Raw genomic sequence first — 56,469 nt, forward strand, 5'->3', positions numbered from 1 at the left:
GTTGATCGGCGTGCCCTCGAACTGCATCTGAAGCGTGTCGAACTCGGCCACCTGCGTCACGAGGTGAAGCAGGTAATCCGGGTCGTTCAGCGCCCAGAGCGCGATGGCCCGGGCGGACTGGCAGGTCGGATTGGCGCCCTGCCCGACGCCCAGCGGCTGCCCGAGCACCTGAAGCACACCGGCCAGCAATTGCGTCTCGGGCGAGACGGCAGGTCCGAACCCGAGCGCGAGACGGTCCCGCGCCGCGCCGCGCAGGCGGAGCGACAGTTGCCGTTCCAGCGCCGGAACCATCGGCGCGTGATGCAGGGTGCCGCGTTCAAGCAGCATGGCGAGGCCGTAGGCGGCCTGCGGCGTGGCCGGCGTCACGGCGCTGCGCACCAGCTTCTCGATCACGCCGCGGTAGTGCCGCCAGCAGTCAAGGCCGGTGGACCCGAGGCCAAGCGCCTCCGGGATCAGGGGCCGCTGATCGAAGTCCAGCGCCCATGTCAGGAAAGCGGCGTGGTAGTCGGAGACCAGCCCCGTGTCGTGCATCGCGCGGGCAAACCCCATGGCCTCACGCGAGAGACCGGCGTCGTCGGCGACCGATATGCGGTCGAGGTAGACGGCAAGGCCCGGATCGTCGCGCGACGCCGTCGTCGGGCCGAAAAGGGCACTGACCAGACGCTCCGCGCCGAGGCGGGTGCTGCCGGGTTCGGTGCCGTTCTCGTTCAGGGCGACAGCGATCTGGGCGATCATGTCCTTGACCACACCCACCTGCACCGAGCGCTGCTCCAGCAGGCGCCAGATCTCGGACACGAGCACGCTGAGAACGTCGTTCAGACCGATATGGTCCGCTATGTGCCGCAGCACCCGGCATTTCACCTCGTGCCGCGCACCGAGCCCCCGGGCAGCTTCGTCCGGCACCCCGAACAGGTCCTTCAGGTTCAGCGCAAGCACCTGTGTCAGGAAGTGCCGAGCGCCGTCCTGATGCAGGTTGCCATGCCGGGCCTCGCCCTTCGCCACGGCCAGGAACCGCGACAGGCTGGCCGCCTCCAGCGCCTGGAACGCGGGGTCTTCGGACACCAGCGTCCCGCCGACAAGTTGCGGCAGGAGCGCCTCGGGCCGGTCCCAGTCGGAACCGACGAACAGCCCAGCTGCGTCCATGCGTGCCGCCCGTTCGCGCACCACTCCCAGCCCGCCGGGCTGGGAGATGATGCGGCCAAGAACGTCGAGCACGGGGCGCTGGTAGCGGGCCTTGGCAAAGGGCCGGGCCCGCTCCAGCCGTTCAATCGCAAGATCGAGCGTACCGGACAAGCGCGCCAGCGCGGCGCTGTCGTCCCCGGTCTGCCCGTCCGCGGAGGACGCGTTTCTGAGGTTCATCAAACGTAATAATCCAGCTCTTCCTGCTTCTTCAGAAGGTCTCGCAACTCGTGCGGGTTGTCACCGAAGAAATAGGCCAGCCCCCAGTGCGTGCCGAACGCGGACCGTTTGGCCACCTTCTGCTCGCGCGGATCGGCCAGTTCGTGAAATTCGAAATACGGGTGGTTCGCCGTATCTTCGGGGATCTCCAGCCGGCTGACGACCCGGCGGCGCGGATAGACACCGAAACACCCGGCGTGGCCCTTGGCATCGACGATCTCCTTCGGAAAGAAGGCGTCGAGCTCCTCCTGCGTGGTCTTCGGGTCGAAGGCCAGCACGAGGCCCTGATAGCCGTTGAAGCCATAGGCGCGCTCGATCAGCTCCAGCGCGTTGAAGCCCGGCGGGCGATACGCGACCTCACCAAAGTACAGCTTGTTGTCGCTGGTCAGGAAGTATTCCGGGTGGATGAAGCCGAAATCGATGTCGAAGACCTCGATCAGCTTCTCGATCTCTTCGGTGATCCGCTCGCGGTGCGCCTCAAGCTCGGGCGTGGCGGGCACGAAGACCGAATAGCCCAGCGTGACGTATTCCGAGATGTTCAGGAATTCGATCTTGCCGTTCTTGATCCAGGCCTCGACCGCGAATTCCCAACCGTCGAGATGGCTTTCCAGCAGCGCCGGAAATTCCTCGTCGGGGATGTTGTCCACGTCCTCGGGGGTGCGGATCACCCGGTGCCCGGCGGTGCCTGACTTGTCGAAAGCCTTGAAGTGGATCGGATCGTTCGGATCGCCGTCCAGCTTCAGCAGCGTCTGGTTGACCCGCTTGAGGAACCGGATCACGTCACCGCGGTCGTGCGCCTCTTCGAAGACGCCCACCCGGATGCCGCCCAGCTGCGCGCGGCGCTTCATCAGCGACTTGTCGCGGAACAGCATGGCCTGCCCCAGAAGGCGCGGGTTCTTCATCAGCACCGCATTGATCGCACCGGCCCATTCCACCGTCTCCTCGAAGATCGGGATGGCCACGTCGACGCCCATGTCGTCAAGCCGGTGCGCCAGCTCGTGCGAGCGTTCGTTCAGACGGTCGAAGTCCCACGGGACAAAGGGAATGTCGTTCTGCTTGCAGTAGTCCTCGGCCCAAGGCGGAGCGACGACAACATACCGGCGGTCGAAGCGGTCGACCGCGTCAATGGCGTTCAGGCTCCAGCCGAGCAGGGCGACATACCCTTTATCCGGGTTCTTGTCAGTCATTGCATATCCTTTCATCAGGCAGACCAACAGGGACGAGCGCGCGTCCTGTCCGCTCGCGGACTAAGGGAAGGTCCTGTTACGGGAGATGCGACCCCGGCGAGCTGATCTGCGTCGGTTTCAAGTTAAGAGGTTAGCCCGCCGCGGACCGATTTCAACCGGGTCACGCAAGACAAGCCGATACGCGTGTGCAGGGCACCCGCCTGTAACGCAGGGATGGAGGACGGGGTCAGAGCAGGTTTCTGAGCGGCCCGTCGGCGCTGATCGTCTTGGAGCCGTCGGGCTCTTCCAGGACGTCGAGCCATGCCCTTTCGTCGTCGATCTCGACGAAGAACCGCCATTCGTCCTGTTCGATCATGGCAATGGCTTCCTCGGTCGAGAGCCGCCACTGCGACTTGCCGAAAAAGGATTTGCGGACGCCTCCGATCGCAAGGAGCTGTGCGCCATTGTCCGCAACCTTTGCCCACGTCACTTGAGCTGGTGCAGCCATAGTGTTCACCACCTTTCTACCTTAAGGATAGCGCAAGATTGCCGCTGGGGAAACAGTCAAGGCTTAGTTAACTGTAATCGCTCACTAAATCCTGGATGGACGGCGCCGTGACCATGGGACTTTTGGAGATTCGGCGGCTCGCCGGTACTTTCATTCGGTGCCTGCAGCATGGCCCCGACGCAGGCGCACATCGGCTTTCCATGCGATAACCCGTCGGCGGCATTCGCCCGCCAGAGACCGCCGCCATGGCGCAAAAGAACCGAGGCGCGCCGAAGTTGGCCGTTAACGCTTTCGTGAGTTGCTACCGCCCGCGGGCGCGGGCATCGATTTCCACATGGTGAAGCGTGTTCTCCTCGTTCTGCTTCTCGGCCTGACCGGCCTGATGGTCGCGATCTCTCCGGTCGCGGCCCAGATCGCGTCCGACCGTGCGATCTGTGCACCGCAGGTGCAGGCACAGGTCGAGGACCTGCGCATGGTTCACCACGGCCATCAGGGCCACGTGACGCCGCCGGACGACACCGCAACCAAGGAGCAGAAGTCCGAAACCGCGCTGTTCAGTTGTTGCGATCACGGCTGCGTCCTCGACATCTCCAACCTGCCGGACACGGACGCAAAAACCGTGTCCGAGACGCGGGTGCCCGCGGACTGGTCCGTGCTCGACCGCGCCGACCTGACGGGGCCCATCGGTCTGCGTCGTCCTCCGAAGGCCTGATCTTCCCGCCACGGGTGTGCCTGCCGCGCCCTGACTGAAGATCCCTTCGGAGTCATTCCATGAAATACCGTTTCGCGGCGCTTCTGCCGCTGGCGCTTGCGGGCTGTGCACAGCCTCTGGCGTTGCCCGAGGCAGGTGCGCTGATCCGCGCCGCCGATCCGTCCACCGCCACCGCCGCCCAGCCGGGGCCGAGCGTCGGCTACACCGCCTACCCCATCGCCGAGCCGCTCGACTGGCGGCAGCTCAACGACGCGCAGGCGCCGGGAGGTGGCACATGAAGCATGTGATCGCGCTGGCCGGGCTGGCGCTTCTGACCGCTTGTGCCGATACGGCGACCGTGAAGGGCGCCTCCGATCCGCAAGCCGGTTTCGCCTTCGTCGCCGATGGCGCCAACCGTTCGACGGGCGCAAAGGCCGCCTGGGCGCAGACCGCCGCCGATGTGGCCGCGAACGAGGCGCGCGCCAAGGCGCTGGTTGCGGGCAAGACCATCGGGCCGGACACCGCCGTACAGGTCGCCTTGATGAACAATCGCGGGTTGCAGGCGGCCTATGCCGACCTGGGCCTTTCGGCCACCGACCTCTGGGAAACCGCGCTGGGGCCGCGTCCGAGTCTCGAACTGTCGCTCAGCGGCATCGGCGAGGCCAGTCTGGCCCGCTCGCTCGAGGCGACCGTCACCGGCGCCATACTCGACCTGGCCACGCTCAAGCCGCGCACACGCATCGCCGAGATGCACTTCCGCCAAGCGCAGCTAGAGGCGCTGGCCGAAACGCTTGCGCTGGCCGCCGAGACGCGCATGGCGTGGATCGACGCCGTGGCGGCGTTCGAGGCGTCGTCTCTGATCGCGCGGGCGCAGGGCACGGCAGAGGCCGCCTCCGAACTCGCGGCCGAACTGGGCCGCACCGGTGCGATGAACCGCGCCGACCAGGCGCGCGAACATGTGTTCACCGCGGAACTGGCCGCCGAACGCGCGGAAGCACGGCTGGAGGCACAACTTGCTAAGGAGAAGTTGACCCGGCTCATGGGGCTCTATGGCGCGAGCACGGATTTCTACGTACCCGACCGCTTGCCGAGCCTGCCGGGCCGCAGACCGGGGCGCAGCAATGCCGAGGCCCTCGCCCTGCAACATCGCGTCGACCTCGCCATCGGCAAGCTCGAACTGGAAGCGATTGCGCAGGAGTACCGCCTGACCAGCCAGACCCGCCGCATCGAGGGTGCGGAAGTCACAGCCGGGGCAGAAGTGGAACGCAGCGACGACAACGAAACCGAAGTCGCCCGCGTGCTGCAGGCCAGCCTGGAGATCCCGCTCTACGACACGACAAAGCTGACCTCGCGGCGCGGTGCACTGGAATATTCCCGCGCGGCGCATGAACTGGCGCAACACGCGGTCAACGCCCGGTCCGAGGCACGCTCTGCCCATGCGGAAGTCACCGGCACCTACAACATCGCGCGGCACTGGCGTGACGAGGTGCTGCCCCTGCGTCGTGAAATCGACCGCGAGGCGCTGAAATCCTACAACGGCATGCTGACCTCGACCTTCGAGCTGATCGAGGACGCCCGTGACGGGCTGGAGGCGCAGTTGTCCACCGCCGAGGCCAGAGCCGATTACTGGCGCGCCGAAGCCAACCTGAAAACCGTGATCTGGGGTCCGCCCGCTGGAGGTGACGAATGAACCGCCGTCAATTGCTGGCCGGTGGCGCTGGGGCCGTTCTGGCCTCTGCCGCCGCAGCCGAAACCCGTTTCCGCGACCTGCCCGAGGCAGCCTCGACCGACAGCCCCTACACGCAGGTGCCGCCACGGCCCGGCTCCGGCCCGGACTACAACCCGGTCGTGACGCTCAACGGCTGGTCGCTGCCCTGGCGGATGAACGGCAACGTGAAGGAGTTCCACCTCGTCGCGGAGCCGGTCGAGCGCATCATGGCCGACGGGATGATGGCCCGGCTCTGGGGCTACAACGGCCAGTCCACCGGCCCGACGATCGAGGCGGTGGAAGGCGAGCGCGTGCGCATCTACGTCACCAACCGTCTGCCGGAACACACCTCAGTGCACTGGCACGGGCTGATCCTCCCCTCGGGCATGGACGGCGTTGGCGGGCTGAGCCACCCCGCGATCCCGCCCGGAAAGACCTTCGTCTACGAGTTCGACCTGATCAAATCCGGCACCTTCATGTACCATCCCCACGCGGACGAGATGGTGCAGATGGCGATGGGCATGATGGGCCTTTTCATCGTGCATCCGCGCGATCCTGCCTTCATGCCGGTGGACCGCGACTTCGCCTTCCTGCTGGCGGCCTACGACATTGATCCGGGCACCTACATCCCGCGCGTTGCGGAGATGACCGACTTCAACATGTGGACCTGGAACAGCCGGATCTTCCCGGACATCGACCCGTTGGTGGTGAACAAGGGCGACCGGGTGCGGGTGCGCTGCGGCAACCTCACGATGACCAACCACCCGATCCACATGCACGGCTACGACTTCGAGGTCACATGTACCGATGGCGGCTGGGTGCCAAAATCCGCCCGTTGGCCGGAGGTCTCCATCGACATTCCCGTGGGCGCCATGCGCGCCTACGAATTCGATGCGATCCACGAAGGCGACTGGGCGATCCACTGCCACAAGTCGCACCACACGATGAACGCCATGGGCCACGATCTGCCGACCTTCATCGGGACGGACAAGACGCGCCTCACGCAGATGATCCGCCGCCAGCAGCCGGGTTACATGCCCATGGGCACGGCGGGCATGGCCGATATGGGCGAAATGTCCATGGAACTGCCCGACAACACCGTGCCGATGATGACCGGCTGGGGGCCGTTCGGTCCCTTGGAGATGGGCGGCATGTTCTCGGTGGTGAAGGTGCGCGAGGGCATCGCGCCCGACGATTACTCCGACCCCGGATGGTATCAGAACCCTCCGGGCACCCAGGCCTGGGAATGGACCGGAGAGCTGCCCGAAGAGGTGCGCCAGAGCAGCGCCGCCACGGTCATCACCCCCAAGAGTCACCTCAACCACGATCACTGATCCGGGCACCTGCCCGGCACTGACCCCAAGCCCCCGCGAAGGGGCAAACACCTGAAAGGAAACGCGTATGAAAACCCTCAAGGCACTTGCAATCGCCCTGCTCACCGTGACCGCGCCCGCTTCGGTCGCTCTGGCCGAAAGCCATATGGCCATGCCGATGAGCCAGGGCACGATCACCAAGATCGACACCAAGTGGAAGAAAGTCACCATCGACCACGGCCCGCTGGAAAACCTCGACATGCCGGCGATGAAGATGGTCTTCGACTATGCGGACGGCATGATGGAAGGCCTGAGCGAAGGCGCCACGGTGTCCTTCGTCGCCGACCGCGTGAACGGCAAGCTGACCGTCACCGAGATCACGTCCGAGTGATCTTGCGGCCTTCGGGCCGCCCTATTGCGCTGGATCAAGGTCTATGGCCCGGGTCCGGCGCATACTGGAGCCATAACAAGAAGACCGAAGGAGGTCGCCATGAGATGGTTCGCAGTTCCGATGATGTTGCTTGCCCAACCGGCCCTTGCCGACCGTGGTGAGGTGTACGGTTACATGATGGACGGTTACGGCCACGGCATCGGCATGATGTTCGGGCCGGTGCTCTGGCTGATCGTGCTGGGGCTGGTCGTGGCCGGTGTGGTCTGGTTCGTCCGGCAGCCCGGCAATGCCATGGCCCAGAAGGCGCCCGGCGATGCGCTGGCCGAACTGGACATGCGCTTGGCGCGTGGTGACATCGACGCCGAGGACTATGCCGCCCGCAAGAAACTGCTGGCAGGCTGAACGGTTCGATCCGGTAGCAAGGTCAGGGACGCGCCCCGCCGCAAGGACGGGGCGCGTATCCTTATTTGCGGAACTGCGAGTGGCACGCCTTGCAGGTTTCGCCAAGCTGGCCCAACGCAGCGCCGAGGTCGGCCTCGGACTGGATGGTCCCGGCAAGCTTCTCTGCCGCATGCTCGGCATCTGTCGCCCGGGACGAGAACGTCTCCCAGTCTTCCCAGATCACCGGCAGGGCCTCCGATTTCGGGTCCTCCGCGCGCACCTCGAACATGGAGACGATCTGCGCCGACTGTGCGGCGATCTCGTTCAGGGCGCTGTTGGCCGCGTTGGCGTCGAAAGCCATCTGGCCTTTTGCCATGGCCCCCACGAGCTTCATCTGGTCGCCGATGGTCTCCATGACCATCATGCGCGCCATGACATCCTTGTTCTCGACCCCGCCATGCGCCAGCGCCGCGGTGCCTAGCGCGATCAATGCGATTGCCAGTTTAGCTTTCTTCATGTCAGTCCCTCGTTGGTTTTTTTAAGTCACGTTTATCCAGGTGGTCATGCCCGATGCGGCATGGGCGAGCATGTGACAGTGGAACAGCCACTTGCCCGGGTTGTCGGCGGTGAAGGCGATCTCAAGCGGTTCGTCCGGCACGCTGAGGATGGTGTCGCGCAGCGGACCGAAACTGCCGTCGGCGCGGACCTCACGGAAGTGCATGCCATGCAGGTGCATCCCGTGCGGAAAGGCCGTGCGGTTCTCGAGCCTGATGCGCAGCACCTCGCCCAGGGCAAGGTCGGCAAAAGGCGTTTCCGTCCGCCCCGCCTGCCCTGCGAGCGCCCAGAACTGCCCCTTCTCGATCAACGCGCGGAAGCCAAGGCGCTCTCCCTCGAACATGGCGCTTTCCATGCCCGCCATCGCGCCGCCTTCCATCACCATGTCGAGGCTGCGGGCCTCTGACAGATCCGGCAGCGCGGTGCGCGGGTTGGCGGGCAAGGCCGTTGGCGGCGGGCGCGGGGTGGTTGCGGACTGGCCGGATACCCTGACCTCGGCCAATGCCTCCCAGCTGTCGTCGTCCATCCACATGAGCAGGCCCGCGGGCGCGCCTTCGTCCGCGGTGATGTCCACGATCAGATCGGCGCGCTGCGCGGGGGCAAGGACGATCTCGTCGCTCACCTCTTCCGGGGCATCCAGCGGCATCCCGTCGAGCGCGACGGTCCACCCCCTCATCCCCTGCAGGCGCAGCACGAAGATCCGCGCGTTGGCGGAATTGATCAGGCGCAGGCGCAGGCGTTCATGCCGCTTCGCGGTCAGGGCAAAGTCGTATCGGCCATTCACCCCGACCAGGTTCCCGGTACGTCCGCCATGGCTCATCATCATCGGATGGTTGAAGGGCTCGACAAAGCCGCCGGTGTCCGGGTCGAGCAACCAGTCGCCCAGCATCAGCACCTCGTCACGGTCCACGTCAGGGGCGTCCGCCTCTTCGACGATCAGCGCGCCGGACAGGCCGCGCGCCACCTGCTCCATGGAGTTCGTGTGCGCGTGGTACCAGTAGGTCCCGGCGTCCGGCAGCGTGAAGTCGTAGTCGAAGGTGCCACCGGGCGGCACGGCCTCCTGCGTCAGCCCCGCGACCCCGTCCATCGCATTGTCGATGCGGATGCCGTGCCAGTGCACGGAGGTCGGCACATCGAGTTCGTTGACCAGCTGCCGCTGCAGCCGGTCGCCCTGCCCCATACGGATCGTTGCTCCCGGTATGGTACCGCCATAGGACCAGACCGGGGTGGCGGGATAGCCGTCCGGTGCCAGTTGCACGCTGGCCTTCTGCGCGACAAGCGTATCCGTCGCCCCCCATGCGGGCCGGGCCAGCATCGTCCCGGCAAGACCGGCGCAGAAAGCGCGCCGGCCAATCGAAAACCCTGTCATGTCAGTTGATCCCGTTGGCCCGTTGAAGCTCTCGAACGTAGGTCACGATTCCCGCGACGTCCGCCCGTGTCAGCCCATCTTGCGCGGGCATGTTGCCGAACCGCCAGTGATGGGCGCGCACGCCCTGCTGCACGGCGAGGAAGAACGCCATGTCACCATGGTGCGAAGGTTCGTAGATCTTGTGAACGAGCGGCGGACCGAAGCCGTCCTTGCCAGCGGCGTTCTTGCCATGGCACGCGGCGCAGACCGCGTCGAAGGCCTGCTTGCCCACCTGCGCCTCGGCCGAGAGGGTCTCAGGCAGGGTGACGGAAACGATGGCCGCACCTTCGGTCGCCGTGTCCGCCGTTTCCTGCGAATTGGTCTTTGTTGTGGTCAGGTATGCGCCGATGGCGACTGCAACGACAGCCGCGCCAGCGAAAGCGATCTTTTTCATTTCAGTATCCTGAGTGGCACGAAGGACAGGCCCGCGTGCGGTATTCGACATTTCGGGCGAAGGGCCCGCGGTTCAGTCGATCTCAGGCACGCGGAGGGGGAAGATCGCGCTCCGGGCTGCGGTGGCGACCCGTGACAGACGTGGGCCTGTCGTGCAGGTAGCGGAAACTGCCGTTCAAAGCCGTCTCATGCTCTACCGGCAGCATCGCAAGGGCGCCGCCGGTCACATGGTGGCAGTCGGGCATGGCGTCCGCCTGGTCCGCCTTGGTCGTCTCATGATGGCTGTCGGGACAGTCCGGGCAGTCGTGGACGTGATCCACGACCCCGCCCGCCATATCGGCAGAGGCCACCTGAGGCAGGCTCACCAGCAGGATAGCGACGGCAAGCGTCAGGACGCCTGCGACGCACAGCATGCGCCGCACGGCGGCTGCGCTGTCCCTGCACGTCTTCTGTCCTGTTGCCATCAGGCCTGCCATGAACTGCCTCCTCGGTGGTACTGAACCCCGAACCCGGTTGATGATACAATCAATCTGTCGTGAACGTCAAAGTTTCGCCGCCCGGAGCCGCAAGGCATTGCCGATGACCGACACAGAGGACAGGCTCATCGCCGCCGCCGCGACCATCGGAGACAGCAGTACGCCGAGGAACGGGTACAGAAGCCCCGCCGCCAGCGGGATGCCCGCAGTGTTGTAGACGAAGGCGAAGAACAGGTTCTGCCGGATGTTGCGCATCGTGGCCTCCGCCAGCCTGCGGGCACGGACGATGCCGGTCAGGTCGCCCTTCACCAGCGTCAGGCCCGCGCTTTCCACCGCCACGTCGGCCCCGGTGCCCATGGCGATGCCCACGTCGGCCTCGGCGAGCGCGGGCGCATCGTTCACCCCGTCGCCCGCCATGGCGACAGACAACCCCTCCCCCTTCAGACGCCGCACGAGCGCGCCCTTGTCCTCGGGCGAGACACCAGCGTGCACCTCGTCGATGTTGAGCTCCCGCGCGACGGCCTGCGCGGTTGCCTCAGCGTCGCCAGTCGCCATGACGATCCGCAGCCCTGCCTCGTGCAGCGCACGGATGGCATCGGGCGTGGTCTTCTTGATCCGGTCGGCCACCGCGACCAGCCCGGCGGCGCGACCGTCGACGGCCACGAACATGGCGGTCTTGCCCTCGGCCTGCATGGCCTTCGCCCGATCCGAGGGAAGGTCCTCGACCCCGAGATCCCGCATCAGCGCAGCGTTCCCCAGCGCGACCTTCCGGCCATCGACGGTGCCGGTCACACCCTTGCCGGTGATGGCCTCGAAATCGGTGCTGTCCCTGCGCGGTGCATCCCGATCCTCGGCGCCCTTCACGATGGCCTCGGCCAGCGGGTGTTCCGAGCCACGCTCCAGCGCGGCGACCAGCGACAGGAACTCCTCCCCGTCCATGTCCTGCGGTTCGACGTCGGTCAGGGTCGGCTTTCCTTCGGTCAGGGTGCCGGTCTTGTCGACGATCAGCACGTCGACCTTGGCAAAGCGTTCCAACGCCTCGGCATCGCGGATCAAGACACCCGCGCCGGCGCCGCGTCCGGTCGCCACCATGATCGACATGGGCGTTGCCAGACCCAGCGCACAGGGGCAGGCGATGATAAGGACCGACACAGCCGCGACAAAGGCATATGACAGCGCCGGAGACGGGCCGAGCGCCCACCAGGCCACAAAGGCCAGCACGGCCGCGACCACCACTGTTGGGACAAAATACTCCGCCACCCGGTCCGCCATGCCCTGGATCGGCGCCCGCGACCGCTGCGCGCTGGCGACCATCTGGACGATGCGGCTGAGCGTGGTGTCGTCGCCCACGTCTTGTGCCTCCATCAGGAAGCTGCCGGTCTTGTTCAGCGTGCCGCCGGTGACGGCATCGCCTTCGGTCTTCTCGACCGGCACGGGTTCGCCCGTGATCATGCTTTCGTCGACCGAAGACCGGCCTTCCGTCACCACGCCGTCCACCGGCACGCTCTCGCCCGGACGGACGCGAAGGATGTCGCCAGAGCGCAGGTCGTCCAGCGGCACGTCCTCTTCGCTGTCGCCCGTGACACGGCGGGCGGTCTTGGGCGCGAGGTCCATCAGCGCCCGGATCGCGTCGCCGGTACGCTCCCGCGCGGCCAGTTCCATCACCTGCCCGATCAGCACGAGCACCAGGATGACCGCCGTCGCCTCGAAATAGACCGGCGTCATGCCCATGCCATCCCGCACCTGGTCCGGCAGAAGGCCGGGGACCAGCAGCGAGATGATGGAGAACAGGTAGGCCGCCCCGGTGCCGAGCGCGATCAGCGTCCACATGTTCGGGGACCGGTTCACGACAGAGGCCCAGCCGCGCTTGAAGAAGGGCCTGCAGACCCAGACCACCGGCGTCGCCAGCGCGAACTGCACCCAGCCGAACAGCCCGTGACCGAACCAGCGGTCGAAGGGAAGGCCGATGTGCGTGCCCATTTCGAGGATGAAGACCGCCAGCGCCAGCGGCGCGGTGATCCAGAGCCTGCGCTTGAAATCGACGAATTCCGGGTTGGGGCCGCTGTCTGCCGAGGGCGTCATCGGCTCCAGCGCCATGCCGCATTTCGGACAGTCACCGGGATGGTCCTGCACGATCTCGGGATGCATCGGACAGGTGTACTGCGTGCCCTTCGGCATGGCCTCCGGCGCAGGGCGGTCGCCCAGGTACGATTCGGGATCCGCGTCGAACTTCGACTGGCAGCGTTCGGAGCAGAAGTAATGCCGCTGGCCCGCGTGCTTCGACATGTGCGCGGCCGAGGCACGGTCGACCTCCATGCCGCACACCGGATCGGTGGCGGTCAGGTAAGCCTCCGGCTCTGCTACGAATTTCTTGCGGCACCCGTCCGAGCAGAAGTGATACGTGTGCCCGTCGTGGTCCGCCTTGGGCTTGTCCGCCTGCGGATCGACCGTCATGCCACAGACGGGATCGCGGGTGACCTTCTTGGAAGGGTGGTGGTGTACGTGCGCCTCTGCCATGTCCGATCCTCCGGCTTCGGGTTCAAGATGGACCATACAGATGAGGCTTCCAGTCACTGGAGGGTCAAGGGCAATTATGACACCGCGTATCGGCCGCGTGCGATCCGGGTGATCCGCCCCTCGGACAGCAGGTCGGCCAGGGCACGAGAGCACGCCTCCTGTGTCAGCCCGATGCTCGCCGCCAACGCCGTGACCGTGTCCGGCTGGCCAAAGCAGGTCAGCGCCGCAAACGTCCGCTCCCGCGCGGCGCGGATCGACATGATCTGGGTCCTCAGCCGTTCCTCGCGGACCTGTAGCGCCAGCCGCGCGACGAAGGCTTCTGCGAAGTCCGCATCGTGTCTCAGGTAGTCGCGGATCACGGTCCCCGCGACCTGCACGCCCCGCGCCGGGGACAGGGCCACGCAGTCGCAGTGGTAGGCGTCCGCGAAGATGCTCGCCTCGGCCAGCGTCTCGCCCGGACCGGCCTGCGCGATCGTCACCCTGTGGCCGTCCTCGGTCACGCGTACCAACGCGAGCCGCCCGGCATCCACACGCAGCATCGCCGTGCCAGCTTCCCCGTTCCGGAAAACATGGGTGCCTGTCTCGACCTGGAACGCCTTCAGACGGCCGGGCGGCAAAAGGGCAAACGGGTCGTCAATCATGATCGTGATCATAACCCTTGCCCGTTTCCTGCGATAGTATCCATGGACATGCGAACAGGAGATCCCGATGAAACCGCTTGCCATCTTGCTGACATGCCTGCCCTTGGCGGCGAACGCGCAATCCCACGCCGGGCATGACATGCATGCGCCGTCCGCCGCGCCGAAGGAAGCAGGCCAAGGCGGTTTCGCGGCGCTGGCGGAGATCACCGACCTCCTCCGCGCCGATCCGACGACCGACTGGTCTCAGGTGGACCTGGGGCGGCTGCGCTTGCACCTGCAGGACATGGACCAGTTGGTGACCGAGCTACAGGTGAGCGAGAATGACGTGCCGGAGGGCCTGCAGGTGACCATTGACCTGGCGGGTCCCGCCGCCGGGGCAGCCCGTCGCATGGTGCCCGCCCACGGCCCCGTCCTCGCGGCAGAGACCGGCTGGAACAGCGACGTGACCGTCGGTGAAGACAGCATCGTCTGGGCCGTGACCGATGCGGCGGCAGCGGACCAGATCCGAGGTCTGGGGTTCTTCGGCCTCATGGCCACAGGCAACCATCATCCGGCCCACCATCTGGCCATCGCCAGGGGCGGTTCGCAGGATGCCCATTCGGGTCACTAAGGCTTGGCGCAACGCGTCGAGGACCTGTATGCGGGCAAGCCAGTGATCATCGGCCTGCCCGCGGCCACCGGCCACCCCCTCCGGTCAATGGCATAGGCCGGCCGCCGCACCGCCAGGGATCACTCCGACCCGTTGCTGTCGCGTTTTTCGCGGGCTGCCTTCAGGCGCGCCATCTTTTCGGCGCGCTCTTCAGCCTCGTCCTCCAGAACGCGCCTGGCGTTCGCAGTGGTTTTGTCGATCGCCGTGACCACATCCGCAGGCTTCGGCTTGGCGGCGGCCACGCTGGATTTCAGGGGATCGTCAGCGTCGACGTCCATGGCGGGTTCGCCCGTAAGGCTTTCTCTGGACGATGTCTTCAAGCGAGCGCCAGGTTGCTGGCGGACTCGCGGCCATCGCGGCCTGTTTCGACGTCGAAGGTCACCTTCTGGCCGTCATCGATGCGGGTCAGGCCCGCACGCTCGACGGCAGAGATATGCAGGAAGACGTCCCTGCTGCCATGTTCGGGTTCGATGAAGCCGAAGCCCTTGCTGGCGTTGAACCACTTGACGGTGCCGTTGGCCATGTCCGTTTGCTCCTTCAAAATGCTGACCGCAGAAGTGCGGCAGTCCGGAAAACAGTTGATCCAAGTCGATCAACTGACGCCGGGCATACGGCAGCAGCGTTTCGAAGAGAAAAAACTAAGCTCCCCGTCCATGAGGCTTATGGCTTGAAATTACAACGATTCTTGTACGGCAATCACGGGTGCGGACAACGCGGTTGCATAGTCCGGCCACCTGCGCCGCCATCCGTTTGCGGCCCGTGTCGCAAAGTGTTTCGCCCCAACCGCCACAACCGCTATACAGCACCACGGCCGTCGCCCCGCAGGGCGTCCGCGCCGTTCAAGCAAGACCACGAGGGTGAGGCAGCGTTGAAGAAGTTCGGTCTCGATGCCACGGACATCCGTATCCTGAGCGCCGTTCAGAGCCATGGGCAACTGAGCAAGACCCGCCTGTCCGAGATCGTCAACATTTCGGCGACGCCCTGCTGGGCGCGTCTCGACCGGCTGAAGGCGGCGGGGTTCATTCGCGGATATTACGCCGACGTGGCGCTCGACCGGGTGTGCGACTTCACGCAGGTCGTGGTGACCGTCTCGCTGACCACGCATCGCAAGGCCGACTTCGACCGGTTCGAGGCATGGGTCGGGCGGCAGGATGAGATCGTCGACTGCATCGCGACGGGCGGCGGCATGGACTACGTGATGCGGACGATCTGCCCGACGCTGACGGCGTTTCAGGCGCTCATGCAGGACATGCTCGAAGCGGACATCCCCGTGGACCGCTACATGACCTACATCGCGACTCGGGTGGTGAAATCCGGACGGCCCAACATCGCCAAACTGGCCAGTTCCGCGCCGCGCGACCGAACGGTCTGACGAAGGCATCGTTTTCAGCCTGAACGGTCCGCGACAGGGCCCTATTTTGGTCCGCTGCCGCAGGGTTTCGCCGCCTAAATAGGCGTCATCTTCCACCGTGTCCCGGGCCGCCAGCCCGGTTCCAACAAGGGCGCAAACGATGCACGCAGACGAGTTCGGCTTTGGCACGCAGATCCGGAAATCCCCCTACTTCGACGCCACGGTGCGGTGGGGCGCAAAGGGGTTTTCCGTTTACAATCACATGTATATCCCGCGCGACTTCGGCGATCCGGAGCAGAACTTCTGGAACCTCGTCAACGACGCGATCCTCTGTGACGTGGCCGTGGAACGCCAGGTCGAGATCACCGGCCCGGACGCGGCCCGCTTCGTCCAGATGCTGACACCGCGCGACCTGTCCAAGATGGCCGTGGGCCAGTGCAAGTACGTGCTCATCACCAATGCCGAAGGCGGCATCCTCAACGATCCGATCCTGCTGCGGCTGGCCGAGAACCACTTCTGGATCTCGCTTGCCGACAGCGACATCCTGCTGTGGGCGCAGGGCGTCGCGGTGCACTCCGGGCTCGACGTGCAGATCTGCGAACCCGACGTGTCGCCGCTGCAGCTTCAGGGGCCGAAGTCGGGCGCGATCATGCAGGCGCTCTTCGGTGACGACATCCTGAGCCTGAAATACTACTGGCTGCGCGAGCTGAACCTCGACGGCATCCCGCTGATCGTGTCGCGCACCGGCTGGTCGAGCGAGCTGGGCTATGAACTGTACCTCCGCGACAGCGCACATGGCGATGCGCTGTGGGAACGGATCATGGCTGCCGGGCTGGAGTTCGGCCTGAAGCCGGGGCACACCTCGTCGATCCGTCGGATCGAAGGCGGCATGCTGTCCTACCACGCCGACGCCGACATCCACACGAACCCCTACGAACTGGGGCTCGACCGGCTGGTCAACCTCGACATGGAGGCCGAGTTCATCGGCAAGGCGGCGCTGAGGCGCATCCGGGAAGAGGGCGTGAAACGCTGCCAGGTCGGCCTGATCATCGACGCCGATCCGCTGAAAGGCCCGAACACGACCTTCTGGCAGATCAATCGCGATGGCGTCGAGGTCGGCAAGGTGACCTCCGCGGTCTACTCCCCGCGGCTCGAGCGCAACATCGCCCTTGCCATGGTCACGGTGGAGCACGCCCACCTCGGGATGCAGATCGAGGTCCTGCTGCCCTCCGGCCCGTCGATGGCGACGGTAGTGGAGCGTCCGTTCTACGATCCCAAGAAATCGCTGGCTGCGGCGTAAGGCAGGTCCATGTCCGATCTCGCCATCGACCTGCACTGGCAGCGCGGCGGGCCAGCCCTGCTGCCCGGCCAGTATTCCGCCGCGCACCGGGTGTCCTATGGCACCCGGTACGACATCGATGTGGACGCCGCCCCCGACTGGGGCGGCGATCCCGACCACACCAACCCGGAGCAGGCCCTGGCCTCTGCCCTGTCGAGTTGTCACATGATGACCTTTCTCGCATTGGCGGCAAAGGCGGGCTGGCCGGTGGCGGGATACTCCGATCACGCGGTGGCCTTCCTGGGCAAGAACCCCCGCGGACAGATGTCCGTCACGCGCATAGACCTGCACCCGGTGGTGCGCTTCGACCATGGCTTTGGCCTCACCGACGAGGCCATGGCGCAGATGCAGGACCGCGCGCACCGCTACTGCTTCATTGCCAACACGCTGGCCGACAGCGTGGAAATCAACATCCGCTGAAAGGGGGGCCGCCCGTGTCAACGATCCTGCTGCGCGACCTCGATGCCGATGGCGTCCTGCGCCTGACACTCAACGACCCGGCAAGGCGCAACGCGCTGTCGGAGGCGATGCTGACGGAGCTGGGCACAGCCTTTGCCGAGGCAGCCCGCAATTCCGCCGTACGGGTGATCGTGCTGGCCGCCAATGGCCCCGCGTTCTGCGCAGGGCACGACCTGAAGGAGATGACGGCGGGCCGGGCCGCCGATGACAGGGGGCGTGCCTATTTCACGAAGGTACTGACCCAATGCTCCGGCGTCATGCAGGGGATCGTCACCTGCCCGAAGCCGGTCATTGCCGAGGTCACGGGCATCGCCACCGCCGCCGGTTGCCAGCTTGTCGCCAGTTGCGATCTGGCGATCGCCGCCGACACAGCGCGGTTCAGCACACCGGGCGTTCACATCGGTCTCTTTTGCTCGACCCCAATGGTGGCCCTGTCGCGCAACGTCGCGCACAAGCACGCGATTGAGATGCTGCTGACCGGCGACATGACCCCCGCCGCCCGCGCCGCGGAGATCGGCCTGGTCAACCGCGCGGTGTCCCCGGATGCCCTGCGCGAAGAGGTCATGCAGATGGCCCGCAAGATCGCATCGAAGTCCGCGATGACCCTCGCCACCGGCAAGCGCGCCTTCTACGCGCAGGCACAGATGCCGCTGGCCGAGGCCTATGACCATGCCACCCGGGTGATGGTCGAGAACATGCTGGCCCGCGATGCCGAGGAAGGCATTGGCGCCTTCATCGAGAAACGCGCGCCCCAATGGCAGGATGCCTGACCCATGTCGAACCCCTACAACACCGGACTGGACCGCAACCCGGCCAATTACCAGCCGCTGACACCGCTCGGTTTCCTGGAACGCGCAGCGCTGGTCTTTCCCGACCACACCGCCATCGTGCACGGCGCGCTCCGGCGCAGCTATGCCGCGTTCTACACGCGGTCCCGGCAACTGGCGTCTGCCCTGGTGCAGGCGGGCATGGGGCGCGGCGACACGGTCTCTGCCCTGCTCGCCAACACGCCCGCCATGCTGGAATGTCATTACGGCGTGCCCATGAGCGGCGCGGTTCTGCACGCGATCAACACGCGGCTCGACGCGGCGATCATCGCGTTCCAGCTCGACCACGCCATGTCACGGCTGGTAATCGTCGATGCCGAGTTTCTGCCGCTTCTCAATGAAGCGCTTGGCCTGGCCGCAGTCTCGCCGACCGTCATCGTCTATGACGACCCTGAATACGACGGCCCGCGCACCCCGGCAGACGCCACCGATTACGAGGCCTTCCTCGCCGGCGGCAATCCGGACTTCGCGTGGCTGCGTCCCGAGGACGAGTGGGACGCCATCGCGATCAGCTACACCTCCGGCACCACCGGCGATCCCAAGGGCGTCGTGACCCATCATCGTGGCGCGTACCTTCTGGCGCAAGGCAACGCGCTGACCGCATCCATGGCGAAACACGCGGTCTATCTCTGGACGCTGCCGATGTTCCATTGCAACGGCTGGTGCTTTCCGTGGACCCTGTCGGCCATCGTCGCCACCCATGTCTGCCTGCGGCAGGTCCGCGCCGAACCGATATGGGCCGCACTGGCAGAGGAGAAGGTCACGCATCTGTGCGGCGCGCCCATCGTCATGTCGCTGATCATCCAGGCCCCGGACACCGTGAAGCGCGCGCTCACGCGCGACGTGCAGTTCTTCACCGCCGCCGCGCCGCCGCCCGAGAAGCTGCTGGCCGACATGAAGGATGCCGGATTCGACGTGACCCATTTGTACGGGCTGACGGAAACCTACGGTCCCGCCGTGGTCAACGACTGGCACAGCGACTGGTCGGACCTGCCGCCGGCGAAACAGGCCCGGCTGAAATCGCGCCAGGGCGTGCGTTACCTCCCCCTCGAAGGGCTGGACGTGCTCGACCCCGACACGATGCGGCCGGTGCCGCGCGACGGCCAGACCATGGGAGAGGTCATGTTCCGCGGCAACGTCGTGATGAAGGGCTATTTCCGCAATCCCAAGGCCACAGACGAGGCCTTCAGGGGCGGGTGGTTCCATTCCGGCGACCTCGGCGTCGTGCATCCGGACGGCTACATCCAGCTCAAGGACCGCTCCAAGGACATCATCATCTCCGGGGGCGAGAACATCTCCTCCATCGAGGTCGAAGAGGTGCTCTACCGCCACCGCGCCGTGGCGGTCGCCGCCGTGGTCGCCATGCCGCACGACAAATGGGGCGAAACGCCCTGCGCCTTCGTCGAACTGGCCCCGGGCCATCATGCGGATCAGGACGGCCTGCGCGACTGGTGCCGGGCCTACCTCGCACACTACAAGGTGCCCGGTCGTTTCGTCTTTGGCACGGTCCCGAGGACATCCACCGGCAAGATCCAGAAGTTCAGCCTGCGCGACAAGGCCCGTGCGCTGGAAGACGCCTGAATCCGGTGCGCCGGGTGGACTGCTCAGGCAAAAGACTTCGGCACAGCCACAATCCATGGCAGAATTCGCCCATTAGATTTCAAGGAAACGCATAGCGACACATTGAATACCAACTGAATAAAAAGGGAGGAAAGACCATGAACCTGAGACCCGACCCGACGTTCCACGCGACGCCGAGGCTGGCGATGGAGGCGCCGGCCGAGACACTGGCCTTCACGCTGATGCTGAGCCCCGACGGGTCGCAGCCCGATGGACTGGCCGTTGTCGACGTGGACCCCAAGTCCAAAACTTACGGCCAGATCGTCCATCAGGTCATCATGCCGAACAAGGGCGACGAGTTTCACCATTTCGGCTGGAACGCCTGCTCGTCCTCGCTCTCGCCGCTTTCGGGGCACGCCTTCCTCGAACGGCGCTACCTGATCATTCCCGGCATCCGGTCGTCGCGGATCTACGTGATCGACGTGAAGGAGCCGCTGAAGGCGAAGATCCACAAGATCATCGAACCCGAAGAGGTCTTTGCCAAGACCGGCTATTCGCGCCCGCACACCATCCATTGCGGCCCCGAAGGCATCTACGTCTCGACCCTCGGCGGCGGTGGCGCGGACGGCACCGATGGCCCTCCGGGCATCTTCATCATGGATTGCGAGACATTCGACATCCTCGGCCGCTACGAGATGGACCGCGGCGAGCAGGACAAGCACTACGATTTCTGGTGGAACCTGCCGCGCGACTACATGGTATCGTCCGAATGGGGTCTGCCGCCGCAGTTCGAGAACGGCATCGTCGCCGAGGACCTGCTGTCCAACAAGTACGGGCACAAGATCCACTTCTGGAAACTGCGCGAACGCAAGAACGTCCAGACCATCGACCTTGGCGAAAACCACCAGATGGCGCTGGAAATCCGGCCTGCCCACGATCCGTCGAAGGACTACGGCTTCTGCGGTGTCGTGGTGGACACGACCAACCTTCAGGGGTCGATCTTCACGTGGTGGCAGAAGGACGACGGCACCTTCGAGGCGAAGAAGACCCTGACCATCGACCCGCGCCCCGAAAAGCCCGAGAACCTGCCACCCCTGCTGAAAGGGTTCGAGGCCGTTCCGCCGCTGGTCACCGACATCGACCTGAGCCTCGACGACAAGTACCTCTACGTCGCCTGCTGGGGCCTGGGCGAGATGCTTCAGTACGACGTAACCGACCCGATGAATCCCAAGCTGGCGGGCAAGGTCGAGCTGGGCGGCATCGCGCGCGGCACGAAGCATCCCTGTGGCAAGCCCTTTGCCTATGGCCCGCAGATGGTGGAGATCAGCCGGGACGGCAAGCGTGTCTACTGGACCAACTCGCTCTATTCGACGTGGGACGATCAGTTCTACCCGGACGACGAGGGCGGCCAGATGGTCATGGCCCATGTGGGCGAAAACGGCGGCCTGACCCTGGCCGAGGACTTCTACATCGAATTCCCCAAGGGCTATCGCAGCCACCAGATCCGTCTTGAAGGCGGGGACTGCTCGACCGACAGCTTCTGCTATCCGTCCGCCTGAACATGGATGCACCGACCACCGCAACGGCCCTCTGGGGGGCCGTTGCCTTGTCCGGCCTCTATCACGGGGTCAATCCCGGCATGGGATGGCCGCTGGCCGTCTCTGCCGCGCTGATGGACCGCAGCCGCCGCAGCCTCTGGCGGGCGCTGGGGGCGCTGGCCCTCGGGCACCTGCTGGCGATGGCCGCGATCCTGTTTCCCTTCGGCGCGCTCATGTTCCTTGCCGAATGGGAACGCGAGATCCAGATCGGCGCCGCGCTCCTCGTGATCGGCCTCGGGGTGTACCTGCTGTTCAACCGGCGCCACCCCCGGTTCCTCGCCCGCATTCCGCCGTCACGGCTGGCGCTGTGGTCTTTCCTGGCCGCGATGGCGCATGGCGCGGGGCTGATGCTGGTGCCGATCTACCTTGGCATCTGCCGCACGGTCGAATCCGACGCCGGTCATGCGGCGGCTGCCGGCCTGATGACCGGAAACGCCGGGGTGGCGGCGCTGGTGGCGCTGGCCCACACCCTGGCCATGACCCTTGCCGGGGGCGCATTCGCCTTTGCTGTCTATCGCTGGTTCGGCCTGAAGGCCCTGTCCCGCAGCTGGTTCAACCTCGACGTGGTCTGGGCGCTCAGCCTGGTGATGGTCGGCGGGATTTCCCTTCTGACGCTCCACTGAGGCACAACGCTCTCGACCGCCTATCGTCTGTGCTGGACGCATCCAATCGTGCCGACACCGGCCCGAGGTCGCTTGCAACCGCTGCACGCGGCTGTACGGTCGCGGCGCATCACAAGCTGACTGGCCGGTGTCGCATTGCTAGGGTGTCGGGCGGCAATATCCTTTGGATGGCCATGAGCCAACCGACGCTTGGCATCGTAGAACCAGCGGACATCCAGACCACCCGCAACGACCAAACGGACCGACGACACCGCGACATGGAAGCAGATCACGCCTCGAACAGACCCGCTGGCGGCCCGGCGACACAGGAGCAGACCTCGCGGGGGATCGCGTCCATCGCGCTCGAAGGCGACGTGGACAAGCTGGACTTCACCTTCGTCGGGCTGCCGAAGGCGTCGATGCTGGCCTTCACCTCGGCGGTCGAACCGCTGCGCATCATCAACCAGCTCGCAGGCCGCCAGATCGCGCGCTGGCGGCTAGTGACGCCGGACGGCGCGCCCCTGACCTTCTCGTCCGGGCTGAGCATGATGGCCGAAAGCCCGCCCCGCGACCTGCCGCGCCACACAAGGCTGATCGTCTGCTCCGGCACGGAACCGGAAACCTCGCTCTCCGACACGGTCACCGCGATGGTGCGCCGGGCATGGCGGCACGGCCACATCGTCGGAGGCATCTGCACCGGCGCCTACACGCTGGCAGAGGCCGGGCTTCTGCAGGGCCGCCGCTTCACCCTGCACTGGGAGAACACCGACAGCTTCGAGTTGCGTTACCCGAACCTCATGTCGACGCGGCAGCTGTTTGCCATCGACAACAACGTGATGACCTGCGCCGGGGGCACCGCCGCGACGGACATGATGCTGTCCGTGCTGAACGATCACTACGGCCCCATCGCGGCGAGCGTCGTCATGGAGATGTGCCTGCACCCCGCGATGCGGATGCCGGACGAGGCGCAGAAGGCCTCGCTGGCGTTTACCTTCGGAGTGCGCAACGCCCGCTTCCTCGCGCTGATCCAGGACATCGAGAACAGCGATAACTGGTTCGACACGATGGACACGCTTTGCGAGAAGCACGCCCTGTCGCGACGGCAGATCGAGCGGTTGTTCAAGAAGTACACCGGCCATTCGCCCCAGGCCTATGCCAAGTTGCGGCGCCTCGACCATGCGCGGCTGCAACTGGCCACCACGAACATGTCGGTGCACGAGGTGGCAATTGCCTGCGGCTTCGAATCCGCCCGTGTCTTTGCGGTCAACTTCAAGAAACGCTTCGGCATGACGCCGACGGAATACACCGCGACCCACCGCAGATAGAGCCGCCCGTCCGGTCGGCAGATGACGTTTCACGCGCAATGCGCATCCGAAGCACGCAACGGGCGCTCGGCGACCGGATTGATTTCGCATGGATACGCCCCGGGTGAGCCTTTACGTTGCGGGACAATTCAAATGATCCATTCGGCGGGGACCGGAGCAATGGAAAAGACCTTTCACATCGCGCAACGCCTGCTGTCGACCTATGACGAGATGCCGCGCGGCGAACGTCGGCTGGCTGACCTGCTGCTTGAGGATGTCGGCGTGCTGGGCTACCTGACGGCCAGCGATCTGGCGGATCAGGCCGGCGTGTCAAAGGCGACCGCGGCACGGCTGTTCCGGCGCCTAGGCTATCACGGGTATCGCGACGCCCAGCGCGAGGTGCGCGAGAACAAGTCGGCCAAGGCCGCCGCGCCTGAGGTGCCCGCGCTCTCCGGCGGGTTCCTGTCACCGGGCGAATACCTCGACGCCGAGGTGAAGCACCTCGTGCGCACGTTCGAGACCCTGCCCGCAGAACAGATGTCGGAGGCGGTGGAGATCCTCTGCCGCGCGGCGAAACTCTGGGTCGTGGGCTTCGGCGAGGGCTATCCGCTGGCGCTGTTCGCGCGGGCACTGCTGATCAAGGTCTTCCCAGACATCCGCATGATCCCCCTCAGCGGTTTCCCCGTGCCGGAGGAATTCGCCTCGATCAATCCGGAGGACGCAGTGCTGGCCTTTGGCGTCGGCCGCCGGACGGACGAGTTCCGCAATGTCATCGGATCGTCGCGCCGCGCGGGCGCAAAGGTCATCCTCGTGACCAATTCCATCGCTGCCGGGGACAAGCGCGGCGCAGACCTGATCCTGCGCGGACGATCCGAGGGCCCCACGGTCTTCGGTTCGATGACCGCGCCGCTCAGCCTTGTCACCTACCTCTGTGCGCGCGTGGCAACCCGGACCGGCGATTCGGCACAGCGGCGTCTGGACCACATCGAATCGATTCATTCTCAATGGGCTGAAGAAAGCAGCAAATGAGAGTGTTGCGTTTTCATAAGTGAAAAGAATCGCCCGGAGCGATCCTCGCGAAAGAGTCACTTTTGAAAATCGCCATGTCGTTTATGAAACAATCCTTGCGCTGAAGAAGGTTCCGCACGGACCCTTGTCCTCATGTCGTTCCTCCAAGCGAGGCGACGCAACTCGATCTGACGGAGATGAGGACAATGGACGACACACGCAAAAGAAGACGCGGGTTACACGCGGCAACAGGGGGAATGATGACGGCTGCGCTGGCGCTCGGCGCGACCGCAGCCAGCGCTCAGGACCTCGTCTGGGCGCGCTACGGGGACATCGACAGCCTCGATCCGCACCGCGCGACAAGTACGCTGTCGATGCAGGTGTGGGACCAGATCTACGACACGTTGCTCGCCTTCGACATGGACGGCACCCCCGGCCCCAACATGGCGAAAAGCTGGGAGGTCAGCGAGGACGGCCTCGAATACACCTTCACCCTGAACGACGGCATCCTGTGCCACGACGGCACCGCCTTCGACGCCAATGACGTGAAGTTCACCATCGACCGCGCCTTCGGCGACACGCCCAGCCTGACGAAGACAAGCTGGGGTCCGATCACCGACGTCGCCGTGGAGGATCCGCTGACCTTCAAGGTCACGCTGGACAGCAAGTTCGGCGCCTTCCTGCCGTTCCTCGCCGACAGCTTCTCTTCGATGGTCTGCGACACCAACACCGCGGACACCTTCGGATCGACCACCGCCATCGGCACCGGGCCGTTCATCCTCGACGAATGGGTGAAGGGCAGCGAGATCGTCCTGTCAAAGAACCCCGACTACGTGAACTACGGCGAGCCGTGGGAGAACGAGGGCGCGCCCCACATCGACCGGCTGCTGATCCGCACCGTGCCGGAGGCGCAGACCCGTCTCGCCGCGCTGCGCACCGGCGAGGTCCATATCGCGGAACCGCCCTTCGACGACATCGAGGCGATCCGGGAAGCGGGCGAGCTGGACATCATCGTGGCCGAGAACACCGGCCAGGACGTGTTCTGGGAATTCACCGTCTCGCGCCCGCCCTTCGACGACATCCGCGCGCGTCAGGCCGTCGCCTATGCCACCGATCCGCAGATGGCCATCGACATCATCTACGGCGGGCTGACGAACCGCGAATGGTGCCCGGTCGCCCGCGGCGTCTTTGGCAACGATCAGGAGTTCTGCAAGCAATACGGCTACGAATACGACCCCGAGAAGGCGAAGGAACTGCTGGCCGAGATGGGCTACGGCCCGGACAACCCGATGGAGACGACGATGTTCGTCTGGACCGGCGGCAACCGGCACAAGCTGGCCGAGATCTTCCAGTCGCAGCTTGCGCAGGTCGGCATCGACGCCGGAATCGAGATCATGGACATCGGCACCATGAACGCCCGCGTGAAGGCCCAGAACGAGGACACCACCTCGGAAGAGCCGGGCACCTTCGACATGATGACATGGTCCTGGTACGACCCGGACATCCTCTACCAGCTCTGGCATTCGCCCGGCGCCTATTCCGGCTTCCAGAACGCCGAGCTTGACGCCATGCTGGAGGAAACCCGCACCACGATCGAGCCCGAAGCTCGGCTGGAGAAGGTGCAGGCGGTCATCAAGTACCTGATGGAGAACGCGGTGCACATCGGCCTCTACAGCCCCGGCTGGGAGTGGGTCTTTGCCGTGCGCCCCGAGGTCGAGGGCTTCAAGGTCGGGCCGTTCCTGCACCCGAGCTTCCTTGACGTGACGGTGACAAGCGGGGGCTGATCTCCATTCCCCTGGAGGCCCCGGCCCGTCACCACCTCGGCGCGCGGACACGTTCCCCCCGCGCGCCGAACCACCCCTCCCGCCAAGGAGACCGCCCATGGGCAAGTTCATCCTCCAGCGCCTTCTGGCCGCGCTCGTGACCATCTGGATCGCGACCATTGCGGTGACGATCCTGATCCACCTCGTGCCGGGCGACCCGGTGCGGATCATGTACGGCAGCTTCCAGACCACGCCCGAGGAACTGGAGGCGATCCGCGTCAGGCTTGGCCTCGATCAACCGATCTGGACGCAGTACTTCATGTACCTCCAACGGCTGCTGCAGGGTGACCTGGGCCGGTCAATCGTCGGCGATCAACCGGTGCTCGACGTGCTGCTGACGCGCTTTCCGGCCACGCTGGCCCTGACGGTGTCGAGCCTCGCCATCGCCATCGTCGTGGGCATGAGCCTCGGCTTCCTCGCGGCCTACAAGCGCGGAACCTGGGTCGACGTGGGCGCGATGGTGCTGGCCATCGTCGGCGTGTCGATGCCGCACTTCTGGCTTGGTCTTCTGTTGCTGTTCCTCTTTGCCCTGCAACTGCAATGGCTGCCCGTGGCGGGGGGCGACTGGCGCAGCCTGATCTTGCCCGCGCTGACGCTTGGCCTTGCCAATGCCGCCGTTCTGGCCCGCCTGACGCGGTCGGCAATGATAGACATCTTCGATCAGGACTTCATCCGCACCGCCCGCGCCAAGGGCCTGCCGCGCTCCATCGTGCTTTACCGTCATGCGCTGCGCTCCGGCCTCGTTCCGGTGGTGTCGATGCTGGGCCTGCAGTTCGCCTACCTCATGGGCGGCGCCATCGTGATCGAGAACGTCTTTGCCTGGAACGGTGTCGGACGCCTCGCCATCGAGGCGGTGCTGTCCCGGGACTACCCGCTCATCCAGGGTTTCATCCTCTTCTTTGCAACCGTGGTCGCGCTGGCGTCGGTGGTGATCGACATCGCCTATGCCTTCCTCGACCCCCGCATCCGGTATTCGTGATGATCCATTCATCCTCTACCGCCGAGCTGGCGGACGACCTGGCCACCGACTCCGCCGCGCGCAAGCGCCGCTTCTGGCGGGCGCTGGTGGCCAGCCCCTCGGGCCTCATCGGCCTCGTCATCGTAGCAGTCCTTATCGTCGCCGCCCTGACTGCTCCGGTGATCGCCCCCTTCGATCCGCTGCGCATGGCGGCCGGTCCAAGGCTTCAAGGCCCGTCGATGGATCACCTCATGGGCACCGACGACTTCGGCCGCGACGTGCTGAGCCGGATCATCTACGGCGCGCGGCTGACGCTGCAGATCGGGGTGATCGCGGTGGGCATCTCGCTGACCGCCGGCCTGCTTCTCGGGCTGGTCGCGGGTTACAGTTCCGGCTGGACCGAACGCATCCTGATGCGGCTGGTGGACGTGCTCTTCTCCTTCACCGAGATCGTCATCGCCCTCGCCTGCCTCGCCATCTTCGGCGTGGGCCTGACCAACGCGATGATCGCCATCGGCATCGCCTCGATCCCGTTCTATGCCCGGGTGACGCATTCCGTCGTACTGGTGGAGAAGGGCAAACCCTATTTCGAGGCCGCCATAGCGGCGGGCGCCGGGCACATGCGGCTGATCTTCCTGCACCTGCTGCCGAACGTGGTGCCGACCCTGATCGTGATCGGCACGCTGGGTGTCTCAACCGCGATCCTTGCCGCCGCCGGTCTGTCCTTCCTCGGCCTCGGCGCGCAGCCGCCGCAACCGGAATGGGGCTTCATGCTGTCCTCGTCGCGCGACCTCATCAGCCGCGCGCCGTGGATGATGATCTTTCCCGGCCTTGCCATCGCCATTACCGTCCTGGGGTTCAACCTTCTGGGTGACGGCATCCGCGAGGCCCTCGACCCGAGGCAGACAGAACGATGACACCAGACACCGGCACACCCCTCCTGTCGGTCCGGGGGCTGACCGTCTCCTTCGGCAAGGGGCGCAACCGCAACGTCGCGGTGCAGGACCTGAGCTACGACCTCCACCCGGGCGAAACGCTTGCCATCGTGGGTGAGAGCGGATCGGGCAAAAGCGTGTCCTCCATGGCGCTGCTGGGCCTCCTGCCGCCCGGTTCGGCCAACGTCGAAACCGGCACGGCGACCTTCGACGGACGCGACCTGCTGACACTCACCGACGAAGAACTGCGCGGCATCCGGGGCGACCGGGTGACGATGATCTTCCAGGAGCCGATGACCTCCCTCACGCCGGTCCTGCGCATCGGCCAGCAACTGACGGAGGCGCTGATCGAGCACAAGGGCATGTCCCGCGCCGAGGCCGCAGCCCGGGGCCGCGAGATGCTGACCCTCGTCGGGCTCGACGACGCGCCCCGGCGGATGCGGCAATTCCCGCACGAACTGTCGGGCGGCATGCGCCAGCGGGTGATGATTGCCATGGCCATGTCTTCCGACCCGGCGATCCTGCTGGCGGACGAACCGACGACCGCGCTGGACGTGACCGTGCAGGCGCAGATCCTCGACCTGATGCGCGACTTGAAGACCCGCTTCGGCACCTCGATCATCCTGATCACCCACGACATGGGCGTCGTGGCCGAGATGGCCGACCGCGTCGTCGTCATGCGCAAGGGCCGCAAGATCGAGGAAGGCACCGTCCGCGAGATCTTCGAAGCGCCGCAACACGACTACACCAAGGCGCTGCTGGCCGCCGTCCCGCGGCTTGGCGCCCATGCAGCGGCGGCGGAACCCCGGCAGGTGGTGGACAGCCCCGCCCGCCCCGGCGACCGGCTGCTGCACACCCGCAGCATGTCCAAGACCTTCCGCGAACGCGGTCTGTTCGTGGCGAAGGCGGGCGGCACGGCAGCGATGCAGGACGTGGGCTTCGACCTCGCGTCAGGTGAAACGCTGGCACTGGTCGGCGAAAGCGGCTCGGGCAAGTCGACCACGGGGCGTGCGGTGCTCAGGCTGCTCGATCTCGACGAAGGCGTGATCGAGATCGGCGGCACGGACATGCGCAAGCTGTCGGGCAAGGCCGTCCGCAAGGCGCGGCGCGAGATGCAGATGATCTTCCAGGATCCGTTCGCCTCGCTCAACCCGCGCCTCAGCGCCCGGCGTCTGGTGGCGGAACCGATGGTGATCCATGGGCTGGCGAGCGGCAAGGACCTGCAGGACCGCACCGAGCAGCTCTTCCTGCGTGTCGGGCTGGAGGCCGACCACATGCGCCGCTTCCCGCACGAGTTTTCCGGCGGTCAGCGCCAGCGTCTCTCCATCGCCCGCGCCCTCTCGGTGAACCCCAAGCTGATCGTCGCGGACGAACCGACCTCCGCGCTCGACGTCAGCGTGCAGGCGCAGGTGCTGGAGCTGATGCTGGAGCTGCAACAAAGCCTCGGCCTCGCCTACCTCTTCATCAGCCACGACATGGCGGTGGTCGAGGAGGTCGCCCATCGGGTCGCGGTCATGCGCCGTGGCCGGATCGTCGAGATCGGCCCACGGCAGGCGGTGCTGAACGACCCGCGCCACGCCTACACCAAGGCGCTTCTCGCCGCCGTCCCGGTGCCCGACCCGACCCGCACGCGCGGCACACTGCCGGCGCTCGACACGGACCAGTTGCCCATGGGACCACTGACCGAGATCGCTCCCCAACACATGGTGGCCAGTTGACTATTGGAATTGCAGTACATGCCCCCGGAGCCGCCCGCGCGGCACTGGCGGGTCTCGAAGCGGTCGAAGCCGTGGGGCGCGGCGCAATAGGCGGATTTGTCAGCCTGTCGGTCATCACCCCCGACGGCGCGCTGCACAATCTGGGCGTCCAGAGGGGCGGCGCGCGGGCCATGCTGGCAGAGCCGCTGCTCGCCACGCTGGCGGCGGCGCATCTGGGCGTGCTCATGTCGTCGGGTCCCGACCGGCCCCAACCCCTGTCGCAGTTCACCCCTGCGGCGGCGGACGCGGGGCTGATGACCGGCCACCGCCTGCCCAACATGCCCGGCCCGGACGGCACGCCCCCGAACCTCGTGGCGCTGCAGGCCCTCCGCGAAGGGCTGTCCGCCGAAGAGGCGGTCGCGCGCGCCCTCGGCGACGCGCCGGAGCTCGATGCCGGGCTGATCGCGATGACGCTTGGCGGCGACATCGCGCTGGCGAACTCCGCATCCGTCGCCGCGCGCGACGATATCGGCGAGGCGTTGCTGGTCGAACCGGGCCTGTCCGTGGCGGTGATGCACAACTCGATCCTTCCGCACGAGGCTCTGGCCGATCTTGCCGTCTCCGCCATCCGAGACACGCTTTGGCCAAGGGACGCATGGACCGGATCGGGCACGGCCATCGGCCTGACGGTGCACGACGGCAGCGCCGAACGCGCCCTGCTGATCGATCCTGACACCACCACGCCCCTGGCATTCGAGGCGGCCGGACCGGAGTGGCGGCGCGCCGAGTGGGAAGGCTGCCCGGTGCGCCGGGGCGATCCGGTGATCGCCGGGGGCCGGGTCGTCGGCAAGGTCATACAGGAGGCCTATTGCATCCTGCGCAACGGCACCGTGACAAGCACGCGGGGCGGCCACACGATCACCTGGACACCGGGAGACACGGCATGAGCGGCAATTACGAATGCGATCTGCTGATCCGTGGCGCCTCCGTCTTCGACGGGACCGGCGCACCGCCGATGACCTGTGACGTTGCCGTGGCAGGCGACCGGATCGTCGCGGTAGGCTCCGGCCTGACGCTCTCCGCACGCGAAGAGGTGCAGGCCAAAGGGCTGGCCCTTGCCCCCGGTTTCATCGACGTCCACACGCATGACGATCTGGCCGCCATGTCGCTGGACGCCAGCCTGCCGAAGCTGAGCCAGGGCGTGACCACCGTGGTGACCGGCAACTGCGGCATCAGCCTCGGGCCGACCCCGCTCGGACGCCGCGACACGGTCGTCCCGCCGCTCGACCTGATCGCGACGAAGGACGAATACCGCCATGAGACTTTCGGGGATTTTCTGGCCGCCGTCCGCGCCACAGGCCCTGCGCTGAACGTCGTCCCGCTGGTCGGCCACACCGTGCTGCGCGCAAGGGCTGTTGACGACCTGACCGGCCCCGCAACCAGTGACGAGGTCGAGGCCATGCGGCGCGATCTGGTCGCCGCGCTGGATCAGGGGGCCGCGGGCCTGTCCACCGGCCTCGCCTATCCGCCCGCCAAGGCCGCCACGACCGGAGAGGTCCTCGCGCTGGTGCGCGAGGTCGCCGCCGCAGGCGCGCTCTGGACAACGCACATGCGGGACGAGCGGACCGGCGTGGTGTCCGCCGTGGCCGAGACCATCGACATCGCCCGCCGCAGCGGCGCGCGCACGCTGATCTCTCACCACAAATGCTGCGGCGAGGCGGCGTTCGGCCTGTCCCGGACAACGCTCGCCATGATCGAGGACGCGCGGCAGGACATCACGCTCGACATCGACGTCTATCCCTACACCGCCAGTTCCACCGTGCTGATCGAGAGCTTCGCGCGGGACAGCCGCCGGGTGACCGTAAGCTGGTCGGACCCGCATCCCGAAATGGCCGGTCGCGACCTGAGCGAGATCGCAGGGATATGGGGCATCCCCGAGATGGAAGCGCTCGACCGGCTGCGTCCGGGCGGCGCGATCTATCACCAGATGGATGACGGCGACCTTGAGCGCATCCTCGCATGGCCCCCGTCGCTTGTGGGCTCCGACGGACTGCCGCGTGACCGAAGACCGCATCCCCGGCTCTGGGGCGCCTTCCCGCGGGTGCTGGGCCACTACGTGCGCGACCGGTCCCTTCTGACCCTGGCAACGGCCATCGCCAAGATGACCGGCCAGACCGCAGATGTTCTGGCGCTTCCCGACCGCGGGCGGATCGCCGAAGGCGCCGCCGCCGACCTGGTGCTGTTCGATCCCGGCCGCATCCGCGATGCCGCCAGTTTCGAGAACCCCACCCGCCCGGCGGAGGGCATCGTGTCGGTCTATCTCAACGGCAAGCTCGCCTATCGCCCGGAAGCCCTCGGCACATCGCCCTGCGGCAGGCTGCTGGCCCGCGCTTCGTAAGCCGCACATGACGGGCTCCGAACGGCGTACAGCACCCGCAAAGGCGTTCTAGCCCCGGTGGTTGCCGCCCTCGAAGCCGCTGTGATCCGCCGAAGGCGCCACCGGCAGGTCCAACCGGGCTTCGAACCCTGTGGTCTGGCCCGGACGCGGAGAGCTCAGCGTCAACCGGCTGCCGCTGCGCTCCGCGATGGCTGAGACGATGGCCAGCCCCAACCCGCTGCCTTCGGGGTCATCGGCGGCGCGCTCGAAACGCCGCGTCAGGCGGGCCAGCTTTTCGGCGGCCACGGGCGGGCCGTCATTTGCAACGCTCAGCGTGCCCCCCTGCGTCAGCCGCACCTCGACCGGCTGGCCCTTGTCCCCATGACGGTGCGCATTCTCGATCAGGTTCCGGCAGAGGATGGCCAGCATGTCGGGATCGAGGTCGGACAGAACCGGATCCGGCGGCAGGGTCATGCGGATGTCAGGACCGCCCGGCGCCCGCCCGATGTCATCCGCCACGATCCGGACCACAGGACGCAGGTCCGCCCTTTCCGGCAGCCTCAGCCGGCCGCCCTCGGCCCGGGCAAGCTGCATCAGCCGCTCCGAAAGCCGGGTGAGCCGCTTGAGCGTTGCCTCGATCCCGGACGCGCGCTCCTTCAGCTTCGGATCGTCGGTCTCGGCCCGCAGCCGCTGCACCTGAGCGATGGCCCCGGCCAGCGGCGTTCTAAGTTCATGCGCCGCGTTGGAGGCAAAGCTGCGCTCCGCCTCGAACGCTGCCTGCAGCTGACCGAACAGCCGGTTCAACGTCTCGGCCAGCGGTGCCAACTCGGACGGCAGGTCCAGCGCGGGGACGGGCGTCAGGTCGCGGGGCGTGCGGGCCTCCAGCCGGTCGCGGAAGCGGCGCAACGGGCCAAGGCTTTCGCGGACGGCGAGGAAGATCGCCAGCAGCGCCACGGGCAGCACGATCAGCAGAGGCAGGCCCAGCCCCATCTGGATCTCGCCCGCGACCTCGGCACGATGGCCCAGCGGCTCCGCCACGGTGATGCGGATGGTGCCGCTGACCGCCTCGTCATTGTAGAACCGGTGCGTCGCCGTCTTGCGGAAGCCGCGGCCGTCATAGGGCGGGAACACTGCCGGGTCGGCGGCATGGGACTGAAGCAGGACGGTGCCCCCGGCGTCCCGAACGACATAGGTGAAATGTTCGTCATGACCGCGCAGCGCCGCCAGCCGCTGCGTGACGCCGTCCGTGTCGCGGCTGACGATATCGGTGACCGCCAGCGGCAGGATGCGCTCCGCCGTCTCGCGCAGCGCGGAATCGAACACTTCGTCGATCTCGTGCCGCAGGCCGATGGCCGTGATCGTGGCCGCGCCGATCCAGATGGTTGTCAGCAGCACGCCCAGCGACAGGGCCAGCCGGGTCAACAGGCTGCGTGGTCGTCTCATGCGCGGCCCAGCCGGTAACCGAGGCCACGTTCCGTCTCGATCACCGCCGGCCCCAGTTTCTTGCGCAGGCGACTGACGTGCACCTCGATGGTGTTGCTCTCGATCTCTGCGCCGAAGGCATAGAGCTTGTCCTCCAGTTGCGCCTTGGACAGGAGCTGGCCGGGCCGGGACAGGAAGGCCTCGAACAGCGCCCATTCTCGCGCGGTCAGCTGCACCGGCCTGCCGTCGCGGGTGATGCTTCGGGCCGCGAGGTCGATGGCCAGCGCTCCATGCGTGACGATCGGGTTGGGGTTGCCGGTGTAGCGCCGCGCGACAGAGCCGATCCGCGCCGACAGTTCGTCCAGGTCGAAGGGCTTCACGAGGTAGTCGTCCGCACCTGCATTCAGCCCCGCGATCCGGTCGGACACCTGGTCCAGCGCGGTCAGGATGATGACCGGTGTGACATCGCCGCCGGTGCGCAGCGCCCTGAGAAAGTGTAGCCCGAGGCCATCGGGCAGCATCAGGTCCAGCAGGATCAGGTCGTAGGCCGCGCTGCGGATCGCCTCGCGTGCCTCGTCGAGACGCCTCACCCAGTCCGCCGAATGCCCGTCGCTGGCAATCTGGTCGCGCGTGGCGGCGCCCAGGACACGGTCGTCTTCGATCAGCAGGATGCGCATGGTGGCCGTCTTCCTCTCGGTTGCAGCATCCTTGGCTTGCCAGGCTGACACAAGGCTGACAAAGCGCGCACCCTCGCTTCAGCTTGCCGTCAGCTTCATGTTGGAGTGTGGACACCGGTCCGGCGGCACGCCCGGCCACGACAAGGAGATCGGCCAGTGAAGACGACATGCGCAGTTCTGGCGATTCTCGCCGCGGCCCTGGCCGGTCCGGTCCGGGCGGACGACGACTGCTATGTGCCGATGGCCGACTGGCAGCCACGCGGAGCCGTCGCAAAGCTGGCAGAGGACAACAACTGGACCGTACGCCGGATCAAGATCGACGATGGCTGCTACGAGATCCGCGGACAGGACGCGGACGGACGGCGGATCGAGGTCAAGATCAACCCTCAGACGCTTGAGATCGTGGAATTTGAACTTAAGCGCGACGACGACTGAACGGCGCAGGCCTGCTCCCCCTGACCATCCATGCCCCTCAACCCGACGGGCCGCCGCCTGCCGGGCGTTTCCGCGTCTTTTCCCGACAAGCGCGGCCTTCCGACAAACCTGACGGAAAGCTGAAGGTCTAACTGCCGAGCCGTCAGGCTGCGCTCAGACACGGCACCCAGATTGGTCTCATCCCGCGACAAGGAGACCACGCGATGAAAAAGACCCTCGCCATTCTGACCGGCACCACCCTTCTGGCCGCTGCCATCGGCATTCCCACCTGGAGCGCGATGGCTTCCCCCGGACGCACACCGGCGGAGACCGTCCGCACATTGTTCGAAGACGGTGCAGCCGGTCGTGCCTTCCACCTCGCCGACTGGGACGGCGATGACGATGACGACGACGATCACGACTGCCGGGCATCCTACGGCGATGACGACGATGACCACAACGACGACGACGATGACGACGATGACGACTGCGGCAACACGGCGATGAACCCGGCGCCCGCAGGCACTGTCACGCCCCCGCAGAACGGTCTCTTCGGCAACGGCGCCGCGCCGCAGGTCGAAATGAAGTGATCCGCACGGCGCGGCGCAGGACGTGCCGCGCCCGAACCCCTTTCCCGAACACCGGAGTCCCCTGATGAAAAGCCTGACCGCCACTCTTGCGCTCTGCACCGCGCTGTCCGCACCCGCCGCCGTCGCCGCCCGTCCCGTCACCCTCAACACAACGCTGAACCCCTATGGCGGGGACGGCGCTTACCTCAGCCTCTATGTCACCGATGCCTCCGACAAATATGTCGGCAGCCTCTGGATGGCTGGCGGAAAGTCCAAGTACTACAAGCACCTGACCGACTGGTATCGCGCCACCGGCGGCGACAGCGCGCAGATCGACGGGATCACCGGGGCCAGCGTCGGCGCGGGCCGCACCTTGAGCGTGACGCTCGACCTTGCCGATGCGCTGTTCGACGCGGGCTACACCCTCCACGTCGACGCCGCGGTCGAGGACATGCGCGACAGCCCGAACGAGATCGCGGTACCCCTGACCACGGGCGGCCAGGGCACGGCGACGCGGGGCCGTCGCTACGTCGCACAGTTCAGCTACGAGATGTGAGGCAAAAGGGCATGATCCGCGCGCTTCACCGCTGGCCGGGCCTTGTGGCGCTGGCCCTCCTGACCGTGCTTGCGCTGAGCGGCGCGGCGCTCTCGGTCTTTCCCGTGGCCGAACGGCTGTCGGCCCCGGCCACCGATCCGGGGCTTTCGGTGGCCACGCTGGCCGAACGCATCAGTGTCCAGTTCCCGGGCGTCGAGCAGATCCGGCGCGCGCCCTCCGGCAAGATCACCGCCTACTGGTTCGATCTGGGCACGCCCGGTTCCGCGATCGTCGACCCCGACACCGGCAAGGCGGTGGCCGACGCCGATCCGAACCCGGCCGTGCGCTGGCTGACCAACCTTCACCGCTCGCTCTTCCTCGGGGACGCGGGGCGCATCGTCACGGCGCTTGGCGCAGCGGCCATGTTGTTGCTGTCGGCCTCCGGCGCTGCGCTGGTGGCACGGCGGGCAGGCGGATGGCACCGTTGGTTCTCGCGCACGCAGGGCCCGGCAGCGGGCCGGTGGCACACCATGCTCGCACGGGTGGCCGTTCCTGCCCTCGTGCTGACGTCCGTCACCGCACTGTGGATGACCGCCTCGACCTTCGGCCTTCTGCCTGAAGCCGGGCCCTTACCCATCCCGGAAACGGTCAGCGGCCAGACCGGCGCCGCCTTCCACGACATGGAGGCGCTGACGGATCTGCCCGTGTCCGCTCTGCGCGAACTGACCTTCCCCTACCCCGGCGACTCCTCGGACGTCTTCACCCTGAAGACCGACCGCGGCACCGGGTACGTCGATCAGGGCACGGGCAGCCTCCTGGCATGGACTCCGCTTTCCCTGACAGAGCGGGTCTCGGAGCTTGTATTCACGCTGCATACCGGACAGGGCGCTGCCGTGCTGGGCCTTCTGCTGGGGCTCATGGCGCTTGGCGTACCGGCAATGGGGATGACCGGCGTACTCATCTGGCGGGCCGGAGCGCGCGGGCGGCCCCGCATTGCGGCGAACGCCACCGCCGCAGAGGCCGACACCATCCTGCTGGTCGCCAGTGAGGGCGGCACGACATGGGGCTTTGCCGCGACCCTGCATGCCGCGCTGACCGACGCGGGCCAGAGGGTTCACGCAGCACCGCTGTCCAGCCTCGCGCCGCATCGCTATACCTCGGCCCGGAGCATCGTCATCATGGCCGCCACCTACGGCAACGGCGACGCCCCCGCCACGGCCAAGGGCGCGCTGGACCGGCTGGCAGCACAGACCGCCGACATTCCAATGGCCGTGCTCGGCTTCGGCGACAGCGGCTTCCCGGAGTTCTGCGGCTTTGCCCGGACCCTGGCGGACACGGCAGAGAAGGCCGGCTGGCCCCTGCTCCTGCCCTTCGACACCGTGGACCGGCAATCGCCGCAGGACTTCGAACGCTGGGGCCATGCGCTTGGCGACGCGATAGGCCGCGACCTGACGCTGAACCACCAGCCCGTCCGCCCGGCGACAGAGACGCTCAGGCTGGTGTCGCGCCGGGACTACGGGGCAGAGGTCCAGGCACCCACCTCCATCCTGCGGTTCGCCCTTCCCCCCGCGTCCCTTTGGCAGCGGCTGACCGGCAAGGGCCTCGCTGGTTTCCGGGCGGGCGATCTCATCGGCATTCTTCCGGACGGGTCGGAAATGCCGCGCTTCTACTCCCTGGCCTCCGGCGCCCGGGACGGATTTGTCGAGATCGTGGTGCGCAGGCATCCCGGCGGGCTGTGTTCCGGCATGCTGACCGCGCTCACGCCCGGCGAAACGGTCAACGCTTTCCTGCGCCGCAACCCGGCTTTCCATCCCGGACGGGGACGCAAACCTCTGCTCCTGATCGGAGCGGGCACGGGGGTCGCGCCGCTGGCCGGGTTTCTGCGGGCCAACGTGAAACGGCGCCCCATGCACCTGTATTTCGGCCTGCGCGATCCGAAAAGCGATCTGCTCTATGGTGCGGAATTGTCGGACTGGGCATGGGAGAGGCGGTTGACCCGCCTCGTCACCGCCACGTCGCGCGGCGGGCACCCGCGCCATGTGCAGGACGCCCTGCGCGACGATGCTGCCGAGGTTGCCCGCCTCATCCAGAGCGGCGCGAAGGTCATGGTCTGCGGCGGGCGGCAGATGGCCGAGGGCGTGCGCGCCACGCTGACCGACATCCTCGCCCCGACCGGCCTGAGCCCGGCCACACTGAAAGCCCAGGGACGCTATGCAGAAGATATATACTGACCCGATCCGACACGCCCTGAACGGCCCGACCATGGGCACCCGCTGGTCCGCAGTGTTCCACTCGCCCCGGGGGTTCGACGTTGACCCGCTTCGCGCCGCCCTGCAAACCGCGGTGGAGGAGGTCGACGCCCAGATGTCGACCTGGCGGGCCGACAGCGACCTGATGCGCCTGAACGCGGCGCCGGTCGACCGTTGGGTGCCTATGCCCGACCACCTGGTTGCCGTCCTGAGACTGGGCCTGGAGATCGGGCAGCAGACGGGCGGCGCCTTTGACGTGGGTCTTGGCGACGCGGTCACGGCCTGGGGCTTCGGCCCGGCAGACGCCGCGCCGGACGCGATCCGCGTCGCCATGGACCGCAGGCGCACAGCAGCATGGGACGCGGTAGAGATCGGCGCGTCCGCCGTGCGCAAGCGTGTACCGCTGGCGCTGGACCTCAACGGGATCGCCAAGGGCTACGGCGTCGACCGGCTGGCCGAGACGCTTCTCGGCTTCGGCATCGCGAACGGCCTGGTGGGGATCGACGGGGAACTGCGCGCACTGGGGTTGCGCCCCGAAAGGAGCCCCTGGAGCGTCGCCATCGAAACACCCGATCACCGGCACCGCGCCGCCCATTCCGTCCTGATGCTGGAGGACGCCGCCGTCGCCACTTCCGGCGATTACCGGCATTGGATCGATCTCGGCACACGCCGCCTGTCCCACACGATGGACCCGACCCGGGGCGCGCCGCTGTCCGCGCCGCCTGCATCGGTCACGGTCGTGGCAAAGACCTGCGCAGAGGCGGACGCCTGGGCGACCGCGCTGATGGTGCTGGGTGTGGAGAAGGGCATCGCCCTCGCCGAACGGCATGGTCTGGACGTGCTGTTCCTGCAACGGTCGCCGGGCGGGCAAATCGACAGTGTCGCGACGGGTCGGGTCTTCGCGGAGCTGGCCATGCAAAATGCCTAGCGCCCGCTCCTGCAGGAACGGGCGCCACGCGTGATGTTACGTCCAGTGCACGGTCCTATTCGGCGACGCAGTCCGCGAAGTAGTGGACGACACCGTTCTCGCCCACCTCCTGCACCAGCCCGTGGATGTCGGTCTCGAACCCCGGGCATTCGCGCGCGAAGTCCCGGTTGAAGCGCAGGTAGTCCACGATCTTGGCGTTGAAGACCTCGCCCGGGATCAAAAGCGGAATGCCCGGCGGGTACGGCGTCACCAGCGACGTGGTCACGCGGCCCTCCAGCTTGTCGATCGGCACGCGCTGGGTCGTGCGGCGCGCGATGTGCGAGAACGCCTCGGACGGGGTCATCGCCGGGTGGTGGTCGCTCAGGTAGATCTCCGTCGACAGGCGGGCCACGTCATATTTTGCATACATCGTGTGTACGTGCTGGCAGAGGTCCTTCAGGCCCATCTTCTCGTACCGGCGCTGTGCGGCGCAGAACTCCGGCATGACGCGCCACAGCGGGTTGTTCCGGTCGTAGTCGTCCTTGAACTGCTGCAACGCCGCAAGAAGCGTGTTCCACCGGCCCTTGGTGATGCCGATGGTGAACATGATGAAGAAGGAGTAAAGCCCGGTCTTCTCGACCACGACGCCATGTTCGGTCAGGTACTTCGAAACGATGGAGGCCGGGATACCCTCGTCCGAGAACAGACCGTCGATGTTCAGGCCCGGCGTGATGATCGTCGCCTTGATCGGGTCGAGCATGTTGAACCCGCGGGCCATGTCGCCAAAGCCGTGCCACGCATCCTCGCCCGAACTTTCGACGCCCTCGCTGTCGGTCTTCTTCAGCTCCCAGTCCTTGGCGCGGCCGATGCCTTCCTCGGCCAGCGTGTCCGGCCCCCAGACCTGGAACCACCAGTCGTTGCCGAACTCCTCGTCGACCTTGCGCATCGCCCGGCGGAAATCGAGCGCCTCGTCGAGGCTCTCCTCCACCAGCGCCGTGCCGCCCGGAGGCTCCATCATCGCTGCAGCCACGTCGCAGGACGCGATGATCGAATACTGCGGCGAGGTCGAGGTGTGCATCAGGTACGCCTCGTTGAACAGATGGCGGTCCAGCTTCGTCTCTTCGCTGTCCTGCACCAAAACGTGGCTCGCCTGCGAAATCCCGGCCAGCAGCTTGTGCACCGACTGCGTGACGTAGGTCACCGATTTCTTGCTGCGTTCCCGCTTGCGCCCCATGGCGTGATAGGTGCCGTAGAACGGGTGGAAGGCCGCGTGCGGCAGCCAGGCCTCGTCGAAATGCAGGTTCTCGATCCAGCCGTCCAGCATGCCCTTGATGACCTCGGTGTTGTAAAGCACGCCGTCATAGGTCGATTGGGTCAGGGTCAGGATGCGCGGCTTGACCGTCTCCGGGTCGACGCCTTCCAGCAGCGGGTTGGCGCGGATCTTGGCCTTGATCGCCTCCGGCTCGAACTCCGACCGCTGGATCGGTCCGATGATGCCCCAGTGGTTGCGGGTGGGCTTCAGGAAGACCGGGATCGCGCCAGTCATGATGATCGAGTGCAGGATCGACTTGTGGCAGTTGCGGTCCACCACCACCACGTCGCCCGGCGCAACGGTATGGTGCCAGACCATCTTGTTCGAGGTCGAGGTGCCATTGGTCACGAAGAAGCAGTGGTCGGCGTTGAAGATCCGCGCCGCGTTCTTCTCCGACTCGCCGATGGCCCCGTTGTGGTCCAGAAGCTGGCCCAGCTCCTCCACCGCGTTGCACACGTCGGCGCGCAGCATGTTCTCGCCGTAGAACTGGTGGTACATCTGCCCGATGGGCGACTTCAGGAACGCCACGCCGCCCGAGTGCCCAGGGCAGTGCCACGAGTAGGACCCGTCCTCGGCGTAATCCAGAAGCTCCTTGAAGAACGGCGGCTGGATGTATTCGAGGTAGCTTTTCGCCTCGCGGATGATGTGCTTGGCCACGAACTCCGGCGTGTCCTCGAACATGTGGATGAAGCCGTGCAGCTCACGCAGGATGTCGTTTGGCAAATGGCGCGAGGTCTTGGTTTCGCCATAGACGTAGATCGGCACGTCGGCATTCTTCCAGCGCACTTCCTCGATGAACTTGCGCAGGTTCAGCACAGCCGGGTCCAGATCGGGCCCGGGGGTGAATTCCTCGTCGTCGATGGACAACACGAAGGCAGAGGCGCGGCTTTGCTGCTGGGCGAACTGGCTCAGGTCACCGTAGCTGGTGACGCCGAGCACCTCGAACCCTTCGCTTTCAATGGCCTGGGCCAAGGCGCGGATGCCAAGGCCGGATGTGTTTTCGGATCGGAAATCCTCGTCGATGATGACGATGGGAAAGCGGAATTTCATGAGTCACTCCTCGGGACCGGCCCTGAACGGACGCGCGGCGTCCACTCGTTGTTTCTGCCTGAGGCTGCATCGTCAAGGGGGGCGCACCAGGCGTTGCCCGGAGCGATATGGCCGAGGGCGCCCGGCGTCAGACGCCCAGCGGTTTGTCCGTCAGCCGGTAGACCTTGGTCTTTCTCTGCGGGGCCACTTCGATATAGCCCAGCTCGAGCAACCGCTTGAGCGACCTGTGGAAGGTCGCGTGCTTCATGTCGCAGACGACACCGTCGGTCCTGACCTGTTCCGAGCTCACCTCGCCCCCGCCCGACACGGCCGCGACGGAGTGGAACGCATAAAGGAGGTCGCGCTCGTTCCGCGACAGCTCGGCGAGTCCGATGTCCTTTTCCATTTGCCAAAGCGCTTCACGCAGCTTGGCCATACCTGAAAGCGACGACATAGCGTATCCAAACTCGAAATTTACGTTTTTGCTACAAAGTATGCCCGCCCCGAACAAGGTTGCAAAAACGCAATCCCGTGATTTCCGACAGCCATTTCCGCACGCAATTGGAAAAAACAAGCATGTCAGCAGCAGGTTTCCGCCGAACGGGCAGAATTGCCCGCTCCGGATGCGAAAGAAACGGAAATGTGTCAGCTCACTTGGCACGATACGACGTTCACTTGCGAAAACCCGCAACTGTCCGGGTCGCACGCGGGCCGCCCAAGTCGGTGATCGGGCAGACCGAGTCGCGGGGCAAGCGGACCGTGCAGGGCGCCCGGTCATGCCCGTTGCGGTCGTCCCGCCACCTCTCAGGGACCTGTCGAAAAGACCTGTTTCCTCTCAGATAAAGACCATTACGATATTTTCCTGAAAAACCGCTGAACGCAACCAGAAAGTGCAATGAGCCTTGCGAAACACTCATAGATGTAAAGAAGTGGCCAAGGCCGCCTCACTTCATCCCATCCGGATGCGTGTGGATCAGAGCGGCGATGGCGGCTGAGTTGCCCGAAGCGCCCGCCGCAGCACCCGCGACAGTTCCACGGGCCGGCAGGGCTTGCGGATCAGCGGCGCCGTTGCTTTGCCCATGTTCTCGCGCGTGATGCCGGTGTAGCCGGACATGTAGACGACGGGCACGTCCGGCCGCACCCCCTGCACCCGGCGCACAAGGTCGAAGCCACCGATCCCTCCGGGCATGACCACGTCGGTCAGGAGAAGGTCGAAACACGACGGATCGGCATTGACGAGGTCGAGTGCCGCCCGCCCCGTCGGCGCCGTCAGGACACGGTAGCCCAGCGACTTCACCATCTCCGAGGTCAGGGTCAGCAGGTCGCGTTCGTCCTCGACGATCAACACGCATTCCCCCGCGCCCTTCTCGATCTGTCCCGCGGTCTCCTCCCCGGCCTCCTCGGGCATGTCGCCGCCCGGCAGCCTGAGGATCACGTTGGCGCCCTGCCCCGGCGTGCTCTCGATCACCAGTTCACCGTCCGACTGCTCGACAAAGCCATAGACCATCGAAAGGCCCAGTCCGGTGCCGCCCTCGCCGCCCTTGGTCGTGAAGAACGGGTCCGTGGCGCGTTTGCGCACCTCCGGCGTCATGCCCGGGCCATCGTCCTCCACCGCGATCTCCACCCGGTCGAAACCGCTCGCGTCGGGCGCCGTCGCACAGGCGCGCACGACGATCCGCCCGCTTTCCGCCGCGCCCAGAATCGCGTCCCTGCTGTTCAGCACGAGGTTCAGGAGCGCGTTCTCAAGCTGGGCAGGATCGCAGACCACCCAGAGGTCCGGCTCGGGAAAGGCGGTCTCGAGCGTCACGGACTTTTCCAGGAGCGGCCCTGCCAGATCCCGCAGCTCGCGCAGGATACGGGCAACGGACACGGCGTCGGGGGCGGCAGGCTGGCGCTTGGCAAAGGCCAGCAGCCGCCCGGTCAGCAGGCTGCCCCGCTCGACAGAGGCCAGCGCCTTGTCGAGAAAGTCCTTCTGCGTCGCGTCGGCCGACATGCTGGCCAGTTGCGCCGCGTACTGGATCGTGGCGAGGATGTTGTTGAAATCGTGCGCCACCCCGCCCGTCAGTTGCCCCAGCGCGTCCAGCCGCCCGGCCCGTTCCGCCTGCTGGCGCACCTTCTCCTGTTCCGTCACGTCCTCGATCACCAGCACCGTAGACAGGTCCGACTGCGCAGGCGCATCGACCGGCGAGCTTGAGATCCGGACATAGCGCCTCGGGTCCGTCTCGCCGGTCCTCAGCACCGCCCGTTCCGACACGATCTCCGACCCGGCGCGGGCGCGCTGGACAGGATCGGCGGAGGACAGGAGCGGCAGGTCATCGTCCGCCCCCACAAACGACACGTCCTCCGGCCAGTCCGCGGGCCATGTGTCGGCACGCAGGCCCAGCAAGCCCACGGCGCCGGGGTTGGCAAAGGCGATGCGCCCGTCGCGGCGCAGCCCGACGATGGCGGCACGCGTCGCGTTCAGGATGGCCCCCAGCCGCAGGGTGATCCGCCGCAGATCATCCGCCTGTGCCTCTACCCGGTGCTGTGCCCGCTTCGACTGAACAAGGAAGGCTAGCGGGATGAGCACCGCAAGCGCAATGGCGATTCCCAGTGCAAGGCGCGTCCGGGCAGGCGTCCAGAACACCGGATCGCCCAGCCAGCGGTCGCGCAGGGCGATGTACTCCTCGGAAGACAGGTACCCCGGGATGACCGCATCCAGCCGTTCCCGCACCTCCGGCAGGCCAAGGCGCAGCGCGACGGCCCGCTGCGAGACCTCGAAGGGCGGCTGGATCTCCCGCACATCCTGGCTTCTCCCGGAGCGGGCGAGCGCCTCGCGCGCGGGGACGCTGGCGTATAGCACCGCGTCGACCTCTCCACGCAGAAGACCGTCGAACAGCCCGAACTCGTCAGGGTAGGTGGAAAGCGTCAGCCCGCCGTGGTTCTGCGCCAGTTGCGCCGCGTAGTTGTTCTCGCGCACGCCGACCGGGCGCCCCTCCAGATCGTCGAGACCCTTCACATCGTCGCCCTCGCCTACGCGCATGAAGATCGCGTAGGGCGACTGCTGGATCGGGATGGAAAAATCCATCGTCTGCTGCTTTTCGCCGGTCACGCTGATCGGGGGCAGCAGGTCGTAGCGCCCCGGGCCCGGTCCCTGCGCCCATTCCTCGACCGTGATCCCCTTGTACTGCAGCGCCAGCCCCGCCCGCGCCGCCAGCCCGCGCAGCGTCTCCACCCCGTAGCCGGTGAAAGTGCCGTCCCCGTTGACCACCTGGTAGGGCGGGAAATGGGTCACGCCGACGGTCAGCACCTCGGGCGCGGGTTCCGGCGGGACCATGTTCCACCATTGCAGCAGGTCGGCCAGCGTCCCGTCCGCACGCATCCCGTCAAGGGCGCGGTTGATCCGGGGCATCAGGTCAGCCCGGTCGGGCGACAGGGCGACATAGTGCAGTTCCCGGCGCAGCGGTTCGCCGGCAATGCGGATCCGGTAATCGAGCCGCGACTTGCGCAGGAAATCCACCCCGGCCTTGTGCAGCGCGACGACCCCGTCCACCTGCCCGACCAGAAGCGCGGCGAAGGCTGCCGACACCGTGTCAAAAGCCACCACCTCGGCCCGTCCCTGAAGGTCTGCGAGATCGCTCCAGGCGGTGTCGCGCAGGACACCGATGCGCCGGCCCGCCATGCTTTCCATGGTGGTGTCGGACCGCGCCTCGCTCCGGACGAAAAGATAGACGGCGGTTTCGGCAATCGGCTCCGACAACAGTACATTGCCGCGCAGGATCGGCAGATCGACAACACCGGCGATCATGTCGGTCTCGCCCGCGGCCTGGGCGGCAAGCGCCGCCGGGTAGGTCGGATACCGGCGGAACTCCACCTCCAGATCGGCCCTGCTGCCGATCTCGAGGGCCAGCTCGGCGAAGAACCCCGTCAGCCCGGTCTCCGTCTGTTCGTAGACCCCGCTCAGCGGCCCCCACGGCACCACGACCCTGTCCTCCGCCGCGGTCTGAGCGGCGGCCGGGGAAGCGTGGATCAGGGCAACCGCCGCGGCCAGAAGGACGCGGACAAGCAGGCGTAACATGGGACGGTCCCGTATGACGTGTGCAACCAGTGACACCCGTTGCATCTGGCGATGCAAGCGAAGATACTGCCAAGGGCGCGTTTCCCTGCACGGAGATTTCGCGCTCCGCATGTGCCTGACCGGCCGTTTTCCCCTCCTTTCACCGGAAGTTTTCCAATGCCAGACACCACAGTCCTGATCGTGGACGACAACGCCGACCTCGCCAGGCTGATGACCCAGATCTGCCGCGTGCTGGGGCAGGAAGCGGTGATGGCAGAAGATATGGAAACCGGCCTGGCGGCGCTGGCGGCGGAACCGGGCATCCTTCTGGCCCTCGTGGACGTGTCGCTGCCGCAGGGGCACAGCGGCTTCGACTTCGTCGATGCGGCGACCGCAATGAAGCCGGACCTCTCCTGCGTGCTGATGTCCGGCCTCGGCTCCAACGCCGACCGGCCCGCCCACCACGACGAGACACCCGTCCTGAAGAAACCGATCCCCATGGACCAGCTCAAGGCGCTTCTGGACGGGCTGACGGCCGCGCCCTAGCGCGCACCCCACGTATCGGAAAGCCGATAACCCTCGGGCCACGGATCGGCGGGGTCCAGCATGTGCTGGTGAATGCCGGTGATCCAGCCGCGCCCGGATATCTCAGGCACGATGGCCGGTTGGCCGCCGACAACGGTATCGGCAAGGATCGTGCCCCGGAAGGTCGAGCCGATCACCGACCGCACGGTCAGCGTGTCCCCGGCCTGCATCACACCCCGCGCCCGCAACAGCGCCATCCGTGCGGAAAGCGCCGTCCCCGTCGGGGAGCGGTCGACCTTGCCCGGCTGGATCGCAACCGCCGCGCTGCTTGTCAGGCCCTCCGGCCCGTGTTCCAGCGGCCCGGCGAAGAGGCAGAAGGAGATGTGCCGCCAGTCGGGATTGTCCGGGTGGGTGAACCCGAGCTGCGCGTTGGCGGCATCGGTGATCCGGACACCCAGCCGCGCGATGTCATGCGCCTCGTCCTGCGTCAGGGCAAAGCCCATGGCCGCCGCGTCCACAACGACGAAACTGTCGCCGCCATAGGCCGTGTCGACGGTCAGCGTGCCCAGCCCCTCGACCTCCAGCCTCTGGTCGAGGCGCGCGGCGAAGGAGGGCAGGTTCCGCACGTGGATACGCTCGGCCTTGCCGTCCCGGCACTCGGCCCGGACCTTCACCAGCCCGCCGGGGGCCTCCAGCGTCAGGTGGGTGACCGGCTCCGTCATCGGCACCAGCCCGCCGTCCAGAAGGACCGTGGCCACGCAGATCGAGTTCGATCCCGACATCGGCGGCGTGTCCTCCGGCTCCATGATGATAAAGGCGGCATCCGCCTCCGGATGCCTGGGCGGCACCAGCAGGTTCACGTGCCGGAACACGCCGCCGCGCGGCTCGTTCAGGACGAAGTTCCGCAGGCTGCCGTCCCGCGCGATCCAGCGGCTCTGCTCCCAGATCGTGTCGCCCGGAGGCGGCAGGACGCCGCCCACGATGACGTCGCCGACCTCGCCCTCGGCATGGGCAGAGATGACGTGGATGGTCCGGATGGATCGCATGCGCCCACCACAGCCCGAAGCCCCCCGTTTTTCAAGCACCTGCGGCACCGGCCCCGACAAATGCACAACGGATGAATTTTTCGTGCAACCGAATGCCGGTTCGGTCGTTGGGCACCTAAGCACAAGCTTGCAGACACAAGCAGGGACGGGACGAAGGGTTGCGGCGCATTTCAGTTTTGACGGCGGGTCTGCTGCTGTCCGGGTGCAGCGGACGGCACAACTGGCTGTCTTCCGCAGGCGCCGAATCCCAGACCATCGAACCCCTGTTCTGGACCGTCGTGGCAGGTGCTGCCGTGATCTGGACACTGGTCGTCGGCGCCGCGGTCTTTGCCCACCGGGCCGATGCCAAACCCCACCGCGAACAACAGGCGCGGCGCTTCATCATCTGGGGCGGCGCCGTCCTGCCGACCGTCGTCGTCGGCGCCCTGCTGATCTGGGGCCTGTTCATCCTGCGCGACCTCGTCGCCGACGAAGGCGACATGACCGTTCAGGTCGATGGCGAACGCTGGTGGTGGCGCGTAATCTACGAGACCCCCGAGGGTGAAGTCGTCACCGCCAACGAGATCCGCATGCCGCTGGGCCAGACAACGCTCTTCCGGCTGACCGCCGACGACGTGATCCATTCCTTCTGGGTGCCCGCGATGGGCGGCAAGATGGACATGATCCCGGGGCGTGAGACTCAGCTGACCCTGACACCGACAAAACTGGGAAGCTGGGGCGGGCTTTGCGCGGAATACTGCGGCGGCGCGCACGCCCTGATGCGCTTCGACGCCGTGGTGATGGAGCCGGAGGCCTTCGACGCCTGGCTGGAGAACGAAGCCTCGCCCGCCCGGATCACGGAGGGCAATCCCGGCTGGGAGGTCTTCCTCGACGAAGGCTGCGGCGCCTGCCACACCCTGCGCGGCACGGAGGCCGTGGGACAGGTCGGACCCGACCTCACCCACCTGGCCAGCCGCGAACGGCTGGGCGCGGGCATCTACGACATGACGCCCGAGAACCTGGCGCGCTGGATCACCGACCTCGACGCCATGAAGCCCGACATCGACATGCCTGCCTATCCGCACCTCACCGGCGACCGCCTCGACGCGCTCGTCTCCTTCCTGATGAGCCTCAAGTAAAGCCGCCATGAAATCAGACGCCTTCGACCTTGACGACCTGCCGCCCGCCGAGCCCTACGACGAGGCCCGCGACAAGGCGCAGCGAGAGCGCCTGCTGAAGACATGGGAAAGCCCGAAGGGCTGGCGCTACCTGTCGGACGTCAACAACTCCGAGGTCGGGCTCTGGTATCTGCTGACGTCCTTCGCCTTCTTCTGCTTTGCCGGGGTTCTGGCCCTGCTGATCCGTACGCAGCTTGCGGTGCCGGGCAACGACTTCCTGTCGCAGGACCTCTACAATCAGGTCTTCACGCTGCACGGCACGGCGATGATGTTCCTCTTCGCCGTGCCGATCTTCGAGGCGGTGGCCATCCTCGTCCTCCCCGAGATCCTCGGCGCGCGCGACCTGCCCTTCCCGCGCCTCTCGGCGTTCGGCTACTGGTGTTTCCTGATCGGCGGCGTCTTTGTCTGCGGGTCGATCTTCTTCGGCGCGGCGCCGGACGGCGGCTGGTTCATGTACGCGCCGCTGTCGTCGAACCCGGAATACTCCGGCGTCGGCGCGGACATCTGGCTGCTGGGCCTGTCGTTCATCGAGGTGTCGTCGATCGCGGCGGCGGTCGAACTGATCGTCGGCGTGCTGAAGTCCCGCCCGCCGGGCATGCGTCTGAACCAGATGCCGCTCTACTGCTGGTACGTCCTGGTGGTGGCGGGGATGATCCTCTTCGCCTTCCCGCCGCTGATCGCGGGCGACCTGCTCCTCGAACTCGAACGCGCCTTCGGCTGGGCCTTCTTCGATCCGGACCGGGGCGGCGATCCCCTGCTGTGGCAGCACCTGTTCTGGATCTTCGGCCACCCGGAGGTCTACATCGTCTTCCTGCCGTCCATCGCGCTGATCGCCACGATCCTGCCGACCTTTGCCAGCCGCCCGATGATCGGCCATTCGTGGATCGTGCTCTCGGCGGTGGGCGTGGCCTTCCTGTCCTTCGGCCTGTGGGTCCACCACATGTTCACCGTGGGCCTGCCTGAAATCTCGCTCAGCTTCTTCTCGGCCGCGTCAGAGGCGGTGGCGGTCCCGACAGGCATCCAGATCTTCTGCTTCGTCGCGACGATGCTCGTGGCCAAGGTGCGCCCCTCCCTGCCGATGCTGTTTGCGGGCGGCGCGCTGGCGATCTTCGTCTTCGGCGGCCTCACGGGCGTCATGGTCGCGCTGGTGCCCTTCGACTGGCAGGCGCATGACAGCTACTTCGTCGTCGCCCACCTGCACTACACGCTGATCGGCGGCATGCTCTTCCCGCTCTTTGCCGGTGTCTACTACTGGTATCCCTTCGTCACCCAGCGCCAGACCAACCAGAAAGCCGGCAAGTGGTCCTTCTGGCTGATGTTCGGCGGCTTCAACATCGCCTTCCTTCCGATGCACTGGACCGGCGTCATGGGCATGCCCCGCCGCGTCTGGACCTATGACGTCACCGACGGCTGGGCCGTGCTGAACATGGTGTCGACCGTCGGCAGCTTCATCTTCGCCGCAGGGTTCGTCGTGCTGGCCGTCAACGTGCTCTGGCCGCGCGGCAAGCACGCCCCGGTGAAGCGCAACGTCTGGAACGCCGGAACGATGGAATGGAGCGCCGAGGTCCCCGACAAGCCTTGGGGCGTGCGGTCGATCCCGCTCATCACCTCTCGCTACCCGCTGTGGGACCAGCCCGGCCTGCTCGACCAGATCGACCGGGGCGAGTGGTTCCTGCCCGATGCCGAGGAGGGCAAGCGCGAATTGATCGTCACCGACATCCTCGACGCCCGCCCGCTGTTCGTCCAGCGCGTGCCGGGGCCATCCTGGCTGATGCTGTTCGCCGCCCTCTTCCTCGGGACCAGCTTCATCGTCGCCACCTACCACTGGTGGACCATCGCCCTGATCTCCGGCGCGGCCTTTGTCGCCGTCACGCTCTACTGGCTCTGGACCGGCACCGCGCAGATCCCCGAGAAGCCCGAGAAATACGCCGGGCGCGGCCTGACCCTGCCGACCTACGAGGCAGGCGCCGGGTCGGTCGGCTGGTGGGCCGTGTTCATCACCATGACCGGCGACATGACAGCGTTTGTCGGGCTGGTGTTCTCCTACTTCTTCTTCTGGACCGTGCTGCCGGACTTCATGTCCACGACCGAGGCGATGCCCTTCGGCTGGCTCATCCTGGGCTTTGCCGGCGTGATGGGACAGTGGGGCCTGACCGTCGCGGCACGCGGTCAACTGGCGTCCCGTGCCCCGGGCGCAGCCATCGGCGCGCTCCTCGCCGCTCCGGTGGCGGGCGTGCTGGGCATGGCCGCGTTTGCCTGGGCGGCGATGCAAGCGGGCCTCGACCCCACGCGCCACAGCTTCGACGCGACCATCTGGGCGCTGCTCCTGTGGCTTTCCGTGCACGTGGCGCTTGGCCTGCTCATGCAGCTCTATACAGCGGCGCGCATCTGGGCGGGCATCTGCACGCCCGACTTCCCGGCGGACCTGCGCAACCTGACGCTTTATACCCACTTCCTCGCGGTGACGGTCATCATGACCTTCGCCATGCTGGCGGTCTTCCCGCTCTGGCTGGGGGCGCTGTGATGAGGCGCCCGAGCAAGATCCCCGCCCCCCGACTGATCGACGACGGCTCCCTCTGGATCATGGTCGCCGCGCCCTCGATCTGGGCCGCACACTTCCTGATCAGCTATTGGGTCGCCGCCATCTGGTGCGCCAAGATCGGAGGGTCGCTCCTCGACGTGCGCTGGATCATCGCCGCGCTGGGGCTGGCCTCCATCGTGCTCATCGGCCTGCTGGCGCTGATCGCCGTGCGCCGCTACGGCGGCACCTTCGTCATCTTCGAGGAGATCACCGAGGATTCACGCCCGGCCCGCGAACGGTTCATGGGGCACGTGTCGCTCCTCCTGTGCATCCTCTCCGCTGTGGCCGTGGGCTTTACCGTGATCCCCGGGCTGGTGATGACGACATGCTGATGCGCCGCGCCATAGCGCTTGTGCTGCTGGCCGTGCTGTGGCTGGCGCTGCCCGCCTACGCCACCGGGTCGATGATCGTCCACATGGTCCTGCACCTGGGCGTGGTCGCAGTCGTGCCGATGCTCTGGGCACCGCGCCTGCCGGACGCGTTCCCTTCCGGTCCGATCGCCCTCGCGCTCGGATCGGTGATCGACATGGCCGTGGTCTGGACGTGGCACCTGCCCGGGATGCACCTCTGGGCCCGGACGGAGACCGCCGGTCTCATCCTCGAACAGGCCAGCTTCCTCGGCGTGGGGCTGCTGCTCTGGGGTGCGGTGCGGCAGGCCGGGCCGTTCGGCGGTGCGCTGGTGCTGCTGGGCACGACCATGCACATGACACTGCTGGGTGCCCTGATCGGCCTCGCCCCCCGCGACCTCTACGGCGACATCTGCGCCGGATACTTCGGCCTCACCGCGTTGCAGGAACAGCAGATCGCCGGTGTGCTGATGGCCGGGCTGGGCGGCGCGCTCTACCTCGCGGCGGCACTGACCCGGCTGGGCCGCGCGCTCGACGAAGGAGAACCCGCATGAAACGCCTGGTCCTCTTTGCCGCCGTGCTGCTCTTCGTGCTGGGGAACGCCTTCTACTGGCTCGCCCCCTACACCATCGCCGCGTCGACGCCGCACTGGCCCGGCGTGGGTGAGGTCCTGCACCAGTACATGCGCAACGCCGTCGCCATCCGGTCCCGTGACAAGGAGGTGCCGCGCCAGGTCGATCTCGACGATCCCGGCCTGATCCGCCTTGGCGCCGGACACTTCGCCACCGGCTGCGCCACCTGCCACGGCGCGCCCGGCATCGCGCGCAACCCGATCCCGGCCGAGATGATGCCCGCGCCCCCGATGCTCGACGGGCTCGACTTCACCGACGGCGAACTGTGGTGGATCGCGCGGCACGGCATCCGTTACTCCGGCATGCCCTCCTGGCCCGGCGAGGGCCGCGAGGTCGAACCATGGGCCATCGCCGCCTTCCTGCGCGCCTACGACGACTTCGACCGCGCCTCCTACGAGGAGGCGGCCCTCGGCACCGAATACGCAGGCGATGCCATCCGCTTCCCCGGCCTCTACGGCGCGATTCCGAAGGACATGGCCTGCGCCCGCTGCCACGGCGAGGACGGGATGGGCCGCGAGGGCACCGCGCCGAAACTGGCGGGACAGTCGCGGGAATGGCTGACCCTGGTGCTGAACGCCTACCACGACGGCAGCCGCGAAAGCGGCTTCATGGAGCCGCTCGGCGCGATCCTGACGGACGCCAACATCGACGGCATCTCTGACATGTACGCGAAGATGGAGGGCGACTGGAGCGGCCGCCCCCTGCCCTTCGGCGATGCGGAGCGCGGCGCCGAACTGGCCCGCAAGGGGGACGAGCATGACGACATCGCGTCCTGCGCATCCTGCCACGAGGGCGGAGACGACCCGCTGATGCCGCGCCGCGCCGACACGCCCCGGATCGCCGGGCAGGACGGCTTTTGGCTGTACAACTGGCTGCTGATGTACCGCGACGGCCCGGTGCCCGAGACACCCCGCGCCCACCTCATGGAGGCGGCGGCAAAGCCCCTGTCGGACGGCGACATCGCCGACCTTGCGGCCTATTACGCCGGGCTGACGGCTGGCGGGACCGCCGCGGGCAACTGAGCGGCCCGCCTGACCTCCCGACACACGGCGGCGCGGCTCAGCTTGCGCGGGATATCGGGTCCGGCAGGTTGTCGGCTTCCATGAGGATGGCTCTGGTCCTCGGATGACCTGCAATCGCATCCGCGATGCTGTTCCGGTTGAGGGTCTGGTAGAACAGGATCTTGGCCTCGGCCAGCGCGCCAACAAGCCCGCAGGACCCGAGCAGGATGCAGGTCGAACAATCGACCATATTGGCATCGCCTTCCATGTAGCGCGCCACGTCGCCCACCCTGATCTCGTCCGCCGGCCGGGCAAGCTGAACGCCGCCCGAACGGCCCCGCGTGCTTTTCAGATAGCTGCCCTCGACCAGCATGTTCACAACCTTCATCAGGTTGTTCTGCGACAGGTTGTGCGCCCGTGCGATTTCCGAGATCGGCACCACGCGCCCATCGTGGACGCCCAGGTAAAGGCAGACCCTGAGAGCATAATCGGTAAATTTCGAGAAGTGCATACAGCATTACCTTTTATGAATTCCTGCCAACCTGATGCAGGATTTTGAATGCGTCAACGTTTTCAGCCCAAGCGGGAATCTCCGCCAGACCACTCTACCACCAGAAAAACGGGCCCCACCGTTGCCGGCAGGGCCCGTCGTTGAACTCGGTTATAGGCCGCAGCCATCACGCGACGAGCGCGACACCGGCCTTTTCTTCACGCGGAAAGAACACGTCGTGCAGGCTGCAAATCGCGTTCGACAGTTCCGAGTGGTCGACGATGAACTGCACGTCGACACTGCGCGGACCCTGCGCAGCGCCCAGCGGAACGATGCCCGCCTCTTCCAGCGCCGCCATGCCGCGCGTCAGCACGGAAAGGCCAGTCAGGTCGCGTCCGATCACCGACACCAGCGCGCATTTGCGCAGGGAAATGTCGGCCTGCGGGTAGACGTCGCTCAGGTCGCTCTCGACCCGGCGCAGCGCCTTCAGCGAACCGTGGACGTGGTGGGTGATCGTGTTGGCGTTCGACACCTTCGACACAATCCACACATCATGGCGCTTAAGCGCGTCGAGGATCGTCGCGTCGTAGCCCTTCACGCCGACCATGTCCTGTTCGAACACTTCCAGCGCAAAGACCGAAAGGCCCGTCACGATCTCCGCCGCGGCGCTTTCCGCCGGCTTGTCGTCGATGATGGTGCCCGGATCTTCCGGCTCGAACGCGTTGGTCACGCGCAGCGGCACACCGGCCCGGCGCAGCGTCTTGGCGGCCGAGGGGTGGATCGCTTCCATCCCGAGGTTCGCCATCTGGTCCGCCACGTCGTAGTTGGTGTGGCCGAGCTTGCGCACCACCTCCGCACCGACAACCTTCGGGTCGGCAGAGGACAGGTGGAATTCCTTGTGGATGATCGCCTCGCGCGCAGCGGTCTGAGCCGCCAGACGAGAGAACGTCACCTCGGAATAACCACGGTCGAACTCGCGCATCAAACCTTCGGTGCACTGGGCATAGCCGGTGACGATGGGCATCTCGGTCGCCGGATCGACGCCGTCCATACCCTTCGCCAGACGATCCTCGAGGCTCAGATGCTCCTCGTCACGCCAGCCGGACAGGTCGACCAGCCGGGCGTTCACGCCAGCGCGCTGCAACATGAGGACGGCGACGTAGGCGGAGTGCGCCTCGCCCAGCCCCGACAGCAGCTCGCGGATCTGCAGCAGGTGCTCGTTCAGGCGGAAGTGCCCGTAGGAGCACAGCCGCTGAAGGTCCACCAGGCAGCTCCGGGCGCCCTCCATGCGATCCTGCACGAAGCGGGTCGCAAGCTGGACGTCGCCCGCGTGGGTCAGCACCTCGGAGTGCGCCGCGATCATCTCTGTCGAGGCGCGGTCCATTGCGCGGTGCCAGCCGTGGTCGTCATCCGCCTGCGCAAAGCTGGCAAAGACGCCCTGTTCACCGGTCTTCTTGTGTTCGAGCAGCATGTTGGTGATGCCGCCGAACGCGGAAACGACGAAGATGCGGCCGTATTCCGGTTTGCCGTTCTTGATGAACAGCGTGTCGCGCAGTTCGCCGAGGCGGGACATGGACGTCCCGCCGATCTTTTCGACAGTATGGGTCATTCAGGCCTCTGCAGGTTCGGGCGCGGCGTAGGAGCCATCCTCACGGTGCACTTCGTTGCCCGTCACGGGCGGATTGAAGCAGCACGCCATGACGAGTTCCTCGTCCGCGCGCAGGACGTGCCGGTCGTGCTTGTCGAGCGCGTACATGACGCCGGGCTTGATCGGGTGCGTTTCGCCGGTGGCGAGGTCGGTGATCGAGCCCGAACCCTGCATGCAATAGACGCTCTCGAAGTGGTTCTTGTATTCGAACGTGTGTTCGGAACCGGCCTCAAGGAAGGTGATGTGGAACGAGAACCCCATCTTGTCGTCGGCCAGAAGCATGCGGACGGAGGTCCACTTTGCATCCGACACGACGCGGTCGGGTTCGTTCTTGGTGATCTCGTTGAAGTCTCTGACGATCATGTCTGTTACTCCGCTGCGATTTTCTGGCCGGGCTCGACGATCTCGCGGGCGGCGTCCAGCACGATGGCCAGACCCTTACCCAGCGTCTCGTCGGGGGTGGTGAGCGGTGCGAGCACCTTGACCACCTCGTCCTCCGGACCGGATGTTTCGATGACAAGGCCGTTCTCGAAGGCCTTGGCGCAAATGGCTGCCGCCAGTTCGCCAGAACCCACGTCCACGCCGCGCATCATGCCACGGCCTTTCAGGTAGGCGCCCGGGATCATCGCGGCCAGGGCGCTCAGGCCCTTCTCGACGATGTCGGCACGGCGGGCGATGTCCTTCGCAAAGGCATCGTCGGCCCAGAACTTCTCGATCGCCACGCGGGCGGTCACGAAGGCATGGGTGTTGCCGCGGAACGTGCCGTTGTGCTCGGCCGGGCCCATGATGTCATGTTCCGGCTTCACCAGCACGAGGCCCATCGGCAGACCGAAGCCCGAGACGGATTTCGCCATGGTGACGAGGTCCGGCTTGAGACCTGCCTCTTCGAAGCCGAAGAAGTCGCCGGTCCGGCCGCAGCCCGCCTGGATGTCATCGACGATCAGCAGCGCGCCGTGCTTCTTGGCAAGCTCGGCCACGCGGCGCAGCCACTCGGGGCGCGCGGCGTTCAGGCCGCCCTCGCCCTGCACGGGCTCCACGATGATCGCGGCAGGCGCGTCCATGCCGGAGGACTTGTCCTCAAGCATCGTCTCGAGGATGTCGGCGGTGTCGGTGCCTTCACCCATGTAGCCGTCGTAGGGCATCCGGGTCACGCCGTTCAGCTCGATACCGGCGCCGCCACGGTGGTAGCTGTTGCCGGTCGCGGCCAGCGCGCCAAGCGTCACGCCGTGGAAACCGTTGGTGAAGGAAATCACGTTCGTGCGGCCGGTCACCTTGCGGGCGATCTTCATCGCCGCCTCGACGGCGTTGGCGCCGGTCGGGCCGACGAACATCAGCTTGTGGTCCATCCCGCGCGGTTCCAGGATGTGACGCTCGAAGGCTTCGATGAAGTCCTTCTTGGTGTTGGTGTGCAGGTCCAGACCGTGGGCGATGCCGTCGTTGGTCAGGTGCTCGATCAGCGCTGCCTTCATGTCCGGGTCGTTGTGCCCGTAGTTCAGCGAGGAGCAGCCCGCCAGGAAATCGATGTAGGTCTGACCGGATTCGTCGGTCATCTCCGACCCGCTGGCGCTGGTGAAGGTGGTCTTGAAGCCACGGCAGTAGGAGCGGGCTTCGGATTCGCGTCGTTCAAACACGTTAAGTTCTGTCGGTTGCGTAGTCATTACGACCTCTCTCGGATAACTTTGAATGTCAGGAATTCTGGAGCGTCTGCGCCTCAGGCGGCCTGCGCCACCGGGTTCGGCAACTCGATGGTCACCATGTTCTCGGTCGCGGCGCGCCCTGCGAAGTGATCTTCGCGAGTGAAGTGCGGCTCAGAGCTGAGGCTGCCACCCTGGTTGCGGGCGAACTTGCGGAAAAGCCCC

General features: G+C 66.4%; 55 protein-coding genes (2 of these 55 only partly in view). 33 read left to right on the forward strand and 22 right to left on the reverse strand.

Annotated features, from left to right (window positions below):
* The 3 genes from ACU0DV_RS11525 to ACU0DV_RS11535 all read right to left on the reverse strand — a co-directional run.
* Positions 1–1,359, reverse strand: the 5' portion of a protein-coding gene (locus tag ACU0DV_RS11525) for a hypothetical protein (protein WP_446242682.1). Its footprint begins 669 nt before the window's first position; 1,359 of the gene's 2,028 nt are visible here — the first part of the coding sequence; its start codon is at positions 1,357–1,359; the stop codon falls past the left edge of the window.
* The gene (locus ACU0DV_RS11530) at positions 1,359–2,585 is read right to left on the reverse strand and encodes an ATP-grasp domain-containing protein (RefSeq protein WP_446242681.1); all 1,227 of its coding nucleotides are present in this window, start codon (positions 2,583–2,585) and stop codon (positions 1,359–1,361) included. Before ACU0DV_RS11530 ends, ACU0DV_RS11525 begins: the two co-directional genes overlap by 1 nt.
* A 226-nt stretch (positions 2,586–2,811) precedes the next feature.
* Positions 2,812–3,072 carry a hypothetical protein gene (locus tag ACU0DV_RS11535; protein ID WP_446242680.1) on the reverse strand — a complete coding sequence of 87 codons (261 nt, stop codon included), beginning with the start codon at positions 3,070–3,072 and terminating at the stop codon, positions 2,812–2,814.
* 334 nt (positions 3,073–3,406) lie between these two features.
* Here ACU0DV_RS11535 and ACU0DV_RS11540 point away from each other — a divergent pair, with 334 nt between their 5' ends.
* The 6 genes from ACU0DV_RS11540 to ACU0DV_RS11565 all read left to right on the forward strand — a co-directional run bounded on the left by ACU0DV_RS11540 (position 3,407) and on the right by ACU0DV_RS11565 (position 7,577).
* Positions 3,407–3,784 (forward strand): hypothetical protein, encoded by a 378-nt coding sequence (locus ACU0DV_RS11540; RefSeq protein WP_446242679.1) that lies wholly within the window; start codon positions 3,407–3,409, stop codon positions 3,782–3,784.
* A gap of 59 nt (positions 3,785–3,843) precedes the next feature.
* Positions 3,844–4,062: a hypothetical protein gene (locus ACU0DV_RS11545; protein ID WP_100929057.1), complete on the forward strand. Its 219-nt coding sequence runs from the start codon at positions 3,844–3,846 to the stop codon at positions 4,060–4,062.
* The gene (locus ACU0DV_RS11550) at positions 4,059–5,453 is read left to right on the forward strand and encodes a TolC family protein (RefSeq protein WP_254698098.1); all 1,395 of its coding nucleotides are present in this window, start codon (positions 4,059–4,061) and stop codon (positions 5,451–5,453) included. The genes ACU0DV_RS11545 and ACU0DV_RS11550 overlap by 4 nt, the downstream gene beginning before the upstream one ends.
* Complete coding sequence (locus tag ACU0DV_RS11555) at positions 5,450–6,805, forward strand: multicopper oxidase family protein (RefSeq protein WP_446242678.1); 1,356 nt, start codon at positions 5,450–5,452, stop codon at positions 6,803–6,805. The genes ACU0DV_RS11550 and ACU0DV_RS11555 overlap by 4 nt, the downstream gene beginning before the upstream one ends.
* Before the next feature lie 67 nt (positions 6,806–6,872).
* Complete coding sequence (locus tag ACU0DV_RS11560; protein ID WP_100929055.1) at positions 6,873–7,175, forward strand: copper-binding protein; 303 nt, start codon at positions 6,873–6,875, stop codon at positions 7,173–7,175.
* A gap of 99 nt (positions 7,176–7,274) precedes the next feature.
* On the forward strand, positions 7,275–7,577 hold the full coding sequence (locus ACU0DV_RS11565) for an SHOCT domain-containing protein (protein WP_100929054.1): 303 nt from the start codon (positions 7,275–7,277) through the stop codon (positions 7,575–7,577).
* Between the two features lie 61 nt (positions 7,578–7,638).
* On the opposite strand, the gene ACU0DV_RS11570 is transcribed toward ACU0DV_RS11565, so the two are convergent.
* From ACU0DV_RS11570 to ACU0DV_RS11595, 6 genes are all read right to left on the reverse strand, one after another.
* Positions 7,639–8,073: a c-type cytochrome gene (locus ACU0DV_RS11570; protein WP_283981324.1), complete on the reverse strand. Its 435-nt coding sequence runs from the start codon at positions 8,071–8,073 to the stop codon at positions 7,639–7,641.
* Between the two features lie 21 nt (positions 8,074–8,094).
* Complete coding sequence (locus ACU0DV_RS11575; protein WP_446242677.1) at positions 8,095–9,480, reverse strand: multicopper oxidase family protein; 1,386 nt, start codon at positions 9,478–9,480, stop codon at positions 8,095–8,097.
* Position 9,481: 1 nt separating this feature from the next.
* On the reverse strand, positions 9,482–9,913 hold the full coding sequence (locus tag ACU0DV_RS11580) for a c-type cytochrome (protein WP_446242676.1): 432 nt from the start codon (positions 9,911–9,913) through the stop codon (positions 9,482–9,484).
* 82 nt (positions 9,914–9,995) lie between these two features.
* The gene (locus ACU0DV_RS11585) at positions 9,996–10,388 is read right to left on the reverse strand and encodes a hypothetical protein (protein ID WP_446242675.1); all 393 of its coding nucleotides are present in this window, start codon (positions 10,386–10,388) and stop codon (positions 9,996–9,998) included.
* 66 nt (positions 10,389–10,454) lie between these two features.
* Positions 10,455–12,905: a heavy metal translocating P-type ATPase gene (locus tag ACU0DV_RS11590; RefSeq protein ID WP_446269792.1), complete on the reverse strand. Its 2,451-nt coding sequence runs from the start codon at positions 12,903–12,905 to the stop codon at positions 10,455–10,457.
* Positions 12,906–12,979: 74 nt separating this feature from the next.
* Complete coding sequence (locus tag ACU0DV_RS11595) at positions 12,980–13,558, reverse strand: Crp/Fnr family transcriptional regulator (protein ID WP_446269793.1); 579 nt, start codon at positions 13,556–13,558, stop codon at positions 12,980–12,982.
* Positions 13,559–13,613: 55 nt separating this feature from the next.
* On the opposite strand from ACU0DV_RS11595, the gene ACU0DV_RS11600 reads away from it, so the two are divergent.
* Complete coding sequence (locus ACU0DV_RS11600) at positions 13,614–14,156, forward strand: hypothetical protein (RefSeq protein WP_446242673.1); 543 nt, start codon at positions 13,614–13,616, stop codon at positions 14,154–14,156.
* 119 nt (positions 14,157–14,275) lie between these two features.
* On the opposite strand, the gene ACU0DV_RS11605 is transcribed toward ACU0DV_RS11600, so the two are convergent.
* The gene (locus tag ACU0DV_RS11605; protein WP_370313076.1) at positions 14,276–14,473 is read right to left on the reverse strand and encodes a hypothetical protein; all 198 of its coding nucleotides are present in this window, start codon (positions 14,471–14,473) and stop codon (positions 14,276–14,278) included.
* 38 nt (positions 14,474–14,511) lie between these two features.
* Positions 14,512–14,718: a cold-shock protein gene (locus tag ACU0DV_RS11610; RefSeq protein WP_446242672.1), complete on the reverse strand. Its 207-nt coding sequence runs from the start codon at positions 14,716–14,718 to the stop codon at positions 14,512–14,514.
* Between the two features lie 345 nt (positions 14,719–15,063).
* On the opposite strand from ACU0DV_RS11610, the gene ACU0DV_RS11615 reads away from it, so the two are divergent.
* From ACU0DV_RS11615 to ACU0DV_RS11685, 15 genes are all read left to right on the forward strand, one after another.
* Entirely contained in the window at positions 15,064–15,567 is a 504-nt protein-coding gene (locus tag ACU0DV_RS11615; protein ID WP_100929046.1) for an Lrp/AsnC family transcriptional regulator, read from the forward strand.
* A gap of 139 nt (positions 15,568–15,706) precedes the next feature.
* Positions 15,707–16,846 (forward strand): glycine cleavage T C-terminal barrel domain-containing protein, encoded by a 1,140-nt coding sequence (locus ACU0DV_RS11620; RefSeq protein ID WP_446242671.1) that lies wholly within the window; start codon positions 15,707–15,709, stop codon positions 16,844–16,846.
* A gap of 9 nt (positions 16,847–16,855) precedes the next feature.
* Positions 16,856–17,305, forward strand: a complete 450-nt coding sequence (locus tag ACU0DV_RS11625; RefSeq protein ID WP_446242670.1) for an OsmC family protein — start codon at positions 16,856–16,858, stop codon at positions 17,303–17,305.
* 14 nt (positions 17,306–17,319) lie between these two features.
* Entirely contained in the window at positions 17,320–18,114 is a 795-nt protein-coding gene (locus ACU0DV_RS11630) for an enoyl-CoA hydratase (protein ID WP_446242669.1), read from the forward strand.
* Between the two features lie 3 nt (positions 18,115–18,117).
* Positions 18,118–19,752 (forward strand): acyl-CoA synthetase, encoded by a 1,635-nt coding sequence (locus tag ACU0DV_RS11635; protein ID WP_446242668.1) that lies wholly within the window; start codon positions 18,118–18,120, stop codon positions 19,750–19,752.
* 137 nt (positions 19,753–19,889) lie between these two features.
* Positions 19,890–21,290, forward strand: coding sequence for a selenium-binding protein SBP56-related protein (locus ACU0DV_RS11640; protein WP_446242667.1), 1,401 nt, complete (start codon positions 19,890–19,892; stop codon positions 21,288–21,290).
* A 2-nt stretch (positions 21,291–21,292) separates the two neighbouring features.
* Positions 21,293–21,952 (forward strand): hypothetical protein, encoded by a 660-nt coding sequence (locus ACU0DV_RS11645; protein WP_446242666.1) that lies wholly within the window; start codon positions 21,293–21,295, stop codon positions 21,950–21,952.
* Between the two features lie 257 nt (positions 21,953–22,209).
* Positions 22,210–23,256 carry a GlxA family transcriptional regulator gene (locus ACU0DV_RS11650; RefSeq protein WP_446242665.1) on the forward strand — a complete coding sequence of 349 codons (1,047 nt, stop codon included), beginning with the start codon at positions 22,210–22,212 and terminating at the stop codon, positions 23,254–23,256.
* A gap of 159 nt (positions 23,257–23,415) precedes the next feature.
* Positions 23,416–24,264 carry a MurR/RpiR family transcriptional regulator gene (locus ACU0DV_RS11655; protein ID WP_446242664.1) on the forward strand — a complete coding sequence of 283 codons (849 nt, stop codon included), beginning with the start codon at positions 23,416–23,418 and terminating at the stop codon, positions 24,262–24,264.
* Between the two features lie 239 nt (positions 24,265–24,503).
* Positions 24,504–26,027 carry an ABC transporter substrate-binding protein gene (locus tag ACU0DV_RS11660; RefSeq protein ID WP_446242663.1) on the forward strand — a complete coding sequence of 508 codons (1,524 nt, stop codon included), beginning with the start codon at positions 24,504–24,506 and terminating at the stop codon, positions 26,025–26,027.
* 97 nt (positions 26,028–26,124) lie between these two features.
* On the forward strand, positions 26,125–27,045 hold the full coding sequence (locus ACU0DV_RS11665; protein WP_446242662.1) for an ABC transporter permease: 921 nt from the start codon (positions 26,125–26,127) through the stop codon (positions 27,043–27,045).
* Complete coding sequence (locus ACU0DV_RS11670; RefSeq protein WP_446242661.1) at positions 27,045–27,941, forward strand: ABC transporter permease; 897 nt, start codon at positions 27,045–27,047, stop codon at positions 27,939–27,941. Before ACU0DV_RS11665 ends, ACU0DV_RS11670 begins: the two co-directional genes overlap by 1 nt.
* Entirely contained in the window at positions 27,938–29,677 is a 1,740-nt protein-coding gene (locus ACU0DV_RS11675) for an ABC transporter ATP-binding protein (RefSeq protein ID WP_446242660.1), read from the forward strand. Before ACU0DV_RS11670 ends, ACU0DV_RS11675 begins: the two co-directional genes overlap by 4 nt.
* Complete coding sequence (locus ACU0DV_RS11680) at positions 29,674–30,603, forward strand: DUF6963 family protein (protein ID WP_446242659.1); 930 nt, start codon at positions 29,674–29,676, stop codon at positions 30,601–30,603. Before ACU0DV_RS11675 ends, ACU0DV_RS11680 begins: the two co-directional genes overlap by 4 nt.
* On the forward strand, positions 30,600–32,054 hold the full coding sequence (locus ACU0DV_RS11685; protein WP_446242658.1) for an N-acyl-D-amino-acid deacylase family protein: 1,455 nt from the start codon (positions 30,600–30,602) through the stop codon (positions 32,052–32,054). The genes ACU0DV_RS11680 and ACU0DV_RS11685 overlap by 4 nt, the downstream gene beginning before the upstream one ends.
* 48 nt (positions 32,055–32,102) lie before the next feature.
* On the opposite strand, the gene ACU0DV_RS11690 is transcribed toward ACU0DV_RS11685, so the two are convergent.
* Both ACU0DV_RS11690 and ACU0DV_RS11695 read right to left on the reverse strand, forming a co-directional pair.
* A complete protein-coding gene (locus ACU0DV_RS11690) occupies positions 32,103–33,476 on the reverse strand; it encodes an ATP-binding protein (RefSeq protein ID WP_446242657.1) in 1,374 nt (457 codons plus the stop codon).
* Positions 33,473–34,132, reverse strand: coding sequence for a response regulator transcription factor (locus ACU0DV_RS11695; RefSeq protein WP_446242656.1), 660 nt, complete (start codon positions 34,130–34,132; stop codon positions 33,473–33,475). Before ACU0DV_RS11695 ends, ACU0DV_RS11690 begins: the two co-directional genes overlap by 4 nt.
* A 156-nt stretch (positions 34,133–34,288) precedes the next feature.
* Between ACU0DV_RS11695 and ACU0DV_RS11700 the strand changes: the two genes are divergently transcribed.
* The 5 genes from ACU0DV_RS11700 to ACU0DV_RS11720 all read left to right on the forward strand — a co-directional run bounded on the left by ACU0DV_RS11700 (position 34,289) and on the right by ACU0DV_RS11720 (position 38,827).
* Positions 34,289–34,567 (forward strand): PepSY domain-containing protein, encoded by a 279-nt coding sequence (locus ACU0DV_RS11700; protein ID WP_446242655.1) that lies wholly within the window; start codon positions 34,289–34,291, stop codon positions 34,565–34,567.
* A gap of 203 nt (positions 34,568–34,770) precedes the next feature.
* Positions 34,771–35,136, forward strand: a complete 366-nt coding sequence (locus ACU0DV_RS11705; protein ID WP_446242654.1) for a hypothetical protein — start codon at positions 34,771–34,773, stop codon at positions 35,134–35,136.
* Positions 35,137–35,200: 64 nt separating this feature from the next.
* Complete coding sequence (locus ACU0DV_RS11710; RefSeq protein ID WP_446242653.1) at positions 35,201–35,671, forward strand: DUF2271 domain-containing protein; 471 nt, start codon at positions 35,201–35,203, stop codon at positions 35,669–35,671.
* 11 nt (positions 35,672–35,682) lie between these two features.
* Positions 35,683–37,881, forward strand: coding sequence for a PepSY domain-containing protein (locus ACU0DV_RS11715; RefSeq protein ID WP_446242652.1), 2,199 nt, complete (start codon positions 35,683–35,685; stop codon positions 37,879–37,881).
* Positions 37,862–38,827, forward strand: a complete 966-nt coding sequence (locus ACU0DV_RS11720) for an FAD:protein FMN transferase (RefSeq protein ID WP_446242651.1) — start codon at positions 37,862–37,864, stop codon at positions 38,825–38,827. Before ACU0DV_RS11715 ends, ACU0DV_RS11720 begins: the two co-directional genes overlap by 20 nt.
* A gap of 55 nt (positions 38,828–38,882) precedes the next feature.
* On the opposite strand, the gene ACU0DV_RS11725 is transcribed toward ACU0DV_RS11720, so the two are convergent.
* From ACU0DV_RS11725 to ACU0DV_RS11735, 3 genes are all read right to left on the reverse strand, one after another.
* Positions 38,883–41,168, reverse strand: a complete 2,286-nt coding sequence (locus ACU0DV_RS11725; RefSeq protein ID WP_446242650.1) for an Orn/Lys/Arg family decarboxylase — start codon at positions 41,166–41,168, stop codon at positions 38,883–38,885.
* A gap of 127 nt (positions 41,169–41,295) precedes the next feature.
* The gene (locus ACU0DV_RS11730) at positions 41,296–41,601 is read right to left on the reverse strand and encodes a MarR family transcriptional regulator (protein WP_100929025.1); all 306 of its coding nucleotides are present in this window, start codon (positions 41,599–41,601) and stop codon (positions 41,296–41,298) included.
* 519 nt (positions 41,602–42,120) lie between these two features.
* Positions 42,121–45,204: a transporter substrate-binding domain-containing protein gene (locus ACU0DV_RS11735; protein ID WP_446242649.1), complete on the reverse strand. Its 3,084-nt coding sequence runs from the start codon at positions 45,202–45,204 to the stop codon at positions 42,121–42,123.
* Between the two features lie 156 nt (positions 45,205–45,360).
* On the opposite strand from ACU0DV_RS11735, the gene ACU0DV_RS11740 reads away from it, so the two are divergent.
* Positions 45,361–45,729 carry a response regulator gene (locus ACU0DV_RS11740; protein WP_446242648.1) on the forward strand — a complete coding sequence of 123 codons (369 nt, stop codon included), beginning with the start codon at positions 45,361–45,363 and terminating at the stop codon, positions 45,727–45,729.
* Here ACU0DV_RS11740 and ACU0DV_RS11745 read toward each other — a convergent pair.
* The gene (locus ACU0DV_RS11745) at positions 45,726–46,754 is read right to left on the reverse strand and encodes a trans-3-hydroxy-L-proline dehydratase (protein ID WP_446242647.1); all 1,029 of its coding nucleotides are present in this window, start codon (positions 46,752–46,754) and stop codon (positions 45,726–45,728) included. The genes ACU0DV_RS11740 and ACU0DV_RS11745 overlap by 4 nt on opposite strands.
* A gap of 158 nt (positions 46,755–46,912) precedes the next feature.
* Here ACU0DV_RS11745 and coxB point away from each other — a divergent pair, with 158 nt between their 5' ends.
* The 5 genes from coxB to ACU0DV_RS11770 are packed head-to-tail and all read left to right on the forward strand — an operon-like array spanning position 46,913 to position 52,493.
* Positions 46,913–47,872 (forward strand): cytochrome c oxidase subunit II, encoded by a 960-nt coding sequence (gene coxB / locus ACU0DV_RS11750; RefSeq protein ID WP_446242646.1) that lies wholly within the window; start codon positions 46,913–46,915, stop codon positions 47,870–47,872.
* Between the two features lie 7 nt (positions 47,873–47,879).
* A complete protein-coding gene (gene ctaD / locus ACU0DV_RS11755) occupies positions 47,880–50,435 on the forward strand; it encodes a cytochrome c oxidase subunit I (protein ID WP_100929021.1) in 2,556 nt (851 codons plus the stop codon).
* Complete coding sequence (locus ACU0DV_RS11760; protein WP_100929020.1) at positions 50,435–50,824, forward strand: hypothetical protein; 390 nt, start codon at positions 50,435–50,437, stop codon at positions 50,822–50,824. The genes ctaD and ACU0DV_RS11760 overlap by 1 nt, the downstream gene beginning before the upstream one ends.
* A complete protein-coding gene (locus ACU0DV_RS11765; protein WP_446242645.1) occupies positions 50,818–51,393 on the forward strand; it encodes a cytochrome c oxidase assembly protein in 576 nt (191 codons plus the stop codon). Before ACU0DV_RS11760 ends, ACU0DV_RS11765 begins: the two co-directional genes overlap by 7 nt.
* Positions 51,390–52,493: a c-type cytochrome gene (locus tag ACU0DV_RS11770; RefSeq protein WP_446242644.1), complete on the forward strand. Its 1,104-nt coding sequence runs from the start codon at positions 51,390–51,392 to the stop codon at positions 52,491–52,493. The genes ACU0DV_RS11765 and ACU0DV_RS11770 overlap by 4 nt, the downstream gene beginning before the upstream one ends.
* Positions 52,494–52,530: 37 nt before the next feature.
* On the opposite strand, the gene ACU0DV_RS11775 is transcribed toward ACU0DV_RS11770, so the two are convergent.
* From ACU0DV_RS11775 to ectA, 5 genes are all read right to left on the reverse strand, one after another.
* Positions 52,531–52,983 carry an RrF2 family transcriptional regulator gene (locus ACU0DV_RS11775; protein ID WP_446242643.1) on the reverse strand — a complete coding sequence of 151 codons (453 nt, stop codon included), beginning with the start codon at positions 52,981–52,983 and terminating at the stop codon, positions 52,531–52,533.
* 166 nt (positions 52,984–53,149) lie between these two features.
* On the reverse strand, positions 53,150–54,571 hold the full coding sequence (locus ACU0DV_RS11780) for an aspartate kinase (RefSeq protein ID WP_100929016.1): 1,422 nt from the start codon (positions 54,569–54,571) through the stop codon (positions 53,150–53,152).
* Positions 54,572–54,973, reverse strand: a complete 402-nt coding sequence (locus ACU0DV_RS11785; protein ID WP_100929015.1) for an ectoine synthase — start codon at positions 54,971–54,973, stop codon at positions 54,572–54,574.
* A 5-nt stretch (positions 54,974–54,978) separates the two neighbouring features.
* Positions 54,979–56,268, reverse strand: a complete 1,290-nt coding sequence (gene ectB / locus ACU0DV_RS11790) for a diaminobutyrate--2-oxoglutarate transaminase (protein WP_100929014.1) — start codon at positions 56,266–56,268, stop codon at positions 54,979–54,981.
* Between the two features lie 53 nt (positions 56,269–56,321).
* Positions 56,322–56,469: the 3' end of a diaminobutyrate acetyltransferase gene (gene ectA / locus ACU0DV_RS11795; protein WP_100929013.1), read on the reverse strand. It continues 383 nt past the right edge of the window; 148 of the gene's 531 nt are visible here — the last part of the coding sequence; its start codon lies beyond the right edge, outside the window; its stop codon occupies positions 56,322–56,324.

The organism is Sagittula sp. (assembly GCF_052825245.1).

Coding starts and splice junctions, on each gene's coding strand:
- ACU0DV_RS11610 (WP_446242672.1), bottom strand. CDS start 14,718: ATGGCCAACGGCACCGTCAAGTGGTTCAACGCCAGCAAGGGCTTCGGC.
- ACU0DV_RS11775 (WP_446242643.1), bottom strand. CDS start 52,983: ATGCACTTCTCGAAATTTACCGATTATGCTCTCAGGGTCTGCCTTTAC.
- ACU0DV_RS11575 (WP_446242677.1), bottom strand. CDS start 9,480: ATGACAGGGTTTTCGATTGGCCGGCGCGCTTTCTGCGCCGGTCTTGCC.
- ACU0DV_RS11705 (WP_446242654.1), top strand. CDS start 34,771: ATGAAAAAGACCCTCGCCATTCTGACCGGCACCACCCTTCTGGCCGCT.
- ACU0DV_RS11625 (WP_446242670.1), top strand. CDS start 16,856: ATGTCCGATCTCGCCATCGACCTGCACTGGCAGCGCGGCGGGCCAGCC.
- ACU0DV_RS11665 (WP_446242662.1), top strand. CDS start 26,125: ATGGGCAAGTTCATCCTCCAGCGCCTTCTGGCCGCGCTCGTGACCATC.
- ACU0DV_RS11650 (WP_446242665.1), top strand. CDS start 22,210: ATGGAAGCAGATCACGCCTCGAACAGACCCGCTGGCGGCCCGGCGACA.
- ACU0DV_RS11725 (WP_446242650.1), bottom strand. CDS start 41,168: ATGAAATTCCGCTTTCCCATCGTCATCATCGACGAGGATTTCCGATCC.
- ACU0DV_RS11675 (WP_446242660.1), top strand. CDS start 27,938: ATGACACCAGACACCGGCACACCCCTCCTGTCGGTCCGGGGGCTGACC.
- ACU0DV_RS11535 (WP_446242680.1), bottom strand. CDS start 3,072: ATGGCTGCACCAGCTCAAGTGACGTGGGCAAAGGTTGCGGACAATGGC.
- ACU0DV_RS11670 (WP_446242661.1), top strand. CDS start 27,045: ATGATCCATTCATCCTCTACCGCCGAGCTGGCGGACGACCTGGCCACC.
- ACU0DV_RS11600 (WP_446242673.1), top strand. CDS start 13,614: ATGAAACCGCTTGCCATCTTGCTGACATGCCTGCCCTTGGCGGCGAAC.
- ACU0DV_RS11735 (WP_446242649.1), bottom strand. CDS start 45,204: ATGTTACGCCTGCTTGTCCGCGTCCTTCTGGCCGCGGCGGTTGCCCTG.
- ACU0DV_RS11655 (WP_446242664.1), top strand. CDS start 23,416: ATGGAAAAGACCTTTCACATCGCGCAACGCCTGCTGTCGACCTATGAC.
- ACU0DV_RS11720 (WP_446242651.1), top strand. CDS start 37,862: ATGCAGAAGATATATACTGACCCGATCCGACACGCCCTGAACGGCCCG.
- ACU0DV_RS11585 (WP_446242675.1), bottom strand. CDS start 10,388: ATGGCAGGCCTGATGGCAACAGGACAGAAGACGTGCAGGGACAGCGCA.
- ACU0DV_RS11745 (WP_446242647.1), bottom strand. CDS start 46,754: ATGCGATCCATCCGGACCATCCACGTCATCTCTGCCCATGCCGAGGGC.
- ACU0DV_RS11710 (WP_446242653.1), top strand. CDS start 35,201: ATGAAAAGCCTGACCGCCACTCTTGCGCTCTGCACCGCGCTGTCCGCA.
- ACU0DV_RS11765 (WP_446242645.1), top strand. CDS start 50,818: ATGCTGATGCGCCGCGCCATAGCGCTTGTGCTGCTGGCCGTGCTGTGG.
- ACU0DV_RS11740 (WP_446242648.1), top strand. CDS start 45,361: ATGCCAGACACCACAGTCCTGATCGTGGACGACAACGCCGACCTCGCC.
- ACU0DV_RS11770 (WP_446242644.1), top strand. CDS start 51,390: ATGAAACGCCTGGTCCTCTTTGCCGCCGTGCTGCTCTTCGTGCTGGGG.
- ACU0DV_RS11565 (WP_100929054.1), top strand. CDS start 7,275: ATGAGATGGTTCGCAGTTCCGATGATGTTGCTTGCCCAACCGGCCCTT.
- ctaD (WP_100929021.1), top strand. CDS start 47,880: ATGAAATCAGACGCCTTCGACCTTGACGACCTGCCGCCCGCCGAGCCC.
- ACU0DV_RS11780 (WP_100929016.1), bottom strand. CDS start 54,571: ATGACCCATACTGTCGAAAAGATCGGCGGGACGTCCATGTCCCGCCTC.
- ACU0DV_RS11645 (WP_446242666.1), top strand. CDS start 21,293: ATGGATGCACCGACCACCGCAACGGCCCTCTGGGGGGCCGTTGCCTTG.
- ACU0DV_RS11690 (WP_446242657.1), bottom strand. CDS start 33,476: ATGAGACGACCACGCAGCCTGTTGACCCGGCTGGCCCTGTCGCTGGGC.
- ACU0DV_RS11730 (WP_100929025.1), bottom strand. CDS start 41,601: ATGTCGTCGCTTTCAGGTATGGCCAAGCTGCGTGAAGCGCTTTGGCAA.
- ACU0DV_RS11695 (WP_446242656.1), bottom strand. CDS start 34,132: ATGCGCATCCTGCTGATCGAAGACGACCGTGTCCTGGGCGCCGCCACG.
- ACU0DV_RS11560 (WP_100929055.1), top strand. CDS start 6,873: ATGAAAACCCTCAAGGCACTTGCAATCGCCCTGCTCACCGTGACCGCG.
- ACU0DV_RS11580 (WP_446242676.1), bottom strand. CDS start 9,913: ATGAAAAAGATCGCTTTCGCTGGCGCGGCTGTCGTTGCAGTCGCCATC.
- ACU0DV_RS11760 (WP_100929020.1), top strand. CDS start 50,435: ATGAGGCGCCCGAGCAAGATCCCCGCCCCCCGACTGATCGACGACGGC.
- ACU0DV_RS11660 (WP_446242663.1), top strand. CDS start 24,504: ATGACGGCTGCGCTGGCGCTCGGCGCGACCGCAGCCAGCGCTCAGGAC.
- ACU0DV_RS11555 (WP_446242678.1), top strand. CDS start 5,450: ATGAACCGCCGTCAATTGCTGGCCGGTGGCGCTGGGGCCGTTCTGGCC.
- ACU0DV_RS11570 (WP_283981324.1), bottom strand. CDS start 8,073: ATGAAGAAAGCTAAACTGGCAATCGCATTGATCGCGCTAGGCACCGCG.
- ectB (WP_100929014.1), bottom strand. CDS start 56,268: ATGACTACGCAACCGACAGAACTTAACGTGTTTGAACGACGCGAATCC.
- ACU0DV_RS11685 (WP_446242658.1), top strand. CDS start 30,600: ATGAGCGGCAATTACGAATGCGATCTGCTGATCCGTGGCGCCTCCGTC.
- ACU0DV_RS11540 (WP_446242679.1), top strand. CDS start 3,407: ATGGTGAAGCGTGTTCTCCTCGTTCTGCTTCTCGGCCTGACCGGCCTG.
- ACU0DV_RS11635 (WP_446242668.1), top strand. CDS start 18,118: ATGTCGAACCCCTACAACACCGGACTGGACCGCAACCCGGCCAATTAC.
- ACU0DV_RS11550 (WP_254698098.1), top strand. CDS start 4,059: ATGAAGCATGTGATCGCGCTGGCCGGGCTGGCGCTTCTGACCGCTTGT.
- ACU0DV_RS11595 (WP_446269793.1), bottom strand. CDS start 13,558: ATGATCACGATCATGATTGACGACCCGTTTGCCCTTTTGCCGCCCGGC.
- ACU0DV_RS11715 (WP_446242652.1), top strand. CDS start 35,683: ATGATCCGCGCGCTTCACCGCTGGCCGGGCCTTGTGGCGCTGGCCCTC.
- ACU0DV_RS11545 (WP_100929057.1), top strand. CDS start 3,844: ATGAAATACCGTTTCGCGGCGCTTCTGCCGCTGGCGCTTGCGGGCTGT.
- ACU0DV_RS11605 (WP_370313076.1), bottom strand. CDS start 14,473: ATGGACGTCGACGCTGACGATCCCCTGAAATCCAGCGTGGCCGCCGCC.
- ACU0DV_RS11620 (WP_446242671.1), top strand. CDS start 15,707: ATGCACGCAGACGAGTTCGGCTTTGGCACGCAGATCCGGAAATCCCCC.
- ACU0DV_RS11530 (WP_446242681.1), bottom strand. CDS start 2,585: ATGACTGACAAGAACCCGGATAAAGGGTATGTCGCCCTGCTCGGCTGG.
- ACU0DV_RS11640 (WP_446242667.1), top strand. CDS start 19,890: ATGAACCTGAGACCCGACCCGACGTTCCACGCGACGCCGAGGCTGGCG.
- ACU0DV_RS11590 (WP_446269792.1), bottom strand. CDS start 12,905: ATGGCAGAGGCGCACGTACACCACCACCCTTCCAAGAAGGTCACCCGC.
- ACU0DV_RS11785 (WP_100929015.1), bottom strand. CDS start 54,973: ATGATCGTCAGAGACTTCAACGAGATCACCAAGAACGAACCCGACCGC.